Origin of the sequence: Parabacteroides sp. Y3-G-102 (genome assembly GCF_023656845.1) — a bacterium.
Classification (GTDB): Bacteria; Bacteroidota; Bacteroidia; order Bacteroidales; family Tannerellaceae; genus Parabacteroides; species Parabacteroides distasonis.
Map to the genome: position 1 here is coordinate 1 of NZ_JAMOKU010000020.1, position 57,671 is coordinate 57,671.

The 57,671-nt window shown below is 44.1% G+C and carries 44 protein-coding genes; 13 read left to right on the forward strand and 31 right to left on the reverse strand.

All coding sequences use genetic code 11. The annotated features are described in order from the left end of the window. Positions 1-694: 694 nt before the first annotated feature. The 3 genes from NBH16_RS11595 to NBH16_RS11605 all read right to left on the reverse strand — a co-directional run bounded on the left by NBH16_RS11595 (position 695) and on the right by NBH16_RS11605 (position 3,558). Entirely contained in the window at positions 695-1,291 is a 597-nt protein-coding gene (locus tag NBH16_RS11595; protein WP_250788579.1) for a hypothetical protein, read from the reverse strand. Between the two features lie 75 nt (positions 1,292-1,366). Further along, positions 1,367-1,717 carry a DUF3244 domain-containing protein gene (locus NBH16_RS11600; protein ID WP_005864139.1) on the reverse strand — a complete coding sequence of 117 codons (351 nt, stop codon included), beginning with the start codon at positions 1,715-1,717 and terminating at the stop codon, positions 1,367-1,369. A gap of 101 nt (positions 1,718-1,818) precedes the next feature. Then, positions 1,819-3,558: a tetratricopeptide repeat protein gene (locus tag NBH16_RS11605; protein WP_250788581.1), complete on the reverse strand. Its 1,740-nt coding sequence runs from the start codon at positions 3,556-3,558 to the stop codon at positions 1,819-1,821. Between the two features lie 211 nt (positions 3,559-3,769). On the opposite strand from NBH16_RS11605, the gene NBH16_RS11610 reads away from it, so the two are divergent. Then, the gene (locus NBH16_RS11610; RefSeq protein WP_008778786.1) at positions 3,770-3,928 is read left to right on the forward strand and encodes a hypothetical protein; all 159 of its coding nucleotides are present in this window, start codon (positions 3,770-3,772) and stop codon (positions 3,926-3,928) included. An 89-nt stretch (positions 3,929-4,017) separates the two neighbouring features. Here NBH16_RS11610 and NBH16_RS11615 read toward each other — a convergent pair whose 3' ends face one another. Next, the gene (locus tag NBH16_RS11615; RefSeq protein WP_005860810.1) at positions 4,018-5,646 is read right to left on the reverse strand and encodes a fumarate hydratase; all 1,629 of its coding nucleotides are present in this window, start codon (positions 5,644-5,646) and stop codon (positions 4,018-4,020) included. A 125-nt stretch (positions 5,647-5,771) separates the two neighbouring features. Here NBH16_RS11615 and NBH16_RS11620 point away from each other — a divergent pair, with 125 nt between their 5' ends. The 3 genes from NBH16_RS11620 (at position 5,772) to NBH16_RS11630 (ending at position 11,942) form a co-directional block, all read left to right on the forward strand. Further along, complete coding sequence (locus NBH16_RS11620) at positions 5,772-8,021, forward strand: trypsin-like peptidase domain-containing protein (protein WP_121961141.1); 2,250 nt, start codon at positions 5,772-5,774, stop codon at positions 8,019-8,021. 265 nt (positions 8,022-8,286) lie between these two features. Continuing rightward, entirely contained in the window at positions 8,287-9,978 is a 1,692-nt protein-coding gene (locus NBH16_RS11625; RefSeq protein ID WP_121961142.1) for a tetratricopeptide repeat protein, read from the forward strand. A gap of 209 nt (positions 9,979-10,187) precedes the next feature. Next, a complete protein-coding gene (locus NBH16_RS11630) occupies positions 10,188-11,942 on the forward strand; it encodes an LruC domain-containing protein (RefSeq protein ID WP_250788583.1) in 1,755 nt (584 codons plus the stop codon). 102 nt (positions 11,943-12,044) lie between these two features. Here the strand turns inward: NBH16_RS11630 and typA are convergent, their stop codons facing one another. Beyond that, positions 12,045-13,841, reverse strand: coding sequence for a translational GTPase TypA (typA, locus tag NBH16_RS11635; RefSeq protein ID WP_005864133.1), 1,797 nt, complete (start codon positions 13,839-13,841; stop codon positions 12,045-12,047). A gap of 170 nt (positions 13,842-14,011) precedes the next feature. On the opposite strand from typA, the gene rpsO reads away from it, so the two are divergent. From rpsO to NBH16_RS11670, 7 genes are all read left to right on the forward strand, one after another. After that, the gene (gene rpsO / locus NBH16_RS11640; RefSeq protein ID WP_250788585.1) at positions 14,012-14,281 is read left to right on the forward strand and encodes a 30S ribosomal protein S15; all 270 of its coding nucleotides are present in this window, start codon (positions 14,012-14,014) and stop codon (positions 14,279-14,281) included. A gap of 159 nt (positions 14,282-14,440) precedes the next feature. After that, entirely contained in the window at positions 14,441-15,022 is a 582-nt protein-coding gene (locus tag NBH16_RS11645) for a helix-turn-helix domain-containing protein (RefSeq protein ID WP_036613898.1), read from the forward strand. 12 nt (positions 15,023-15,034) lie between these two features. Continuing rightward, positions 15,035-16,684, forward strand: coding sequence for an AMP-binding protein (locus NBH16_RS11650; protein ID WP_005864131.1), 1,650 nt, complete (start codon positions 15,035-15,037; stop codon positions 16,682-16,684). A gap of 93 nt (positions 16,685-16,777) precedes the next feature. Next, on the forward strand, positions 16,778-17,596 hold the full coding sequence (locus NBH16_RS11655; protein ID WP_005860794.1) for a helix-turn-helix domain-containing protein: 819 nt from the start codon (positions 16,778-16,780) through the stop codon (positions 17,594-17,596). Positions 17,597-17,708: 112 nt separating this feature from the next. Further along, complete coding sequence (locus NBH16_RS11660; protein ID WP_250788587.1) at positions 17,709-18,464, forward strand: glucose 1-dehydrogenase; 756 nt, start codon at positions 17,709-17,711, stop codon at positions 18,462-18,464. A gap of 186 nt (positions 18,465-18,650) precedes the next feature. Next, the gene (gene ahcY, locus NBH16_RS11665) at positions 18,651-20,069 is read left to right on the forward strand and encodes an adenosylhomocysteinase (RefSeq protein ID WP_011966979.1); all 1,419 of its coding nucleotides are present in this window, start codon (positions 18,651-18,653) and stop codon (positions 20,067-20,069) included. A 102-nt stretch (positions 20,070-20,171) separates the two neighbouring features. Next, positions 20,172-21,299 carry a glycosyltransferase gene (locus NBH16_RS11670; protein WP_005860788.1) on the forward strand — a complete coding sequence of 376 codons (1,128 nt, stop codon included), beginning with the start codon at positions 20,172-20,174 and terminating at the stop codon, positions 21,297-21,299. 43 nt (positions 21,300-21,342) lie between these two features. On the opposite strand, the gene NBH16_RS11675 is transcribed toward NBH16_RS11670, so the two are convergent. The 12 genes from NBH16_RS11675 to NBH16_RS11730 all read right to left on the reverse strand — a co-directional run bounded on the left by NBH16_RS11675 (position 21,343) and on the right by NBH16_RS11730 (position 36,137). After that, positions 21,343-23,847, reverse strand: coding sequence for a YfhO family protein (locus NBH16_RS11675; protein WP_250788588.1), 2,505 nt, complete (start codon positions 23,845-23,847; stop codon positions 21,343-21,345). A gap of 23 nt (positions 23,848-23,870) precedes the next feature. Further along, positions 23,871-24,632 carry a glycosyltransferase family 2 protein gene (locus NBH16_RS11680; protein WP_122382925.1) on the reverse strand — a complete coding sequence of 254 codons (762 nt, stop codon included), beginning with the start codon at positions 24,630-24,632 and terminating at the stop codon, positions 23,871-23,873. 12 nt (positions 24,633-24,644) lie between these two features. Beyond that, complete coding sequence (locus NBH16_RS11685) at positions 24,645-26,507, reverse strand: DUF8451 domain-containing protein (RefSeq protein ID WP_008774360.1); 1,863 nt, start codon at positions 26,505-26,507, stop codon at positions 24,645-24,647. Between the two features lie 98 nt (positions 26,508-26,605). Beyond that, positions 26,606-27,868, reverse strand: coding sequence for a glycosyltransferase family 4 protein (locus NBH16_RS11690; RefSeq protein WP_250788589.1), 1,263 nt, complete (start codon positions 27,866-27,868; stop codon positions 26,606-26,608). Then, positions 27,865-29,208 (reverse strand): ATP-binding protein, encoded by a 1,344-nt coding sequence (locus NBH16_RS11695; protein ID WP_122144707.1) that lies wholly within the window; start codon positions 29,206-29,208, stop codon positions 27,865-27,867. Before NBH16_RS11695 ends, NBH16_RS11690 begins: the two co-directional genes overlap by 4 nt. A gap of 14 nt (positions 29,209-29,222) precedes the next feature. Further along, complete coding sequence (locus NBH16_RS11700; protein WP_250788591.1) at positions 29,223-30,185, reverse strand: glycosyltransferase family 2 protein; 963 nt, start codon at positions 30,183-30,185, stop codon at positions 29,223-29,225. Positions 30,186-30,187: 2 nt separating this feature from the next. Then, positions 30,188-31,054, reverse strand: coding sequence for a glycosyltransferase (locus NBH16_RS11705; protein WP_005864097.1), 867 nt, complete (start codon positions 31,052-31,054; stop codon positions 30,188-30,190). A gap of 6 nt (positions 31,055-31,060) precedes the next feature. Then, complete coding sequence (locus NBH16_RS11710) at positions 31,061-32,185, reverse strand: glycosyltransferase family 4 protein (RefSeq protein WP_005864096.1); 1,125 nt, start codon at positions 32,183-32,185, stop codon at positions 31,061-31,063. Beyond that, entirely contained in the window at positions 32,182-33,102 is a 921-nt protein-coding gene (locus tag NBH16_RS11715) for a glycosyltransferase family 2 protein (RefSeq protein ID WP_005864095.1), read from the reverse strand. Before NBH16_RS11715 ends, NBH16_RS11710 begins: the two co-directional genes overlap by 4 nt. Positions 33,103-33,120: 18 nt before the next feature. Next, positions 33,121-33,849 (reverse strand): glycosyltransferase family 2 protein, encoded by a 729-nt coding sequence (locus NBH16_RS11720; RefSeq protein WP_005864094.1) that lies wholly within the window; start codon positions 33,847-33,849, stop codon positions 33,121-33,123. A gap of 5 nt (positions 33,850-33,854) precedes the next feature. Continuing rightward, the gene (locus NBH16_RS11725) at positions 33,855-34,667 is read right to left on the reverse strand and encodes a DUF268 domain-containing protein (protein WP_005864093.1); all 813 of its coding nucleotides are present in this window, start codon (positions 34,665-34,667) and stop codon (positions 33,855-33,857) included. Between the two features lie 27 nt (positions 34,668-34,694). Further along, complete coding sequence (locus NBH16_RS11730) at positions 34,695-36,137, reverse strand: lipopolysaccharide biosynthesis protein (RefSeq protein WP_005864092.1); 1,443 nt, start codon at positions 36,135-36,137, stop codon at positions 34,695-34,697. Positions 36,138-36,592: 455 nt separating this feature from the next. Between NBH16_RS11730 and NBH16_RS11735 the strand changes: the two genes are divergently transcribed. Beyond that, positions 36,593-37,036 carry an HU family DNA-binding protein gene (locus NBH16_RS11735; RefSeq protein ID WP_005864090.1) on the forward strand — a complete coding sequence of 148 codons (444 nt, stop codon included), beginning with the start codon at positions 36,593-36,595 and terminating at the stop codon, positions 37,034-37,036. A 194-nt stretch (positions 37,037-37,230) separates the two neighbouring features. Here the strand turns inward: NBH16_RS11735 and NBH16_RS11740 are convergent, their stop codons facing one another. The 11 genes from NBH16_RS11740 to NBH16_RS11790 all read right to left on the reverse strand — a co-directional run bounded on the left by NBH16_RS11740 (position 37,231) and on the right by NBH16_RS11790 (position 51,935). Then, complete coding sequence (locus tag NBH16_RS11740) at positions 37,231-38,250, reverse strand: Gfo/Idh/MocA family protein (RefSeq protein WP_250788593.1); 1,020 nt, start codon at positions 38,248-38,250, stop codon at positions 37,231-37,233. Continuing rightward, entirely contained in the window at positions 38,247-39,377 is a 1,131-nt protein-coding gene (locus tag NBH16_RS11745) for a DegT/DnrJ/EryC1/StrS family aminotransferase (protein ID WP_008778791.1), read from the reverse strand. The genes NBH16_RS11740 and NBH16_RS11745 overlap by 4 nt, the downstream gene beginning before the upstream one ends. 72 nt (positions 39,378-39,449) lie before the next feature. Continuing rightward, entirely contained in the window at positions 39,450-41,489 is a 2,040-nt protein-coding gene (metG, locus tag NBH16_RS11750; RefSeq protein WP_005864084.1) for a methionine--tRNA ligase, read from the reverse strand. A 388-nt stretch (positions 41,490-41,877) separates the two neighbouring features. Next, positions 41,878-42,669 (reverse strand): DUF4493 domain-containing protein, encoded by a 792-nt coding sequence (locus NBH16_RS11755; RefSeq protein ID WP_250788595.1) that lies wholly within the window; start codon positions 42,667-42,669, stop codon positions 41,878-41,880. Then, on the reverse strand, positions 42,662-44,428 hold the full coding sequence (locus NBH16_RS11760) for a DUF4493 domain-containing protein (RefSeq protein ID WP_005864080.1): 1,767 nt from the start codon (positions 44,426-44,428) through the stop codon (positions 42,662-42,664). The genes NBH16_RS11755 and NBH16_RS11760 overlap by 8 nt, the downstream gene beginning before the upstream one ends. Before the next feature lie 18 nt (positions 44,429-44,446). After that, positions 44,447-46,111 carry a PCMD domain-containing protein gene (locus NBH16_RS11765; RefSeq protein WP_005864077.1) on the reverse strand — a complete coding sequence of 555 codons (1,665 nt, stop codon included), beginning with the start codon at positions 46,109-46,111 and terminating at the stop codon, positions 44,447-44,449. Positions 46,112-46,129: 18 nt separating this feature from the next. Next, positions 46,130-46,885, reverse strand: a complete 756-nt coding sequence (locus tag NBH16_RS11770; protein ID WP_121962192.1) for a hypothetical protein — start codon at positions 46,883-46,885, stop codon at positions 46,130-46,132. Between the two features lie 14 nt (positions 46,886-46,899). Continuing rightward, positions 46,900-47,739, reverse strand: coding sequence for a DUF6261 family protein (locus NBH16_RS11775; protein ID WP_121962193.1), 840 nt, complete (start codon positions 47,737-47,739; stop codon positions 46,900-46,902). 244 nt (positions 47,740-47,983) lie between these two features. After that, entirely contained in the window at positions 47,984-49,729 is a 1,746-nt protein-coding gene (locus NBH16_RS11780) for a DUF4493 domain-containing protein (protein WP_250788597.1), read from the reverse strand. Positions 49,730-49,745: 16 nt separating this feature from the next. Then, positions 49,746-51,050 carry a DUF4493 domain-containing protein gene (locus tag NBH16_RS11785; protein ID WP_250788598.1) on the reverse strand — a complete coding sequence of 435 codons (1,305 nt, stop codon included), beginning with the start codon at positions 51,048-51,050 and terminating at the stop codon, positions 49,746-49,748. A 60-nt stretch (positions 51,051-51,110) separates the two neighbouring features. Then, a complete protein-coding gene (locus NBH16_RS11790) occupies positions 51,111-51,935 on the reverse strand; it encodes a DUF4493 domain-containing protein (RefSeq protein ID WP_005864068.1) in 825 nt (274 codons plus the stop codon). 263 nt (positions 51,936-52,198) lie between these two features. Here NBH16_RS11790 and NBH16_RS11795 point away from each other — a divergent pair, with 263 nt between their 5' ends. Further along, positions 52,199-53,047, forward strand: coding sequence for a helix-turn-helix domain-containing protein (locus NBH16_RS11795; RefSeq protein ID WP_005864065.1), 849 nt, complete (start codon positions 52,199-52,201; stop codon positions 53,045-53,047). 7 nt (positions 53,048-53,054) lie between these two features. Here the strand turns inward: NBH16_RS11795 and NBH16_RS11800 are convergent, their stop codons facing one another. From NBH16_RS11800 to pckA, 3 genes are all read right to left on the reverse strand, one after another. After that, the gene (locus NBH16_RS11800) at positions 53,055-54,593 is read right to left on the reverse strand and encodes a YifB family Mg chelatase-like AAA ATPase (RefSeq protein ID WP_250788599.1); all 1,539 of its coding nucleotides are present in this window, start codon (positions 54,591-54,593) and stop codon (positions 53,055-53,057) included. Positions 54,594-54,653: 60 nt separating this feature from the next. Continuing rightward, a complete protein-coding gene (locus NBH16_RS11805; RefSeq protein ID WP_005864061.1) occupies positions 54,654-55,754 on the reverse strand; it encodes a TlpA disulfide reductase family protein in 1,101 nt (366 codons plus the stop codon). Between the two features lie 189 nt (positions 55,755-55,943). After that, positions 55,944-57,551 (reverse strand): phosphoenolpyruvate carboxykinase (ATP), encoded by a 1,608-nt coding sequence (gene pckA / locus NBH16_RS11810; protein ID WP_005860732.1) that lies wholly within the window; start codon positions 57,549-57,551, stop codon positions 55,944-55,946. Positions 57,552-57,671 lie beyond the last annotated feature (120 nt).

Consider the following 57,671-nt stretch of genomic DNA (forward strand, 5'->3'; position numbering starts at 1 on the left):
GTGTCTATGTTATCAGTATGAAGTTAAAAGAAGTGACTACTATATCAGTATTACTTTATAACTACTGTCTACTGATTACGTTTATAAACAAAAAAAGTGTCTAGATAAATCAGGAAAAGACATGATTAATTGATATTTATAGTTTTTCTTAGTATAAAACAAAAGTTTTCCGCTATGGAAACATTTGTTTCCTCATGAGGAAACCTTAGTTTTGTGCTTACGAAACTTTAGTTTTCCCTAGGAGAAACTGTTTGCTCTTGTATGTTAATCTATTATCATGTATCTCTAATCTGAACGCACAAGTATTTAAATTAGAAAACGGCTTAGCTTTTTCGAAATTACAAACAAAAGGAGTCAAAGGTGCAAATATAGATTTATACCCCCATAAGTTAACGACTTATCAAATATCATTAGATATCGAGTATTTACAAACAAAACATTTCTATTTATCAAGTTCCATTGGTTACCTTGAAAAAGGAGGCAAATATACAGACATTGTAAATCAATCCATGAGTGAGAGACATATCAATCAGTATATAACAATACAAAACAAAGAAATTCTCAACATCCTCATCACTAATTTTTATGTTATTACTAAAATTACCGGATAGCAAACCTAGTACAGACTAAACAAACGACCATAAACCTTATATCCAGGCCATGATCATCGTTTAGCCTGCACAAACAGTAACGTTTAATAAATATAAGCGTAATTCCAAACCAAAGCATTCAAACTGGGATCCCATCGATTCCACTGACGCCCCAGCATATCATATTTAACTTGATATGCAGCCGTTTTCATATAGAATCTATTACCTGTTTGACCATCTACCACACAACCTCGCAGTCCCCCACCAATTGAGTTCGGATCAAATCCACATTTTGGAGACTCTTTAGTTACTCCCAGGGTTCCGTCCGGAAGGGTCACCATTTTTCTAACAATATAGATATCACAAAAGTAATAACCAGTAGGAATATTTGTAGGTGATTTGTTGATAAGAACTTTTTTATTTTCTTCCACTAAGAATGTGTTATCATATCCTGTCACACTAAAAGTCTCACTCGTAGCCTTAGTCTCAATTAATGGGGATTGTTCTGATTCCATAAATTCACCCATAAGTTCAATAAACTGATTCCACGTAATTGCACCATTAGCTTCCGCACATTTCCTCAAATCTTCTTCACTCATGTTATCATAGTCAAGACCATCTCCTACGATAACCTCTTCTTGGTTAGAACAAGAAGACACAAAAAACAAAAACAAACATGATAAAATTAGAATCTTTTTCATACAAAAAACTATTTATAAATTAAACATTGAATAATCAAAGAAATTAAATATTACAAATCATCCTCACATTCAATTTTAGAAAAGAATAAAAAACTCTTCATAGATGTTGTCTCCTTCTACTCTTATTAAATAAGGTTTAAATAAAAGACCTTGCATGGAAATACAATAGCTCTGAGAAGTAGAAAGAGGTACAGACTCTTCATATACGAGCATCCCACTATCATCAACAATTTGTATAAACACATTGTCTAATGGCTTCATAAAATAGAACATGATTCCATCATTTACAATCTTCACTTCTACCGGATTAGGAGAAATAGAGCGCTCCTCTTCCTCATCACGCTCATTCTTATGCTCTCTTCCAGCCACCGTATGTGTCCATAAGCATACACAACTCAATAAAGTCAAAAATAAAAATCTTTTCATCCCATTCATTTTTTGACTGCAAAAGTATCCGATAAGGTTGGATTCGGGGCTAAAACACTGTTCGCTTTTTGTTCGCTTTTTGTTCGCAGAGTTGTATAAGGCTAAAGACCAGCGATTAATTCATCCAGTTCATTCGGGGTTCCATCCTCTCCCTTTATTTTTTTATAAAGCCGTTTACGGGATGAGGATACGGAGGGTTTGGAGCGACCCAAGATTTTTGCCATATCAGTTACCTTGACTGATATCTTTATCAAGTAACAAATCCGGAGTTCTATCAATGACATTCCCGAATATAACTGATATAGACGATTCGTAAAATTATTGTATGTCTTATCTAACTCCTTCCGTAAAGCATTCCAATCTTCTTCCCTGATTATCTGATCTGCCTCATTCGTGGAATGGAATTTCATATAGATATCCGAATGCCTTAAATCCGACTCTAACAAATCACGCTCGGTACGCCGCAACTGTATTTGTTCATTGGTCACTTGCAAAAGTTCTTTTCGCACATGAAGCAATGAATTTGTATCTTCATGGTCTTTAGATAGTAAGGTTCCCAATTCATTCAATTTCACGTTATTCGCTTCTACATATTGAAAACTTCTCTCATATTGTTCTTGCTTTTCCCGCTGAAGCGCCTCAAACTGCCTAGCCAACCGCTCTTTCTGCCGTTTCAGTCTATATATAAACAATAAGGTTATCGAAAGCCCCAATCCGAACAAGGATAATATCCGGTAAATACGAATCTGCATCCGGTCATTCTCGCCCTTTAGCCGTAAATTCTCAGTTTCCCGCTTTTGATAATTATATAAAGAGGTCATTTTACGGATTTCCTCCGAATCGGTTATCTTGCGGATGGAATCTTGCACTTGCTGGCCAAGACGGACATAGCGAATAGCCTCCCGATAATTCAACCGACGCTCATACAAAAACGACAAGTACTCATAAATAGCGTCTCTAACATATAAATCAGGACTATCCAAGCATCTCCTTAAATAGTAGTCGGCAGAGTCCAATCTTCCCACCTCTAAATAAATATGTCCCAATGTAGAATAAGTGGGGTACATATTCCGGCCTACGGAATCTTTTAATGATTCAAACAAACATTCCAATGCCTTATCATACATTCCCAATTCCCGGTAAAGATCACCCTGCTCAGTCAATATACCGGAATATCGATGTCTATTTCCTGTTTCATTCGCTATAATTGCCGCTTTTTGAAAATAGAGAAGCGCACTGTCATTCTTATCGACCATATCATATACCCGGGCAATATCTCTCAGCACAAGAGACAAACTAGTACTATCTCCTTTCAGTAATTTATACTCAGCCGCTTTCTCATACATACGGATCGCCTCTTCATATACATTCTGATAATCATAAAGCATCCCCATCTGCGAATAGACATTGGACAATAATCGGTACTTTCTCGTATCTTCCGCCACATCCAATGCCTTTTGGAAATACTTCAACGCTTCCGGAGCATCGTTCAGATCCCGGTAGACACGTCCCATATAGTAATAAGACTCCAGTAATTTATCCCGATCGCCATATACCTCATAAAAAGCGGTGATTCGCTTGATCAGGGAATCGGAAGTATGCCGGACATACATCTTATCATTGACCTTCAAGTCGAGCAAGTCATAATACATACGCTGTTCCTCATCAAAGGACGAAAGGCTATCCCGCAATCGATCCAACAAAGGGGGGGCTTCCTCCGGATTTGTATCCGCAAGGGATTCGATCTGCAACAGGGTAGCGGGATAAGGCTTCCCCCGATGATCGCAAGCATAAAAAGCCGAGATCAAGACCGACATCAAGAGGATGTATATACGAGGCATTGGAAATCTGTTTTATCACTTAAACGCAACAAAGGTAAAAAATTAAAGTGTAATAGTTTCATTGATATTTATACAAACTTTTGAAAACCAATACGCAAAGTACGCTACGACCGGATACTTACAGGTTTTGCTTTCTACTCTTAACAGATCTGGGTACTTTTTGCTATCTATCTTAAACAAATCGTATATTTCTCATTCAATCAATCAGCGTATGGATAGCCTATTTATTAAACAAGAACGATTACTGGCACAAACGAGCACCCGTATCATAAGAATAGCGGATCTCCCCGATTCCTTCATCTTGGCTGACAATATGGAGTTCGCCTCTGGCAAGAAACTACCGTTGTGGATCGTGGGATTAACCTATTAAAAAAACACGTACGACTTTTTTTTAAAAAAAAAGCGGTATCCAGCTTGCCGCCGGATACCGCTTTTCATTTATCTTTACCGATCAAAGAATCAGCAACGAGGCTTGATCTGCTTGAAGAAGTCATTACCCTTGTTATCTACCAAGATAAACGCGGGGAAGTTCTCTACCTCGATCTTCCAGATCGCTTCCATACCCAATTCCGGATATTCCACGCACTCGATGCTCTTGATATTGTTCTGAGCCAAGATAGCCGCAGGGCCACCGATAGATCCTAGGTAGAAACCGCCGTGATTCTTACAAGCGTCCGTAACTTGCTGGCTACGGTTACCCTTCGCCAACATGATCATGCTACCGCCATGGCTCTGGAACAAGTCAACGTATGAGTCCATACGACCCGCCGTCGTCGGGCCCATCGAGCCACAAGCCATACCTGCCGGAGTCTTAGCCGGGCCCGCGTAATAAATAGGATGATCCTTGATGTATTGGGGAAGATCCTCGCCACGATCCAGACGCTCCTTCAACTTAGCGTGAGCGATATCACGGCCCACGATGATCGTTCCGTTCAATGACAAACGAGTAGATACCGGATATTTATCCAATTCCTTCAAGATATCTGCCATCGGTTGGTTCAAGTTGATCTTGACAGCGTCGCCCTCACCCGCTTGACGAAGTTCCTCCGGAATCAATTCGCCGGGATGGCTATCCAACTTCTCGATCCAGATACCTTCCTTATTGATCTTACATTTAATATTACGGTCCGCGGAGCAGCTTACACCCAAACCTACCGGGCAAGAAGCGCCGTGGCGAGGCAAACGGATGATACGGACATCGTGAGCCAAATATTTACCGCCGAATTGAGCGCCCAAGCCAATATTCTGAGCGGCGGCCAATACCTCTTTCTCCAACTCCACGTCGCGGAAAGCACGGCCACCCTCGCTACCGGTCGTAGGCAAGCTATCGTAGAAACGAGTAGAAGCCAACTTCACCGTCAATAAATTCTTCTCAGCGGAAGTACCGCCAATCACGATCGCGATATGATACGGAGGACAAGCGGCCGTACCCAACGTCTTGATCTTCTCTACGAGGAAGGGAACCAATGTACCCGGATTCAAGATCGCTTTTGTCTCTTGGTATAAATAAGTCTTATTGGCGGAACCACCTCCCTTTGTCACGCAAAGGAACTCATACTCCATGCCTTCCGTAGCCTCGATATCGATCTGGGCCGGCAAGTTACATTTCGTATTTACCTCATCGTACATATTCAGCGGAGCGTTCTGGGAGTAACGAAGGTTCTCTTCCGTGTAGGTCTTGTAAACACCTAAAGAAAGCGCTTCCTCATCGCAGTAACCGGTCCAGACCTGCTGGCCCTTCTCGCCGTGGATAATAGCCGTACCGGTATCTTGGCAGAAAGGAAGTACGCCTTTAGCCGCTACCTCGGCGTTGCGAAGGAATGTCAAGGCCACGTACTTATCGTTGTCCGTAGCTTCCGGATCGCTTAGGATCTTAGCGACCTGCTCGTTGTGAGAACGGCGAAGCATGAATGATACGTCGCGGAAAGCGGCGTTAGCCATAGCGGTCAAACCTTCTTTAGCGACTTTCAAGATCGGTTTTCCTTCAAACTCAGAAACGGAAACATAATCTTTTGTAAGCAAATAATACTCTGTTGTGTCCGGTCCCTTTTGGAACATCGGCTCGTAGTGAAACGGAGGTGTTGCCATATCTTTAGAATTTAATTATATATTGGTTTTATTTAAGTTTGTCCGTACTTTTCGATTGGCAAACTTAGCGAAAAAACTTGATATATAGATCATGGGGTAAAGAAATATAGCTATATTTGCCCGATATGAAAAAGTTGACCTCTTTATACATTGTATTCCTGCTAACGATGCTCGGTTTTCAAGGAAATCTGAAAGCGCAGGTTAGCCACGGAGGCCGCCCGCTTCCGCTATCGCTCATGCGAAGTACAAACGGACAGATGTTTAAAGAAATGCCTCCGTTCGACGTCCAAGAGGAATTGCGTATCGACTCGCTGAATGAGAGCGACCTAAGAAGCGGTTTCCGTTTTGCCTATAAATTCATAACGGATTACAATCGGTACAACTCGGGCGTAACTTTCACCGGGCCGGATGGGACACGTGTATGGAGACTCGGGATCTACTCGCCCGGGGCCCTTTCCATCAACGTGCTCTTCTCGGAATATGAACTGCCCGAAGGCGCCCAGCTCTTCCTATATAATGAGGACCAGACACAGATATTAGGCTCGTTCAATCACCTAAACAACTCGGAGTTAAACCTATTGCCGGTCTCTCCTATCCAAGGGGATCGCCTGATCATAGAATATCAAGAACCGGCCAACGCCTCTTTTCAAGGAAGACTGACCGTCGGGGAAGTCAACCATGGCTACCGGAGCTTGCGGGGGTTAGAACCGGGAGACAACACCTCACTGATCGGTAAAATCCCACCGTTAGCTTGCTATCAAGATGGGACAAACGATTACGCCCAATGGGGGCAAAGCGTCGTTCTCCTGATCATAGACGGAAGTGTAGGGTGCACGGGCACCCTGATAAATAATACGGACAATGACGGAAAGCCTTATCTACTCACCGCCTCCCATTGTCTGAACAAGCAATTCACGATGAAAAACCCCGATTATGAGAAAATAGCCGGAAGCATCGTCTGCTTTTTCAACTTCAACAGTCCTTTCTGCGACCCGATCCTAAGAGGAACGGAAGAGATGTCTACCGCATCCACTTACTTCAAGGCGGTTAATGAAATGGCAGACATGGCCTTGTTGGAACTTACCGCCACACCTCCGGTTTATTACAGGCCTTATTACGCGGGCTGGAACGCACAAGAGGTAGGACCTGCCCCCTATACGTGCATCCAACATCCCCAATACTCGGTAAAGCGAATCAGTATATCCGATGAGGATCTGGCTCCCTTTACCTTGACAGATCCAAACATGATTTTTTACGAGAACGCTCATTTACATGTCAAGACTTGGGAAGTAGGTTATACGGCCAGCGGTTCCTCCGGATCTCCTTTATTCAATGCCGACGGAGAGATTATCGGAGCGTTATCCGGCGGGCAGTCCAGTGAGAATAGTCCGAAGAATGATTACTTCTTCTCTTTGAAGAAACCCTGGGACGCGATCGATACCCCCGAGAGACAGCTCAAATATTGGCTAAACCCGTCCGATGACGAGACCAAGGTTTGCGAGGGACTTGATCCGTATAAATCAACCCCTTGTTTCCGGTTGAGCAACATCTATGACTCCGGTAATCAAGAAAACGCCGAATGTACGCTCTATCCCGGGTCTGAAAAAGCGTATTTGTTCGGGAACAACCCCGCCAATATCACTGAATACGCGGAAGCTTACCAAGTAGCCGAAGCGGGTACCTTATACGGAACTTATTTCGTAACACCGCCTGCCGGAGCGAATTACAAACAAATGGAAGTGGAAGTTACCGTTTACAGCGGTGACTCTAAGCCCTCTACATTATTATATACGGAAACATTCCAACCCACCTACAGCAATAAATCGATATTGGACGATACGTTTATTGAGACCGCTAAATCCCTAAATCGGTCACAGGAAAGTTATATCCATTTCTCCAAGCCCGTGAACGTTAGCGGAAAGTTCTACATCGGCTATAAGCTCAAGAGCGTCCCGGAGAACACGTATTTCTCCGCTTACAATTTGCCCAAAGGCAAAACGACCCGGAATACGGCTTGGGTTCATGATAAAAACGGCTGGAGACAAGCTACCGAATATACGCAAGCAGGTTTTAGCACCTCCTTGTTTATCGATCCCGTCATTCAATACGGTAACCCCGTCAGCAACGAAAAGCTCGAGGCGAACGAGCAGGTACTCATTCATCTCGGTCCGGAGAAAGGCATGGTACACCTTGTTTTGCCGGATGGAATAGAGAAAGCGACTTATACATTGCACTCGGCACAAGGAAAAGTGTCGGAAAACGGAGAGATCACGGACAGGCAAGCTACACTCCATTTCCTAAAATTAACATCTGGAGTCTACTTTCTAACCGTGCACTATGGCGAGGAGCATTATACACAAAAGATTATATTTTAATCAAAAAATATACAATAAGAGTTCTGGGAAACCATCCATTGAAAAGAATGGCAAGAGGTACACAGCCATATTTTTTCAATAATTCTACCCATATTTTATGTATAAAACAAGCCTAGGATTCATTAATAAGTATTAATTAAAAAGATTTTATCGCTTCTTTGCTATCCATAACAAAAAAATACTTTAGTTTTGCACGATAATGGCTAAGGGATAATTTGGAAGTGAATATATTAACATAGTAACATTTTAAACTTACATCAAGATTATGAACAAAAAGTTTTTATTGCCATTCTTCGTATTGGCAGCCATTTTAACTCTTTCTTCTTGTTCAAACAAGTTGAAACCGTTGGCAGAACAGTACATTAAAGCAGAGCCGCAGCCGCTAGAGGCTATCGGAGGCAAAGTTCCTGTAACGATCAATGCGACTTTCCCCGCTAAATGGTTCAACAAGAAAGCTGTTGTAACTGTAACTCCGGTATTGCGTTACCAGGGTGGCGAAGCTTGGGGCACTTCTTACACTTACCAAGGTGAGAAAGTAAAAGGTAACAACCAAGTAATCCCTCAAAAAGAAGGCGCTAACGTAACTATGAAGTCTTCTTTCACTTACAAACCCGAGATGAAAAAATCAGAATTGTATTTGACTTTCGACGCGAAGATCAAAAACAAGACTGTTAAATTGCCGGACGTAAAGATCGGTGAAGGCGTTATCGCTACTTCCGAATTGGCAGACGCAGCTACTGCTACAGCAGCTATCGCAGCTGATAAATTCCAACGTATTATCAAAGAGGCTCATGACGCTAACATCATGTTCTTGATCCAACAAGCTAACCTTCGCGCTAAAGAATTGAATTCTGACGCTATCAAAGAATGGAAAGATCTTGTTAAGAACGCTGACGAGGCTCCGAACCAGAATGTAGCTATCGAGATCAGCGCTTACGCTTCTCCTGATGGTGGTTTCAAATTGAACAACACGTTGGCTGAGAATCGTGAAGGAAACACTACGAAATATTTGAACAAGGAATTGAAGAAGATGAAGGTTGACGCTCCGGTTGACGCTCGTTACACAGCTCAAGACTGGGAAGGCTTCAAGGAATTAGTTTCTGCTTCTAACTTGCAAGATAAAGACTTAGTATTGCGTGTGATCTCTATGTACCAAGATCCTGAGACAAGAGAGAAAGAAATCAAGAATATCTCCGCTGTTTACTCTGACTTGGCTGAGACTATCCTTCCGCAATTACGTCGTTCTCGTTTGACTGCTAACATCGAGATCATCGGTAAGTCTGACGACGAGATCAGCGCTTTGGCGAAGAGCAATCCTTCTGAGTTGAATATCGAGGAAATCCTTTACGCCGCTACATTGACTAACAACGACGGTGAGAAGATGGCTATCTATACAAAAGCTTCTGAATTGTATCCTAACTGCTACCGTACTTGGAACAACATCGGTATGATGGCATTCAAGGCTGGTGATTTGGCTAAGGCTGAGCAAATGTTCAACAAGTCTAACTCTGTTAAGAATAACGCTTCCGCTAACATGAACTTAGGTTTGATCGCATTAACGAAGGGTGACCAAGCTAAGGCTCAACAATTGTTCGGTAACGCTGCCGGCGTAAACGAATTGAGCGAGGCTCTTGGTGTTCTTTATTTAGAGCAAGGTGAATATGCTAAGGCTGTTAACTCTTTCGGTTCTGTTAAGACTAACAACGCTGCTTTGGCTCAGATCTTGGTTAAGGATTACAGCAAGGCTTCTCAGACTTTGAACGGTGTCGCTAATCCTGACGCTGTAACTTCTTATTTGAAGGCTGTTGTTGCCGCTCGTACGAACGACGCTAACGGTGTTATCAACAACTTGAAGGCTGCTATCGCCGCTGATAAGAACATGGCTAAGGAAGCTGCTATCGACTTAGAGTTCGCTAAATACGCGACTAACTCTGACTTCGCAGCTTTAGTAAAATAATTAGAAAATATTCTTTCTAAATAAGAAAAAGACCTCATCCTTTTGGATGGGGTCTTTTTTTATATCCCACCATCCAATCCTACATTTGATAAAAGCGTAACAGCTTGAAATAAATATTGATTATCAATGATTTTTCATGAAATAAATTCGTAGATTTGCAAAATCTAATAAAGTTGTTGTAAATATTAATCAAATAGGGTAAAGAAATTATGAGATCACAAATCTGGAAACAAATGGTGTGGGTATTTTGTCTGCTCTTTCTAATGGGATCATGCGTTAAACATGACATTTTTCAAGGAGAAGACCCCACGGTAGATCCGAAAGAACCTACCAAAGAAGAAGAAGATTACATAGACCAGTTCGAGAATTTCGAGAACATACAGGTTAACATATCTTCTCAGCATGAAGGGACCCTATATTCTATTTATTATGAATATCCTTATGAGGAAGGCTCTTTAGTCAAAGATCCTTATTTAATTGGTAAAACTCCGATCCATATGGCTCTGGAAGTACCTACACACGTAAAGAAACTCTATATCCTAAGAGGGGATGGGGAACTTATCGAGAGTGATGTAAAGGACATCACGATCGGCAGCGATACCAAAAGTAGTTTACGGGCTACAAATGCGATCAGTGATGAAGTCCTTCATCTGATCAATAACAAATACTTTCCCGAAAAGGCATACAATGTAAAAAGCGAGGATTTATATAGATGCTCTGATCTAAAAATCACGGAAACCGTTTTTACCAGCAACTTTAAGAAAGCGGATATTTGGTTGACTTATATAAGCAACGGAGGTATGTCCAAAGGCAACAGTAATATGCATGGTAAAATTTGGTTCTATACATATCCCTCCGAGAAGATGGAGAATCTCACTTTAGACGACTGCACCTTCTATGGAAAGACTAATGGCACCATCCAAGTCATTGACTTCAAGATGATCAACCAAGGCGAGAATTATATCTTTTACTCCAAAGAGGAACAGCCAAAGGCTAAGACAGGAGAATATACCCGAATCCCCCTAGGAAGATTCGACAAGGGGCTCAACGTCGGCTTCGTATATCGAGGCACAGACCGTCCACAGTTCTCCACTCCGGCATTAAATGGGCCGGATAACAATAAAGTACCAGATAATGGGACATTCTCCCATAATTATGTAGGCCATACCTTAAAATATGGTAATTCCTCTTTCAAAATAGAGAAAAACGTAGCAAACGGCTTCATTCACCACATTCAAGAAGGTGATTTTGAAGGAAATGTACTGGGAATGGAAAATCGCTGCCCAAACTATAGGGCCTATGATGGAGACTACAACGATATGCTTTGTCTAATCGAAAGTAATCCCGTTGCCATCGAGCCGGCAGAGCCGGTAACCCCTCCCGTCATAGAATCGCAAACGAACAAGAAAGGGTTCCTCTTGTTCGAAGATAATTATCCAAACCAAGGCGATTTCGATTTCAATGACGCTGTCATATATTATAGCATCACAGCATATACCGATAAGAGTACCGCAGATGTTTATGCTCAGTTACTGGCTAAAGGCTGTACATTCCACAACCAATTTGGATTTAAGGACGCCAATGGACTAACTCCCTTTTTCTCCGATGTCAATGGATATGTCAATGTGAGAAAATTCGACAAGGAACCGGAAAGTGGGATTACAAAGACATTAACATATAGCTCAACTCAACTGATCATGCCTTACATTGATAACGGGAAGGGACCGGTAAGTAAAAACGTAAAGAATACGGATCTATACCCATATGTGTTGGATATCCCTTATTCGGAAAATAAACCTTTCCATTGGTGTATAGAGAATAAGAGTATTGACAATGCCTATAATTTTGATCAGGATTACCGCAAAGCGCACGGAGATTGGTATGAGACTCCTAAAGATGAATCGCTTGTAATAAAATTCACGACTTCGGATGAAGAGAAGAAAGATCCGGAAAATAAAGAATGAAGTTACGCGAACCCATTGAAGGATCTCTAAAATCCTATAACACATAAAAACGGCGGCCTTTTTAAAAGGTCGCCGTTTTTTATATTTATTCAATAGAAGAATTTATCTACCTTGGCGCTTGCGCTCTGTCTCATCCAAGATGATCTTACGCATACGCATATTATTCGGGGTGATCTCTACGTACTCATCGCCCTTGATGTACTCAAGCGCATCCTCTAGGCTGAATACGATAGGAGGAGCCAAGGAAACCTTGTCGTCCGAACCAGAGGCACGCATATTCGTCAACTTCTTGGATTTGGTGACATTTACCACCAAGTCATTGTCTTTGGTATGCTCTCCGACCACCTGTCCAGCGTAAACCTCCTCGCCCGGGGCGATGAAGAAACGTCCGCGGGATTGCAAGTTATTCAGGGCATAAGCGAAAGCCTGACCTGTCTCCATAGCGATAATCGAACCATTCATACGTCGTTCAATATCACCCTTCCACGGTTGATATTCCAAGAAACGGTGTGCCATGATAGCCTCACCGGCAGAGGCGGTCAATACAGCGTTGTTCAAACCGATAATACCACGGGAAGGAATCGTGAACTCCAAGTGCATACGACCATTCTTGCTTTCCATCATGGTCATCTCGCCCTTACGTTTCGTTACCATATCGATAATACGGCTAGAGCATTCCTCCGGAAGATTCACCGTCAATTGCTCTACCGGCTCGCACTTCTCACCATCGATCTCCTTGATGATAACCTGAGGCTGACCTACCTGCAACTCGTATCCCTCACGACGCATCGTCTCGATCAATACAGACAAGTGAAGCACACCACGACCATATACCAACCAAGAATCAGCGGAATCAGTAGGAACTACGCGTAAAGCCAAGTTCTTATCCAATTCTTTCTGCAAACGGTCAAAAATATGACGGGAAGTAACAAACTTACCATCCTTACCAAAGAACGGAGAATTGTTGATCGTGAAAAGCATAGACATCGTAGGCTCGTCGATAGCGATCGTTGGCAATGGCTCCGGCTCGTTCACGTCGGCGATTGTCTCACCGATCTCGAAACCATCGATACCGATAATAGCGCAAATATCCCCGGACTGCACGGAATCAACTTTCGTACGTCCCAAGCCCTCAAATACATCCACTTCCTTGATCCTCGATTTCACCATACTACCATCACGCTTACAAAGCATGACATCTTGGCCCTCTTTCAACTCGCCACGGTGTACACGTCCTACGGCGATACGACCTACATACTTAGAATAATCCAAAGAAGTAATCAACATCTGCGGAGTACCCTCCAACATCTTTGGTTCGGGGATATACTTGATGATCGCATCAAGCACAGCCGTGATATCCTCTTTCGGCTCCTTCCAATCCTCGGACATCCAGCCCTGCTTGGCGGAACCATAAATAGTAGGGAAGTCAAGCTGCTCCTCGGTAGCATCCAGACTAAACATCAAGTCGAATACCATTTCCTGCACTTCCGACGGGCGGCAATTCGGCTTATCCACCTTATTAATTACCACGATCGGCTTCAAACCCAGTTGAATCGCTTTTTGTAAAACAAAACGAGTCTGCGGCATAGGCCCCTCAAAGGCGTCTACCAATAGCAAACAACCATCCGCCATATTCAAGACACGTTCCACCTCGCCACCAAAGTCGGCGTGGCCCGGAGTGTCAATAATATTGATCTTATATCCCTTATAATTGATAGACACGTTCTTGGCAAGAATCGTGATACCTCGTTCCCGTTCCAGATCATTGTTATCCATGAACTGATCCGGTTCTGCCTGTCCTTCACGGAAAAGCTTACCGGCTAATAACATCTTATCCACGAGCGTCGTTTTGCCGTGGTCTACGTGCGCGATAATCGCAATGTTTCTGATCTTTTGCATTGAAGACTAATTTATTGGCTGCAAAAATACGATATTTTTACGATATATATATGACATTCATGCTTCAAAACACAAAAAAGATAGTAGAATCTATTGCAAATCAAAAAGGAATGTCTACCTTTGCGACCGCTTAGATAACATAGTATTAATTTATTAAAGTAAAAAGAATCATGTATTTAGATTCAGCGAAGAAAAAAGAATTATTTGAAAAGTATGGCAAATCAGCAACTAACACAGGTTCTGCTGAGAGCCAAATCGCATTGTTCACATTCCGTATCTCTCACTTGACAGAGCACTTGAAAGTGAATCACAATGATTACGCTACGGAAAGATCATTGAAGATGTTGGTAGGTAAACGTCGTCGTTTATTGGACTATCTGATCAAGACTGACATCGAGAGATACCGCGCTATCATCAAAGAACTCGGTATCAGAAAGTAAGAAAAAGCTTACTCGAAAATATTAAAAAGGGCAATCCCAATCGGGAATTGCCCTTTTTATTTGCCTTAATCCTAGATATAATAAAATATTAATGTAAATTTGCGCCGTTTAGTATCAAATTATCAAACATTACAGGACTATAAATAACAAATCATACACATGGGAAACAACAAAATTATAGGCGCGAAAATCAAAAATATCCGGGAATCGAAACAACTCTCTATCGAGGAGGTAGCCGAACGCTCCGGGTTAGGTATCGAACAGATAGAACGTATCGAGGGTAACTTGGATTTTCCATCTTTGGCCCCTCTTATCAAAATAGCACGGGTATTAGGGGTACGTTTGGGTACATTCTTGGATGACCAAGCGGAGCTAGGCCCGGTCGTATGCCGCAAAAAGGATAGCGAGGCCGATGGTATCGGGTTCACGAACAATGCGACACAAGGGCACAAGCATATGGATTACCACTCGCTCTCGCAAGATAAGTCCGGCCGCCATATGGAGCCCTTCTTGATCGAGATCGCTCCCTCCGAGGAAGGCGAGGATTTCATTCTGTCCACGCATGAGGGAGAAGAGTTTATCTACGTATTGAGTGGCGTCGTAGAGATTAATTACGGAAAAAACACCTATATCCTAGAGGAAGGCGATAGCATCTATTATGATTCTATCGTGGCGCATCATGTACATGCGGCAGCCGACAACAGGGCTCGAATCTTAGGAGTTGTCTATACACCTTATTAAATCCGGCGTTTTATGGAATTACATAACAGAACCCTTGGCCAATGGCTGGAACATTGGGCCGAGAATACACCGGATAAGGAGTATATCGTTTATTCAGACCGTGACTTACGTTTCACTTGGAGCGAATTCAACAAGCGTGTGGACGACATGGCGAAAGGTATGTTGGCGATCGGTATCACCCATGGCACACATGTCGGCGTATGGGCGACGAACGTACCGGATTGGTTGACATTCCTATATGCAGGCGCGAAGATCGGTGCCGTATTGGTCACGATCAATACGAACTATAAACAAAGCGAGCTGGAATACCTAGTAGAGAACGCCGATATCCATACGATGTGTATCACTGACGGCGTGTTTGATGGAAGTTACGTGGACATGGTCTATACCATGTTGCCGGAATTGAAGACCTCTCAACGGGGGTATTTGAAAAGCGAGCGTTTCCCACGCTTGAGAAATGTAGTCTATATCGGACAGGAGAAATACAGGGGTATGTACAATACGCCCGAGATGTTGCTCCTCGGACAAAATATAAAGGATGAGACCTTAGAGGCAGCCAAAGCGAGAGTAAATTGCCACGACGTTGTCAATATGCAATATACTTCCGGTACGACCGGCTTCCCGAAAGGGGTCATGTTGACTCACTACAACATCGCCAACAACGGTTTCTTGACGGGTGAGCATATGAAATTCACCGCCGACGATAAGCTTTGTTGCTGCGTACCTCTCTTTCATTGCTTTGGCGTGGTATTAGCTTCCATGAACGTATTGACGCATGGATGTACGCAAGTGATGGTCGAGAAATTCGATCCGCTATTGGTATTAGCTTCTATACATAAAGAGCGTTGCACGGCCGTGTACGGCGTGCCTACCATGTTCATTGCCGAGCTGAACCACCCGATGTTCGAGATGTTCGACCTCACGTCGTTACGTACCGGTATTATGGCAGGTTCTCTTTGCCCGGTTGAATTGATGAAAACCGTGGACGAGAAGATGCATATGCGTGTAACCAGCGTGTATGGATTGACAGAGACCTCACCGGGTATGACCCACTCCCGTATCGAAGATCCGGCCGAGGTGCGTTATAATACCGTAGGCCATGAGTTCGAATTTACCGAGGTACGGGTTATCGATCCGGAGACCGGCGAGGAATGTCCCGTTGGCGTACAAGGCGAGATGTGTAACCGCGGTTATAATAACATGAAAGGTTACTATAAAAACGAAGCCGCTACCAATGAAGCGATCGACAAGGATGGCTTCCTGCATTCCGGCGACTTGGGCGTTCGTGATGAGAATGGAAACTTCCGTATCACCGGCCGTATCAAGGATATGATTATCCGTGGAGGCGAGAATATCTATCCACGTGAGCTGGAGGAGTTCCTCTATCATTTCCCCGGCGTGAAAGACGTGCAAGTAGCCGCTGTTCCTTCCAAGAAATATGGAGAGGAAGTGGGTGCCTTTATCATCCTTCACGATGGTGTGACGGCTACGGAGGAAGAGGTGAAAGACTTCTGCCGCGGAAAGATCGCCCGGCATAAGATCCCGAAATACATCTTCTTCGTCGATACCTTCCCGATGACCGGAAGCGGAAAGATACAGAAGTTCAAGTTGAAAGACCTCGGGCTGAAACTATTGCAAGAGCAAGGTATCACGCCGGCCTGACGATTTAGTGGACAGCTAACAGTTGACAGTTACTTTAAAATCTTCATAATGGGCGGCACGATCTTCCCGTGTCGCCCATTTTCCTAAAGAACGATGGACGGAATCAACACACTGCGTTACTCGGATTTATTTTTAGCGATGTATTTCGATGGCGGAAAGAGCTGCCTGCACCGGAATCATTCGCATGTGTTGGTGTATGTATATTCCGGAGAGATGGTAATCGACGAGAAAGGCCAAATCACCCGGTTACATAAAGGAGAATGCGCTTTCATCCGCAAGGACTTCAGCGTGCAGATGACGAAACAAGCATGGAATGGCGAGCAGTTCAAGGCGATCTTCTTGATGTTCACCATGAAGTTCCTACGCGACTTTTACAGCAAATTAGATCGAAATACTCTCCCTAAAGATGCCAAGCGAGATCAGGTAAGCCTTTACAAGCTACCGTCCAACCGTCCCGATATCGTAAGCTTGTTTGAGTCGATGACCCCTTATTTCAATTCCAAGATCCAACCGACAGACGAATTGCTGCAACTAAAAATGGTCGAGGGCGTTTATGTGTTGCTCAATACCGACAAGAATCTATATGCCTCTATCTTCGATTTTACCGATCCATGGAAGATAGACATACTGGAATTCATGGAGCGGAATTATATGAACGATATTTCCATGGAAGAAATCGCCAACTATACGGGACGCAGTCTCTCCACATTTAAACGTGATTTCAAGAAATGTAGCGCTCTCTCGCCCCGGGAATGGCTCATCCGACGCCGCCTTGAAGCCGCACATGGGCTGATACGTAAAGGGGGGCGTAAGGTCTCGGAGATTTGTTTCGAGGTAGGCTTCAAGAACCTTTCCCATTTCTCGAAAATCTATAAGATAGCGTATGGCGTACCGCCAACCGAGGATATATAATATTTATAATGGGCCACACAACAAAGCTATTTGAACCACATAACAAAGCCTCCATACCACTCCCTCCTTATCTTCGCGACATAAATAATAACAAAATGTAAATCAAATGATCATGACAAAGACAATGGAAGAGAAAGTAGCTTTAGTAACCGGTTCAGCGATGGGTATCGGACTCGCTTGCGCTGAAGCCTTCGCCAAGGCTGGATACATAACCGTATTGGCAGACATCCGTGAGCCGAGAGAACAGGTAGAGAAATTAGTAGCCGAGGGACATAAGGCCGTAGCGTATCGGTGCGACGTATCAAACACGCAAGCCGTAAAAGAGATGATCGACTGGATCGTAGCTACCTACGGAAGACTGGACGCGGCTCTTAACAACGCAGGCATACAAACACCGCAACGCCCAATGGCGGAAATCACCGACGATGAATTCGACCGTACCGTGGCTGTGGATTTGAAAGGTGTCTGGAACTGCATGCGTTATGAGATCCTGCAAATGCTGAAACAAGGCGGCGGCGCCATCGTCAACACCTCATCGCAAGGCGGAGTCACGGGATTTCCGGGGCAAGCGGCCTACATAGCCTGTAAGCATGCCGTTATCGGACTGACACGTACCGCCGCTATCGACTATGCGGCAAAGAACATCCGCATCAATGCCGTATGTCCGGACGTTATCCGTACGCCGATGGCGGAAGACTTAATGCGGCGTGACCCTTCCTTGGAGAAGGAGCTGGTGCGCGACATTCCCGCAGGGCGGCTCGGTAAGCCGGAAGAGATCGCCAACGCCGTACTTTGGCTATGCAGTCCGCAAGCGAGCTTCGTCGATGGCCATGCGCTATTGGTAGATGGAGCCTTCAGTATTCATTAAAGCGCAAAACTACAGAGAACCCAATACTGCAACGGCGTTGCAGTGTTACTGCAATGCGGGTTGCAGTAACGAACCCACCGTACCCCTCAGCAAGCCTCTGCCCTAGATGGAAATTCATAGATAAAGAACACCTACTATCAACGCTTTTTCGTACCTTCGCGTCTCAACCATTTATAGTATTAATTTATGTCACAATTATTTCCAACTAATCTGCCTTATAAAGTGGCAGATATGAGTTTGGCTGAATTCGGTCGCAAAGAGATCGAGATCGCCGAACACGAAATGCCGGGATTAATGGCGCTACGCCAGAAATACGCCGATCAGAAACCCTTGAAAGGCGCACGTATCACCGGCTCACTGCATATGACTATTCAGACGGCAGTGTTAATCGAAACATTAGTTGCGTTGGGAGCGGACGTTCGCTGGGCTAGCTGTAACATCTTCTCCACACAGGACCATGCGGCAGCCGCTATCGCGGCGGACGGCGTACCGGTATTCGCTTGGAAAGGCGAGACGCTGGAGGAGTATTGGTGGTGTACGGACATGGCGCTTCGTTTCCCGGAAGGTAAAGGCCCTCACATGATTGTTGACGATGGAGGTGACGCTTCCTTGCTGATTCACATGGGCTATCGTGCGGAGAACGATGCGGAGACCATCAACCGCAAAGGCGGGAATCATGAGGAACAGGTAATTCTAGATACATTAAATCGTATCCTTCAAGAAGATAACAGCCGTTGGCACCGTACGGTAGCCGAGATGAAAGGTGTGTCGGAAGAGACGACCACCGGCGTTCACCGTCTGTATCAGATGATGGAGAAAGGTGAGTTGCTGGTTCCGGCTATCAATGTTAATGACTCCGTGACGAAATCCAAGTTCGATAACTTATACGGATGCCGTGAGTCTTTGGCGGACGGCATCAAGCGGGCTACGGACGTGATGATCGCCGGCAAGGTGGTAGTCGTAGCCGGATACGGTGACGTAGGTAAAGGCTGCTCTCACTCCATGCGCTCTTACGGGGCTCGTGTACTCGTGACTGAGATCGATCCGATCTGCGCCTTGCAAGCCGCTATGGAAGGTTTCGAGGTCACGACCATGGAAGAGGCCGTGAAAGAGGGTAACATCTTCGTTACAACCACCGGAAACTGCGATATCATCACGATCGAGCATATGACACAGATGAAAGATCAATCGATCGTATGTAATATCGGTCATTTCGACAACGAGATCCAAGTGGACAAGCTTGTCAACTATCCGAATATCAAGCACACGAATATCAAACCTCAAGTGGACAAATATACGTTCCCGAACGGAAACTCCATCTTCTTATTGGCAGAGGGACGCTTGGTAAACTTAGGTTGCGCTACGGGACACCCGTCATTCGTAATGAGTAACTCGTTCACGAACCAAGTGCTTGCCCAAATGGACTTATGGCAAATGGCTTATGAGGTAGGTGTATACCGCTTACCGAAACGCTTGGATGAGGAAGTTGCCCGCCTACACTTGGAACGTATCGGCGTGAAATTATCTACATTATCACAAAAACAAGCTGATTATATCGGCGTACCGGTAGAAGGACCGTACAAGGCCGATCATTACAGATACTAATTAATTGAAAATTGAAAGTTGAGAATTGAAAATGAAGGGAGGAGAGCTCCTGTAGTTCTCGATTCTTAATTTTCAATTTTCAATTCTTAATTTTCAATTACCATGCGTTTCGCTATTCTCTCCCCCATTTATCCCTATCGTGGCGGTATCGCCCAATTCAGCGGGATGCTCTATACGGAATTAGTAAAAGAAGGTCATGAAGTAAAGGCTTTCAACTTCAAACGTCTTTATCCGGATATCTTATTTCCCGGCAAGACTCAATACGTAGAAGCGGGAGACCGTGCGATCGAAATCGAGAGCGTGCGAGTATTAGATAGCGTCAACCCGGTTAGTTATTTCAGTACCGTAAACGCCATTCGTTCCTATGCGCCGGACGTACTGATTATCTCTTACTGGATGTCCTTTTTCGTTCCCGGATACGCCCACGTAGCGAATCGGATGAAAAAGCATTGTAAGGTAATCACCCTTATCCACAATGCGATTCCCCATGAGCCGCGTTTCTTCGACAAGCCTTTAGCTTCGTTACTTTTCAAGCAATGCCATGGCTTTATCGTGATGAGCGATAACGTGCGGTATGATTTGCGGAAACTTTACCCGGGCGCTAAATATATCCAGAACCCACACCCGCTTTACAATCATTTCGGGAGTAAGATCAACAAGAACGAGGCGTGCCGGAAATTAGGAATCCATCCGTCCAAAAAGAATCTTCTATTCTTTGGACTGATACGGGATTATAAAGGATTAGACCTGCTGATAGAAGCGATGGGACAGCTTAACGAGGATTACCATCTCATTATAGCCGGCGAATGTTACGGTAGTTTCGAGAAGTATCAGACCTTGATCGATGCATCTCCGGCAAAAAAACGTATATTCGTCCACTGTGAATATATCAGCGACGAGGAAATCCCCATTTATTTCTCAGCGGCGGATGCCTTGGTACTCCCCTATCGCTCCGCCACTCAAAGCGGTGTCGTATCCGTAGCCTACAATTACGATTTACCTATGTTAAGTACTCCCGTAGGCGATTTCAAGAACAGCATCGAAAAGCCGGGTACAGGCATCGTAGTGCCTGAGATATCCGCAACGGCCCTCGCCCAAGGTATCGAGGAACTTTTCACCCCCTCACAGCAAGCCACCATCCCTGCGAACATATCCAAAGAAAAAGCAGCCCTCTCGTGGGAAACCCTAACGAGAAAACTGCTCGATTTTATCAATAGCGGTTTCATCTAGTTGTAGAGACGGGGCACACCCCGTCTCTACAACCAACCGGAATTTATATCTCTTTTTGCTTTCTAGCTTTCCAAACCGAATATCCTACCGCACCAATCAATAACAACAAGATAATCAACGAACTAAAAGAAGTAATATAAGCCGCCGTAATATAACCTTGCGGTCTAAACTCAAATACGATCTGATGCTCTCCCGCAGGAACTAACATAGCCCTTAATATCCAATCCGCCCGGAAATGCGGAGCGGGCTTCCCATCAATCGTAGCCTCCCATCCCGGTTGATAATAGATCTCAGAGAATACCGCTAATTGCTCAGAATTAGCCTTCGTCGTATAAACTAATTTATTGGGACGATAACTATCCAATGTTATCGTAGCGGTAGAGTCCAATTGAGGCGTGAAACCTTTCACCTCATTGGCGAAACGTTTATCGACAACCGCCGTCGTTAACGGATTAATCGTATTCAACGCCGCTATTTCCGCATCCGCATTCTCCACGACCTCCACTTTATCCACAAACCAAGCGTTGCCGAAAGCGAACGGATTTCTCAAAGGCGGTTGCTCCGGATTATAGATAATATAACGTGTATTTAGCATATTCAAGGACGGGCAAGCAGCGAACGCCCCCATCAAATCCTCCGCAGTCTGCGCTTTCTGGAAAGCCCCGATAACCGAGTTAAGCTCTCCTTGCAGACGGTGGTCGATCAGTTCTTGGTACCGTCTCAGCTTCGCGGCGTAATAACCACCGACGGAATGGTGATAGTACGAGGTCGTTGTCTCCAAGAAAGGATTATTCAAATTCAAGACACGATAAGAAAGGTCCTTATCCTTCATGATTTCTTGATCGGCTACCGTCTCTTTATATACCTCTGTAGGTTTCTGGCGGATAAAGTTACTATCGTTCAAATACCGTTTATCCACCGTCCATAAGTCAACCAACATCAAGACCGCAACACCGATCCCTACGAATGTCGCCACCTTTTTCCGATCTTTCGAGGTATAGAACCAGAACAACAAAGCCGCCCCTAATAAGATAAAGACCAAAGAGCGCAACGCATCCGCCGAAGCCAAGGAAGCACGATCCATTAACAAGGCGTTGTAATACCAATCCGGCAACTGATATTGAGCGTCGAAAGAAGAACGGAAATCCAACAGCATACTCGGCATCAACCAAAGGATTAAAGAAAGCCCCCCCGTGATAGCCAAAGCAGCGATCAATCCTCTCTTCAACAAGGCATCGCTCACAGTCTCGGATAACACTTCTTTTAATCCCCATATAGCGATAATAGGAAATACCATACCCGGAATAACCAATGCCATCTCTACGGTACGGAACTTATTATACATCGGCAAGTAATGGAACATAAAGTCATTGAAGCTATCAAAATTACGTCCCAATGCCAGCAATATCAAAAAGACAGAACCTCCGAATAACCACCATTTCATCGGATTCCGGATCACGAACATTCCCAGAACAAACAAGAAGCAGACCAATGCCCCGAAATAAACCGGCCCGGAAGTAAATGTCTTCTCTCCCCAATAGGTAGGAGCCTGTACCTCTTTTCCGACTTGAGCGCCTTTCGCCCTTAATTCCTTATATAACTCAGAATCCGGGCCTAGCATTCCACCCGAACTTCCACCATAGGCATTCGGAACCAACAAGGTCAACAACTCCCCTTTTCCATAGCTCCAAGCGAACGCATAATCCTTGTCCAAGCCGGAAGAGATCTTCTCGCCCGAAGGGGTCGTTGTCGTTAATTCCGTAGCCCCACGGATAGAGTTCTGTCCCAAATCCCATTGAGCATACATATTCTGGGCATTCGGCAACACCGCCAATATCACGCATCCAGCCATAATAGCGGTTACCGTACCCAGTTCTTTATAAGCTTTTTCCTTCAGTTTATTGAACAAATATCCCAAATAAACGAAGAAGCAAAGTAATAATAAATAATAAGTGATTTGCAGGTGCGTATTCGCGATAGAGAAAGCGACACCCAACAAGAACACGACCGCCCCCCATAAATACTTACGCTTGAACAACAGGGCCATACCCGCCAACGTTAATGGCATATAAGCGATTACATACGCTTTCGTGACATGGCCGGCCTCTATAATGATCAGATTATAAGACGCTAAAGCGAAAGCGATGGCACCAGCGATCGCCAACCACCAATTTAGGCCCATGACACACATCAAGATATAAAAACAGACGAATCCGGTAAACACCATCCCCGCATCCATATATCCCAACGCTTTTAAAGGCTTCTCCACTAAAAGATATCCGGGAAACCGTGGAGCCGGATTGCCATATCCCGACACATAAGGCATTCCGCCAAACATGGCATCGGACCATGCGCTGAATTCTCCCGGTTGGGCCGTCTTCTCATATTCATCCATCTGGCTATTCCCCATACCGATAGCCTTTTCCGTATCCCCTTGCCGGACTACCTTACCTTCAAATACGGCCGGAGAAAAATAAATCACCGTCAATACCAAGAATACGGCTATCGCAGCGATATGTTTTCCCCATTTACTCATTATACTCCGCATAAAACTTATCTATAATTTATTGTTTATACTCTACCTTTAAACCATTTGGCAAAATAGAATCTCACGGCGAACCAACCATGCAACAGAATCGTCGACACCTTGCCATAATACTTACACATGACCTCATATCGCTCCTTTAAGGAAGCTTTCCGGTTCACACTACTTAACCCTTCCTCCAAAAAATTAGACAGGATCAAACGTGTATTATGTATTCTTTTCGATCGTCTCAGACATTGGATACACCAATCATAATCCGCCGTCAAACGGTATTCCATATTATATAACGGAGCGATCTCCCGTTTTGATATAAACGACTGGTGACAAACCAACATTCCCATCCGGAAACTCTTCCAAGTCAGTTTCTCCGGAGCTTTCAACCTGCGCATCCCTAACGATCTACCCTCCGCATCAACGATCCGGGTCTCTCCGTAAATCACGTCAGGCAAAGATACTTTCTTTTTCAAAGACGCCACAATTCTTTGCACGGTATCTGCGGTATAAAGTGTATCACCCGCATTCAAGAACCACACATAGTCCCCCGTAGCCAGCTTCAATCCCTTATTCATAGCATCATACAAGCCTTTATCAGGCTCGCTTATCCAAGAAGCGATACCGGACTCATATTGCTTGATGATCTCTACGGTCTTATCCTTCGACGCTCCGTCAATCAATATATACTCAATATTCGGATACGACTGGCTAAGTACGCTCAATATCGTACGCTCCAGCCATCGCTCCGCATTATAGGTGATCGTTATGATCGAAAATGTAGGTTGCTGATTCATTTCCATTATCTCTTATAAATTTCCGACTTGTCTCACACGATATTTTTGTAAAGGATGCTTAGGAGAAGACGGATATAATCTCTCTAGTAGCCCATCCTCTAACATTCTTGGTATAACCCGATTAATTAAATAAGAAGCCTCTCTATGAACAGCTTCCGCTATTATTTCCAGAGCTACATAATCCTCACAAACAGATAGTATTAACCTCGACAAATCCTCATAACGCATATATTTCTTACTTTCATCCTTCTCCAGTTTGCTTTCATCTTTTTGAGGCTTGCTTTCATCCTTCTTCAGTTTGCTTTCATCCTTTTGAGGCTTGCTTTCATCCTTCTCCAAAAACAGCAAACGGTACCTAGTTCCCCGGCCATTTCCTATAGACTCCAAAAAACCAGCATTGCACATACTTTTCAGTAGCTTTGTAATATTTGAGCTATGTTGGTTCAAAATATATTGAAGTCTTTCATTAGATACTTGTTTTTCAGAGTAACAAAGAGCCAAAACCGTGAATTGATCATATGGAATTCTTTCAATTTCCCGTCCAAACAGACGCTTAAGTTCTTCTAAGACTTCCTCTGGATACAAACTTTCCATCGGTAAATTCAACACCACCCGATCCGGGTGACTTTGCTCCTCTACAAATGGAGGTCTCCAATTCGCATTTTTCCAACCCATAAAAATCTTATTCACCCCACTTCCTGCTTTCTCAGAGAAGCCAATCAGCATAAACATCTTTTGCAAGCTCTTATTACGGCATATACTTTCACCTCCGGCATAATACTGGGCCTTACTCACTAGCAGTGTTCCGGGATTTTTAAATACATAACGATCTTTCCATTGTTCTATCGTTATATTTCCTTCCTCCATATAATCACAATGCACCAATGTATTTACAAATGCCTCACGTAAAGCGACATGTGTGGTAGTATCTTCCAATCTCACACCATTCTCCAAACGGAATGGCTTAGGCAGTACAGATGATAATTTAGGATACACACGCCGATAAAATTGAAAAAGATTCGCTTCCCAAGTTCCATCCATACAAATGCGATCTGTCCATCTAACATTCTCATCTACCGACATTTTTTCCTGATAATCCGGAAAATAAGATGGAGCACATTCATTATCCGTTATACTTTCTGTCCTTCCAAACATTAATATACCCGCTAAAGTAAACCCTTCTTGACCTGTTTGCCTATCTTGTCGATATCCTCCCAATTTTCTCAAAAAAGCCATATCATCAAGTGTCAACCAAGGGTGATCTGGCTGACGACTAGAAAGTAGCAGTCGATATTGTTTAAGTGAGTCCAAATCAATATCTTCCATTGAATAATTACATAAAATACGAGAATCTCTCGGATGTTCCTCATCCGCATCGGCAATCATTCTGCGAACTTCCGTATCCGTACATTTATAATCTCCCTCATTATTTCGTTTATAAGTATGTCCATTCAAGGGATTTCTTGTTAAATATACAGGACGTTGTGAACGAGATGCTCTCGGAACATAAATCAGCAAAAGAGATTTTCCTCTATAGTCTACCTCTTGAATATTCTTGTCAGTAAGTAAATTAACATTAACGCAATCCGGATTATTCAATTGGTTACAAATGATTTGCCGATAAGACACAATTTGCTCTGGAAGAAGTCCCTCCACAAATAGTGCCCCATTTTTCTCCTTTATTCCCAGAACGATAGTTCCTCCATCTGTATTCGCAAATGAAGAATACGTTTCCCACACACTATTTGGGAATCCGGCACGAGCGGTCTTAAACTCTAAATCGACAGCCTCTTGACTACGTAACAAGCTATCCACATATTCTACAAAATCCCACTCGTCCACCTTAATCCATTCAGGCTTATGCTGATCGTCCATTTATTCCATTTTTCCACAAATGTAGCAATTTTCATTTGCTTTCAATCACCTACCAACAAGCATTCATTCTTACTTCGATATGCTGATCTTCTTTCACGCTATTTTCTCTTATTACACAGGCTCTGATACAAAGCTATATATTTTTCGGCAATAACCGATTCCCTATAACAATCATGCACCTTGCGGACGCAAGCCTCACTAAATCGAAAAGTCTCTTGGTTGTCAATTATCCACTTAATCCCTACAGCCAAATCATTTGTATCCTTATATTTAGCTACATACCCATTCTTCAAATGATCTATCATCTCCGGAATCCCTCCTGTCTCAAATCCCACACAAGGCGTACCGCATGCCATCGACTCCATAATCGTATTGGGTAAGTTATCCTCCAACGAAGGAATAACGAACATATCGGCACAGGCATAAACGGAAATCATAGAGTCTTGATCCGATATATATCCCAGCGTATTCACCTTAAAAGGAAACTGGCTAATCAATTCTTCCGAGCTATTTCCCATCAACACGATTTCTATGCGATCTTGGTATTTCTCTTTTAGTTTTTCGCAAGCCTCGATCAAAAAAATCGCTCCTTTCCGGGTATCTGAAAGCTTAGCGGCGGCAAAAAGAAGAAGGAACTTATCTTCCGGCAGGCCGAATCGTTTACGGGCCACCTGCTTTTCCATACGCTTAAAGGCTGTCACGTCAATCGGGTTAGGAATCGAGGTAAAACAGGCTGTTCTCAACCAATTGCCTTTTTTGGCCTCTTCCATTATCCATCGGCTACAACCGACAAATGTAATCTTAGATAACCCAATTTTCCCTTTCTCCTTAAAAACAGAAGCCGCTAGATCAAAAAACGGATTTCGTTTCAGCATCGGGCACTGATAACAATTCGATATATACTTCTCACATCCTCCCGGATAATGACAAATAGCCGTAGCTGGCCACAAATCATGCATAGTCCACACAATAGGTTTTCCGGTATTTACTAATTTCTTAATATCAGAAAGAGACAAAAATCCTTGATTCACCCAATGCAGATGAATCACATCTGCCTGTTGCACTAATGGGTGCTTCGATAAATCCGTGCCTGTATTGGCTATGGAAACTTGAAAAAGGTTCTTCTTGCTAAAGAAGTTACAGATAAAGATTATCAGTCGTTCCCAAATGAAGCGAAAAGAATTAAGCCTATGTGAAGTCCATGAATTATTTACAGAGAAAACTTTTACATGGTCTGTTTTCCGATCACGTACTAACATAGAAACCTCTACACCAGATTTACCCAATGCTTTCGCTAGTCGGTTCGCAGCGACTGCCGCTCCACCGGTTAATTCAGAGGTATTTAATATCAATATCTTCATGACTTCTCTATTATTTTCCAATAACCATTTTTCCTAGCTCCAATGCGTTCAATCCAACCATGCTCTTTCAACTTTTTTATAAGCTTCCGGATATACTGCTCTGTCAAATCCAAACGATTTGCTAAATCTATTTGACGGATAGTAGGCTCCTCTCGCAAGATCTGATATACCTCCCGTTCCATATCCGACAATTCATTTATCCGCTCATTTATCCGCTCATTTATCCGCTCATTTATCCGCTCATTTATCCGCTCATGAAAAAAAGTCAAGTATAAAAAACCCATCTTATGCTCATATACAGGAGCGGATAATCCTTCTGCCAAGCAGTTGTCAATAATACGTTGTGTTCCCCGTCCCCAACTCTCGATAAAGCCAGCTTTGTAAAAAACATCCGCTATCAACTTATTATGAGGTCTAGAGGGGTGAGGACGAGACAAGTCCTCAACCGTAATATCGTGCAAACGAGCTTCATTCCCTATCACCAGCTTGTCCTCGTAAACACGTACCTGAATTTCGGAAGAAACAAAATATTCTCGATGGATAATCGAATTCAATAAGGCTTCCCGCAGAGCCTCGTAGGGATAAACCAGTTTCTCACGCCTATGAATCCCCTCATACGATATATAACTTAATAAATATTTCGTTCGCAATATATCCAAAGCCCGATCAACCTGCTGAATCAGGTTCCCCTCGACAATATCGGTTGTCAGTACCTCCGTATCGGTAAGGAACTTTCCTATTTTAATACGAGCTTGTAACACATATCTCTGCACATTCTTTCCAAACAAGACTACAGCGGCTCTCTTGAAACGGCCTCCTACGACCAAATTCAACCGCTCCATCAAAGCCAGCAGATCCGTTTCCTGCTCGATGGAAGGAACCCGGTCTTTAGCCAATAGCTTAAAACGTTCTACCGTATCGGTATCTATGTCCTCCAATGAGAAATCCTCCTCGATCACACTTTCCCATGTCAAACCCATTTTCGCAGCCAAAAACATATTTAGCTGATTCCCTTGTAGCTCGGAAGTAACGCTTCCACTCCGGGTATAATACCGTCCATGCACGGAAATCGGCATGGCAGAAGGTTGGACTTCTATTTCCAAATATTCTTTACCGGCCTTCTCCCTCAAATGGATAAGAGGCATAATACCCGTTTTCTGAGCGATAAAGTTCGGCAGTTTCTCAATCAACTTCTTTGGCTGCTCTATCCCTACAACTTCTCCTTTATCATCGATACCGATATATAATACACCACCCTCCGTATTACAGAAAGCTGATATATAACGGGTATATTCGTCATGCCATGACTCTTTGAATTCGGTATGTTGGTTTTCTTCCATAATCTAAAATTATATCAAACTTTTTTTCTAAATATCCTCCGAACACAAGTATTTAATTTAACTAACAAGGAATATGGTAAACAATTTAAAAACAAATGATAGTTACAATCCAAATTCAATAATCCCCAAGACAATAAACGTATATACTCCAAAAATGCACTTTTCTTATCATTATCAAAAACAAAGATTACAAATCTTATCTTGTACCAAAGATAAACATAATTATCTAAGTCTTTTATCTGATAAGAGCAGTTTAGCCTCCAAAGCTCTATACCAACATAGTCTTCTTTTATTGCTGGCTGCATATTTTTCTTAACACTCAAATAGCAACTGCTATCTCTTCTATACAATGCTAGGTTTGATTTCGAATAAGCTATTTTATACAAGCAAGCTAATTTAGCCCAAACGATTACATCTTCACCTAAAGAAATGCCCTCAGGGAAACAACCAATAGATAAAATAGCCTTTTTTCGAACAGCCACAGCTGAAGTCCAAATAGGTCCTCTCGCTTTTGAGGCCATCGTAAAATAATTATCTAAAATACCCTCATTCTCTTTAAAAGAATAATAATCAATTGATGCGGGAGTTATCATATTATTCATCTTAAATGAATAAGCTGTACCAAAAATATCACATTCCGGATATTTTTCAACCAAGAAAGCGATAGTTTTTAAATAATCAGGTAACCACTCGTCATCAGCATCAAGAAAGGCAATAATCTCACCTCTAGCTTCTTTAATACCTTGGTTCCTCGCTGCAGAAACACCTTTGTTCTCCTGTTCAATCAATCGAACTGAATTTTTAAACACAGCTTCATTTTCTGAAAGAAAATCCATCAAAACAGATAAACTGTCATCTGTCGAACCATCATTGACTATTAGAATTTCAAAATCAGAAAAGATCTGCTGTTTAACAGACTCCATGGTTCGACAAATCACTGCAGCTTTGTTATAAAGAGGAATCACTATGCTTATCATATTTACATAACGCCTTTATTAGCATAATTAATAGCTTGAGATATTTCCATTATCTTCATATGGTACATCTCATACAATTTACCCCGGTTCTTGATTTCCTGAAATCCCATCAACCCCTTATTCCAAATACGCATTCCTCCAGCTATCATTGACTTAAAACCAGCATTATACCATCCAACTTTCAAGCCACACAACCATGCACGTAAACACAACTCACAATCATCACATTGGAAGGGGGCTAAAGAGAAATCAATATGTCCTAAATGCTCAATGAATAATTTCTTGTTTAACAACATGGGGGCCCGATTTACAGCATGCACAAAATAAAAATCTTTATCTCGTAGTCTATCATCCTTATATAAATCCACATATCCCCACTTTTCCTTATCATCGGTAACGAACTCCAATCCATTCAGACCACCTAGAATAGCCATATCCGGATATTTCTTAAAATAAGATATACCTTTGTCCACCCAGTCCAAATCGGTTATCTCATCATCATCCTGCATTAAGACTATATATTCACCATTTGCGAAACGAATAGTCTTGTCATACATCACGTTCTCATACAAGTCGTTGGCACGCACCAAAAACTCATTACCACGAGTAAGAAACCTCATAAGAGACTTAGTATGTTTGTATTCAGAGCCATCATCTATTACTACGATTTCCGCGTTCGGGTACTCACGTAATTTACTAACAATACGTTTGACTCCCACGCTTTTATTATGAGATTCTATAATAAAGCTAACAAGCGGTTGATTAGTATATCCTTTCGCCAACCAATCCTCATAAGTTTTCTGCTTTCTTTTAAAGGCACGTTTCGCCAATGCCCAATAAACTTTCTCCCAATATAAACGAATATCCATTCTTCCTTAATTTATTATAGAATTTAACTGATTGAATAAAGATGTTATATACTGATCATAACTATGATACATATTATTCTCTTTAAGCAAGACATCCTTAACTCCCTCACAATGCCTTATGCTAAACAAGAGTTTTTCCCCTAACTCAGTATTTGAGTCAGGATCAAACAAGTCACCATTCCTATGGGGCTTTATCAAACAAGCCGATCCTGCCGCAGAAGAACATAACGTATAGCAACCTGCCAACAAAGCCTCATTAATAACAGTCCCAAAAGGCTCATAGATACTAGGTAACACGAATATCTGAGCTATATTGTAATAAGCGAACAGATCCAGCCCTTCTTGTTTCCCGACAAATTGAACAGAATGCATATATATATATCCCCGTATCTGCCGTTTTAATTCGGCTTGCAACTCACCATCCCCAACTATAAACAACCGAGCTTCCGGACTTTTTCCTATTACATCATGAAATGCTTTTAATAAGAGAGATACATTTTTCACTTCTACCAAACGTCCAACATACAATATAACCTTTTTCCCTATCAGATCATACTTCTTTGTTAAAGATACAGATAAAGGAAGAGCTTGCTTCAAACGCTCACGAAAAATGGCATCAGATTGAATTATAGGGAAATAACAGTATTTCGCCTTGTATTTCAAAGAAGTACCATACCATTCCATGGATTTCGGATCCGCCAAAATTACCGCTGATAGAATATGCAACATCACATAACGCATAATTCGTTTCACCCAACTAGCATTTTGAGCCATTTTCACATTATCATCACAGACCGTAACAATCTTCAGGCGCCAATTAACCAATATCTTAAACAAACATACCAACAACCCAAGCAAGTTATACTCAGAAATGAAAACAACATCAGCCTTATTTTTCCACAATATAGATAAAACATCAAATCGCAAGTTCTTAATACCCAGAAAGCCTGGGCTCAGGTACTTTGGAATAAAAGATAAATATTCTTGAAGTCGCTTTTGATCGAACGTTTGTTCCAACGCGTTGTCAAACTCAAAATAGAACTTTGCATCAAATATCTCATCTATCGAGTTAAAAAAATCAACTCGGTAAGGAGCGATCGCCGGATGGAAAACGATAAGTTTCTTTTTCATATCAAAAAATGTTTTATCTTCGTTGAATGCCAGACCTCCCTATTTGTTTCCAACTTCATCCTCCAATAAGAACGTCTTTCCTTATTGCTTAACAAAAGGAATTGAAAAAGACGAATATAACTTTTCAGCTGGGTAATAGCAAAGATCAATCGGCAGCCAAAAATACCATAAACCTTTCGAAAATAGATGTATTGCCCCTCATATAAAAAATAAAGACGAGATTGCTTTATATAAGAAGCACGTCCCTCCAAGTGCGTAATTTGAGCAGAGGGAACAGAATAAATAGAAAAACCAGCCCGGGTAATACGGTTGCATAATTCCGTCTCTTCATAATTCATGAAAAATTCAGGAGAGAAACCACCGACCTTCAACAATACCGATTTTCGAACCATCAAATCAGCTCCTATAATAGACGCAACAGGAATGGGCTTACCTTCCTTATTGAAATACACTGACCGAGGAAAGGACAAACAAATCGGAGAGATATATAAAATAGATAGAAACTCCCATATAAAAGAGGGGAAACTCCTGCTAAAAGAAGTCGTAGGAAGCCCTCGCTCATCATATAGATTTCCACCACAAGCCCCAACATCAGGGTGCTCTATCAAATACGCATACAATTTATCGATCGCATCATTTCTCAATATGGTATCCGGGTTCAAAAACAAGATACAATCACCTGACGCATATGTCATGCCCAAATTATTCGCACGTCCAAATCCCATGTTTTCATCAGCTTGTACACATATCACTTCCGGATATTGTTTTTGTATTAACTCCAATGAACCATCACCAGAGGCGTTATCTACAACGATAATCTCATAATCAACATCTTCCGTTTTTTCTTTCACCGACTTAATACTATCCAATATTAATCGCGCAGTCTTATAATTCACATAGACGATAGAAATATTCATTTTAACATAGAATTACCATTACAACTTTCGCAAATATTTTCGTATGCGCAAGTGCTTCTTACACAAATAGTACATATAATAAAAAAATCCCAAGCCATTTAGAATCAATCGACCTCTATCTCTTAACATCACTATATCATGTTCTTTAGAGCTAAGGCCATCCATTCTGAAAACAGATACAATATCTTTCAAATATACAAATTTGAATCGTTTAGCAAACAAATTAATATTATATGCATAGTCTGAGAAGAGCCTATATTTCAAGTCATAAGAATAATTTTTATAAGCGGCCTTAGGATAAAAAATAGATTGATGGCAGATATTAGTACTACAAATCGTATAAGCAGAATATGGACCACCATAAATATACGATCGCCTTTGCGTCGGATCAACAAATAAAGCATCGCCATAATAAACAGCCTTCGGATCTCGTACACTCCTCATAGCATTCTCCACCGTAAACTCAGCCACAAATTTATCTCCCGCATTCATGAATATCAAAAAATCTCCCGTAGCCATGGACAATGCTTTATTCATCGCATCATAAACGCCATGGTCTTTCTCTACTAATAGCTTGGATATACGTTCTTTATAAGTTTTGACAATATCAATTGTCCCATCAGTGCTATCACCATCAATCAATATATACTCTATCAAAGGATAAGTTTGTGACAATACACTCTCAATCGTACCTTGAATCTCTTTCTTTGCGTTTAAAGAAACAGTGACAATACTTACTTTGAACATTCTATTTATTTTTTTATCAAATCAAAAATAGCACAGCCGAAATGACAACCACAGTTTGCCTCTATTAACTCTTGCGTCAACTTCACTTCTTTATGGAAAGAATTACTATCATCCACATATGAGAAAGTACGAATGTCGAAAAATGGGGTAATCATTTCCAATAAAAACTTCAATGAAAACACACGATGCGCATGAAACTCTATGCGCTGTTCTCCCATAGGTACCGAAAAATAGAACCGTCCCCCCGTATCTAGCAAGTTTGTGATATTCTTAAAACCGATAAAATAACCATCATAACAAATTGGATCTCCATAGCGTCCTAAACCAAAATGTTCCAACGCATGTAAGCAAGATACAGAATCAACGGGTCCAAGCTGCAGACCACCTGCCCGCATTAAATCTGCTTGGTGGAAAACTACATTTGGAATATTATCCTGCATTGGCCTTATATCAAGGACCTCTATTTCCCGAAATGATGCAACATGAGCAACAAAACCATCTATACGACTTCCAATATCCACATGACGATTAGGGTTATTATTCTTTACACAATTCGCCACATACAAGTCTTGAAAAAAATAATGGAAACTTAGAGAGCCGGCATTTTCTTCTTGATCGCTATAGCAAGGATACAAACATGTAACCGGGAACAATTCAGAAATATCCGAATATTGAGATTTTAATACCTTTAAATCTGCTTTTAATCTTTTGTATTTATTAAAAGACATTCGCCCTGACATCAAGGTAACCCCTAAATACAAATAAGAATAAAAATTAATCTTATTCTTACAAACACTTAATATCTTTCTCACGTTCATACTTTTCATATTCTAAAAACAAAATTTCTAAGACTCTTTATTCCTCAAAAAGGACAAGCTTTCTTTCAATATAGCGCAATTAGCCAACCACAATAGCGTTATATATATACTCCCCATCAACAAGACCCTCCCGATAAACAATAAATAAACAGAATGGATAGCAGCAGTCAACAACCAAGCACTCCCCAAGGACAAAGCCGTGATTACCGCATATGGAAACACATCAAACACAATGTCTTTCAGGCTAATTCCAATAAGCTTATAGGCTTGATAATGCCAATAGAACAGGCTTACAACATAAGTCGAAATATAAGCCTTTATCATGGTCTCAATTCCTAAGGGGGATGTAAAATAAAGAAGTAACAATTGAATAACTCCTTGGCTAACATTCCCTAGCAGATAAATATTTGATTTACCATATGAGATCAACAATTGTGTATATAATAGCCAAATGGGCAAAATCGTTCCTAGTAAACAAAACAATTGTAAGAAAGAGACACTTGGCATCCATTTTTCCCCAATTGTGATTAAAATAAACTCTTTAGCGACAAACGCCAAACCGATCATACAAGGAAAAGACAAAAAAACCGCAAACCGAACCATTTTCCGGAAAATATAGCATTGTCTCTGTCTCTCCTCTCGTACCTGCACCAATACTGGCTGAGCTACTGAATTGACCATACCACAAAGAATAGTATTTCCCATCAACATCCATTTATAGCCTTGAGAATAATATCCAACCCAAGTTGCGTTAAACAGCCTTCCTAATAAAACAGAGAAAAAATTATTATTGATTTGTTGGAAAATATTCGTAAGAAATATTTTTACACTAAAAGAGAACATATCTCTTAATGGACGAAAATCGAACTCTAAGGAAGGACGCCAAGGCGCTATCACACATTTTAACACAGAGCTGACACTAACATACACGACGCTTTGAAAGACCAAAGCCCAATAAGCCCACCCTTTTAAGGCAAAAACAATACCAATCAAACCAGATAGAACGAGTGCCGTAATATCAATCTTAGCTTGTTCCTTGACCATCAACTTTTTAAACATCACAGTAAAAGCGACAGTCCCGATCCCAGAGAAAAAGAAACCAACGAACAATACCCTTGACAAAGAAATCAGTTCCGAACGATTGTAAAAACGAGCAATTAAAGGAGCACTGAAGAATAAAACCACATACAAGAGGAGGCCAACAAAACAAGAAAACCAAAATACAGCATTATAATCTTTATGTGTGACATCCTGTTTATTAGTTAAAGCCACCGTAAACCCACTATTTATAATCGTATTAGCAATTCCTGTAAATATCGCCAACATCCCTACCAACCCATAATCCTCCGCATTAAGAATCCGAGCCAGATAAATACCAAACAACATCCCCAGCAACTGCTGCACCCCATTGCTGACCCCTCCCCAGAAGAGCCCTTTCGCTGTCTTATCTTTTAGTGATTGTTCTGCCATTTGATATTTACGGTAAAAGTGCCACAAAGATAAACATTTACTCTTGGGTAACGGGCAAAACCCGGAAGCTTTTCATACTTTATGTATAAAATAACAAATAGTACGTATGGAAATATGAATTAGTATCAATAGAAAACACCAATTAGTATCAATAGAAATCCGGATTTCTATTGATACTAATTAAAAAGTCTCGCACCTACTAGATATAATAAACTAATAATCAGAAATATACAAAACAGGCCCATTCTAATATAGCTTATTGTACATTTTTACATTTTACTAGTCTTGCGAACTAAAGGATGCGAAACAGGCACTCGTAGACTAATAGGCACATACACGGACATTGACAGACATAAACCGACACTGGCCGATTTGCCTCATACGGCTTACGATACCTTTGTCATGTTTTAGAAAACAAGGTAATTCATTTAATCATCTTTTAAAATTTAGAAATTATGGCAGTAAAGTACAGATTGATCGAGAGAAAGAACTTGGGTAACGACAAGACAGAAACACCCAAGAAACAGTATGCGCAAGTGGTCTATGGGGATCTCGTAGAGTTCGAGACTTTCCTTGAGGAAGTGGCAGATGGAAGTGGAGTAGGCTCCGCCCAAGTCAAGGCGGTACTCGACCGTATCAATATCGTGTTGAAACGAAATCTCTCGCAAGGGCGCAGGGTGAATGTAGGCGAATTGGGTAATTTCCGTTTTGGGGTAGGCTCTACGGGAGCCCCTACCACCGAGGAATTTACCACCAGTTTGATCAAAGAACCTAAAGTTGTCTTTAGCCCCGGAAAGGCCTTGAGAATAGCTAAGAAACTCACTAATTTCGAGAAAAAGGAACTCTCCGAACCGCAAAGCGGGGGTAGCCAAGACAGCGAAAGCCCTGACGAGATCTAAAATCTCAATCTCTATTCGCGGTGGATTTATGCTTTCAATACGTAAATCCACCGTATTGTTTCCAATATAAAACAAAAAGCAAGCGGATGCGTTCCTACATCTTAAACGTATGATGATTATCACCCGAGACGAGAAACGAACCATCCAAGTCCAAGAGAGAACGATCGAGGTAGTCCCTATCTGGGAATGGATTCTCAAGCCTTCCCCGCATAAATCCTCCGTATAATATCCACCACCTTCATACCTTCCAAGACGTTAGTCGTTATGATCTCGCCGGGGGCGCCGGAAAGGACATTGACTACGTTACGGATCACGAAGTTGTGGTTTTGGGCGGAGCCTTTGTAAGGGCCATAATCATTGCCGGGGTTGGTAGGGGCCAATTCCGGCATTTCATGCCCCTTGATATGGCAATATTCTACCTCATTCATATATTGACCGCCGATTTTCACGCTGCCATTCTCAGCCACGATCAGCATGCTGCTTTCCAGATTCTTGTCCCATACCGCCGTAGAGTAGCTCAAACTACCCATTCCACCGTTCACGAAATTAAAATTCACGAAACCGGAATCCTCAAAGGCGGTCAGTTTCTCGTGGTTGAAGTCGGCGAAACGGGTCTGGATATTACAGATATCCCCGAATAACCAGTACATAATGTCGATGAAATGGGAGAATTGGGTGAATAAGGTACCACCATCCAAGGCAGCGTCGCCATGCCATCCTCCGGGTTTATAGTAGCGTTCGTCACGGTTCCAGTAGCAATTCAGCTGCACCATATAAATCTGGCCTAATTTTCCGGACTCAACCATCTCCTTGATCCAGACCGAAGGCGGGGAATATCGGTTTTGCATCACGCAAAATACCTGCTTACGGAATCTCAGCGAGGTATAAACCACTTTCTCGGCATCCGCCAAGGTCAAGGCCATAGGCTTTTCTATGACCACATGATGTCCGCTTTCTATCGCTTGGATCGCCATCTCGGCATGTAAACCGTTGGGTGTACAAATATTCACCACATCTATATCCAATCCCAAACGGAATAGTTCATCTATATTCCGGGCGAAAGGGACCGCATAAGCCTCGATCCCCAGCTCCTCTTTCGGACGGATATCACACAAAGCGACCAACTCCGCCCTTTCATCCCGGGTAATCATCTCGGCATGACGCTTACCTATATGACCACAGCCGATCACGGCGAAACGTATCTTCTTATTCATAAAACACTCTTTATAGATTCTATAATATAAGCCTGCTCCTCTTCTGTCATCTCCGTATGAATCGGCAAGGATAATACGGATCGGCTCAAGCGAGAAGCGACATTCAAATCCCCGGAAATCCGGCATCGACCCCTCATCACCTCCTGCTCCTGCAAAGGCAATGGATAATAAATCATAGAAGGAATACCTCGTTCTTTTAACGCTGCTTGTACTTGATCCCTCTTTTCTACAGCTAGCTGTACCGTATATTGATGATAGACATGCGATGAAAAGACTGATTTTAGCGGTTTGCGTACAGTTTTCAATCCGGAAAAGGCAGCATCGTATCTAGCAGCCACTTTACAACGAGCGGCGGCAAATTCATCCAAATACCGAAGCTTAACATCTAAGACAGCGGCCTGCAAGGTATCCAAACGGGAGTTGCAGCCCACCAAAGAATGATGATATTTCATCTTTTGCCCATGATTGGCGATCATTCGCAGGCGTTCGGCCAATCGCACGTCGGAAGTAAACATCGCCCCACCATCTCCATAACAAGCCAACGGTTTCGAGGGGAAGAAAGAGGTCGTACCTATAGAGGCGATCGTACCGGCTTTCTTTACCGTTCCATCCGAGAAGGTATAATTAGCACCGATGGATTGGGCATTATCCTCGATCACATATAAATTATGGCGGCCAGCGATACTCAAGATCGATTCCATATCACAACACTGGCCAAAAAGATGAACCGCGATAATAGCTCTCGTCTTTTCAGACAGGGCATCTTCTATCTTTTCCGGGTCTATATTGAATGTACCGGGATCTACATCCACTAATACCGGCACTAGGCCAAGAGCCAAAGCAACCTCAGCCGCAGCGATATATGTAAAAGCAGGAACGATCACCTCATCGCCCGAATGTAAGTCTAATGCCATCAAGGAGATTTGCAAGGCATCCGTACCGTTGCCGCACGGGATCACATAAGGAACACCTAAATAATCTGATAAATGGTTACAAAATCCCTTCACCTGAGGGCCATTGATAAAGGCACAAGCATTTATCACCGTTTGCATGGCAGGATCGATCTCACTACGCAAACGTTCATACTGCTTCCGCAGATCTACCATCTGTATCTGTTTCTCAAGCATCTTATCCATTCAAAAAATAGGGCTATCCCGTCGTTAAAACGGAATAGCCCCCTCATTATTGCGTTTATCTTATTATTTCACCTCGCTACCCGGTTTCACCTCTTTCTCCGGGGTGATAACGGCCAGCTTTCCATCGAAATTCTCGGCGGAGAGAATCATGCCCTCGGAAACAATACCTTTCAGCTTACGGGGAGCTAAGTTAGCGATAAAGCAAACTTGCTTGCCTACCAATTCCTCGGGTTTATAATGCTGGGCGATGCCCGATACGATCGTGCGTTTCTCCAGGCCATCGTCTATACGGAACTGAAGCAGCTTATCCGCTTTCGGAACCTTCACGCATTCCAGCACCGTACCCACACGGATATCCAGTTTCATGAAATCATCGAACTCAATATTCTCACGGATCGGTTTCGCCTTATAATTCGCTTCCTCATTCGCTTTCTTCGTATCCAATAATTTCTGCACTTGGGCCTCGATCACGCTATCCTCTATCTTCTCGAACAACAACTCTGCCTTGCCCAATTGATGACCGGCCTCCAATAGATCCGTAGCACCTAGGCGATTCCATCCCAACGGCTCTACATTCAGCATCTTATTCAGTTTCTCCATGCTAAACGGCAAGAACGGCTCAAAAGCGATCGCCAGATTAGCCGTAATCTGCAAAGCGATGTTCATGATCGTAGCGACACGAGGCATATCCGTCTTTGCCAACTTCCAAGGCTCCATATCAGCGAGATACTTATTTCCGATACGGGCTAGGTTCATCGCCTCTTTCTGAGCGTCACGGAAGTGGTAGGTATCCAACAGACGTTCCACGTTCTCTTTCACATCCGCGAAATCCTTCAAGGTCTGACGATCGTAATCCGTCAACTCGCCAGCCGCCGGCACCTTACCCTCGAAATACTTATCCGTAAGGACTAACGCACGATTCACGAAGTTCCCTAAGATAGCGACCAACTCGTTATTATTACGAGCCTGAAAATCTTTCCATGTGAAATCATTATCCTTTGTCTCTGGCGCATTGGCCGTCAAGACATAGCGCAACACGTCTTGCTTGCCCGGCATATCCACCAGATACTCGTTCAACCAAACCGCCCAGTTGCGGGAAGTAGAGATCTTGTCGCCCTCCAAGTTCAAGAACTCGTTAGCGGGGACATTCTCCGGCAAGTTATAAGAACCTTCCGCTTTCAGCATGGAAGGGAACACGATACAATGGAACACGATATTATCTTTACCGATGAAATGGACCATTTTAGTCTCCGGATCCTTCCACCAAGTCTCCCAGCTATCCGGCAGCAACTCCTTCGTATTAGAGATATAACCGATCGGAGCGTCGAACCATACATACAGCACCTTTCCTTCCGCCCCTTCTACGGGAACAGGGATACCCCAATCCAAATCGCGACTCACCGCACGGGGTTGCAGACCCATATCCAGCCAACTCTTACACTGCCCGTAGACGTTCGGCTTCCATTCCTTATGATCCTCCAAGATCCATTTACGCAAGAATGGCTCCCACTTATCCAAAGGCAGATACCAATGCTTCGTCTCACGCATCACCGGCTTGCTGCCACTGATAGCGGATTTCGGATCTTTCAAATCCGTCGGGCTAAGGGAAGTACCGCAAGCCTCGCACTGGTCGCCATATGCCTTCTCGTTTCCACAATGCGGACAAGTACCCGTGATATAACGGTCGGCCAAGAATTGCTTCGCCTCCTCATCGTAGTATTGCTCGCTTGTTTTCTCGATGAATTCGCCTTTATCATACAATGTACGGAAAAAATCCGAGGCCATCTGATGATGCGTAGCGGAAGTAGTACGTGAATAGATATCAAACGTGATGCCGAACTCCTCGAACGATTTCTTGATAATACCGTGGTAACGATCCACCACATCCTGCGGTGTGATCCCCTCTTTCTTCGCTCTCAACGTAATGGGTACCCCATGCTCGTCCGAACCACCAATCATCAACACTTCCTCTCCCTTCAAACGAAGGTAACGGGCATAAATATCAGCAGGCACATACACCCCGGCCAAGTGTCCGATATGCACCGGTCCGTTCGCATACGGCAACGCCGTAGTAATCAGCGTTCTCTTAAAATGTTTTTCCATACCTTGTGTTCTCTTTTTGAGGGGCAAAGGTACGGAATAATTTGGTTAGACGAAAAAGAATAATTTCCTTTGTGAGTGAGTTTCCTCTTAATGAGGCTAGGAACTTTACCTCTAATAATAAATATATGGGAAGAAGACATAAAAACAAGGTATAAAAAAAGAGCTTACCGCTATTGGACATAAGGCGGAAGCTCTTGACATCATCGAAAAAGGTAATTTCTTCGACAAAAAGAAGATTATTATAATAAAGATCGAAGATAAGATTTACACGGCGGCTATTACGACTTCCGAGAAAGGGACTTTAATCTCATTTATTTAAATTTAAATTGAGAATATACATTTAAGCATTGAAAGATTGCACCCATCCTTCAATGCCCAAACATTCCGATTAGTCATAAGGATTGATAATCTCCGTGGAAGTCTTTTCATCGACTAGCGTACCATCCACCATAATTCCGATCGAGATTTTTGACTTGGATTCATCATCCAGTTTCACCGTAAGATGATAGCTATGCGAAGGCTCCAAAGTCAAAACGTTCGAATAGGTATGAGGTTCCTTCTCGCCGGACAAGGTGAGATTGATGGTATATTGCAAGGCCCTCCCCACCGCACCTACGTTGAAATAGGCGGTCTTGTAGCTATAGTTGTTCTTGTTGAAGGTAAAGCTACGGCTAGACACATCGACGGCGTACAGGGTGATAGCGTAATCCGAGAGGTTTTTCTTGATAAAATCGCTGAACTCGACATTTACCGAGGAGTTTGCCAAGACACATTTCAGCGTTACTTCCGTTGGCTCCACGGGTTTGACAGTAAACGAGGTATCTTTTGCCAGACGAGCCTGCCCCCAACCGCTATTGGTACGCTCTGCCTCACTCTCCGTGCAACTCTCTGCCGTAAGGAGATAGCCGGATCCCGCACTGCAAGTGATCGGCGAGCCGGCGATATCACCATATTTACGAGAAGAGAAGACCATCGTCTCGCCACGGGAAAGGCTCACGTTGAAATCCTTCACATCAAAGCCGGACAAAGCACGGGTAACAACTTCAACTTTCGAAGTATCGACTACAGATAGCCAGATCTCACCCAGCTCTTCTGTGAGTACCGGTTCCTCCTCGCTCGTGCAAGCGGAGAACGAGAAAAAGCATAGGACAGATAATAGGTATAGGATTCGCTTATTCATAATCATAATTCAATGTTACATTATCTATTTTGAGAACGCTGCCGACTACACGATCTTGATTGTAAGGACTAGTGGAGTATCCTCCTTCAACTTGCCGCATATTACCAATATCTGTATTTGTGCCAGATTGGAAAAAGATTCCAATATAAGCAGCCTTTGTAGTTGACTGTGTATAGGTAAAATTTAACGTTTCTTTCTTATAAACATCTTGAGTCATAGAATTAAATTCCTGAGTAGTCGCTATTTCCACATTATTGCTATCATATATTTTCGCATAAGCGATACACTGATCAGTAGAAGGTAGAGGAGCATATTTGTAATCAAAAGAAATACTCTTTGGACGTGCGGTATGCGCAATTCCTAACGAATAGGAATCACTATTTTTATCAAATGTCCCCGTAAATAAATACCCAACATACGCCGTTCCATTATCACGAGTATAAGAATAAACACTTGCTCGCTTCCAGCTACCACTTACATTACTATTATAAAAAGCCAATGTTGAAATCTCTGCCGCTTTTTCGCCATCTTTTTTATCTGTTGTAGACCAAGTTCCCGAACACCAGCGCCATCTTACACCATAACCTGATCCTTTATTCGAACCGAAAACACCTCCTGAGTTAGCATTCTCAGCCCCATTCGTTGTCTTTTCATTACGGGTATTCCAGTTTGTACAATAATCGCAATACATATCCGCATCCCAAGTTCCATTACCACTATGCAATTTCGTGCTACTCCACGCTTCCATATCCCCATTCGCTATCACTTGTGCGCTCTCCGTCGTCACCGTTTGAGTATTGCTGCTTAATACGCCTCCGAAGCGGGAGCGGATCGTATAGTTTTTGGATGGCTCCAAACCTTTGATTACATAGCGGCCATCAGAGGTCTTGTCCGAGGGGATCCAAGTCTCTCCATTATCGGCAGAAGCCTCGTACACAACATTGGCGATCACCTTATCGGCCATGTCAGCCTTATGAGCAGTCATGTTATCGGCTGTCATAGGCGTGATGTAGATGAACTTGCTCCATACATCGCCATCGCTTTGCGCGGGAAGGGTGAAGGCTGGAAGATCCGGATCGCATTGAACGATATAGCGTGTACGTCTCACTAAATCACTATAACTCCATGTATGCGTAACCGTCTCGCCTAATTTATTCTGGCCGGCAAGGATCAAGTTATAGGTCTTACCCTTACCCCCTGAGACGAAGAAGTCCTCACCGTTTGTCAATGTCTGTGAAGGCGTAACTCCCGAGCCGCCAGTCTCAGAGACAGTCAAGGTATAGAAATTATATTGTTCCACCAATTGATCCGCCATCTGAGGACGAATAACAGCACTCGCCAAAAAAGCCGTAAGGGAAACCGATTTCACCTCGCCCTCCACGATCGTTACCTTATCACTCTCGCCATAGAAATAAGGGACAGCGGACATGCCCGCCTCCCCGCCATAAGCCGCTTTTACCCGGTACTCGCCCACAGGCAGGAAACAGCCCGCCTCCACGCCCGGCGGCAGGGTCTTCACGGTCTCACCCGTAGCGGCACAGACGATCGTTATCGTAAAATCTGAGACGGTGGGAATCACGCCTTCCGCCAGCGAAGCCTTCGTCTGTACGTCGCTGACAGCAGATTCCACCTCGATCCCCGTGAGGAGCAAACGTCCCTCCCCCTTGCCACCATTACGGTCGATAACCTCATCGGCGCAACCCGCCACCATCCAGCAAAGGGTGGCCAAGGTCATTATCTGTCGTATCATCTTTCTCATATCCTATATCAATGCTTTTTATTCATAAACCAATTCCATCTCGTCTATCCAAAGGGTACTGCCTTCCCCCCCGATGAAGTAATCACCGTACTTGCTAGCCGCCGCCACGATGACGATATATTTGGGCGTACGATTCGTCGCACGATATTCCAAGGGTATCTCAACCTGCTTATAGCTCGTGGTAGACTGTCCGCTGATGAACTCGCCATAGGCGATGATATTACGGTCGTTCTTGTCGAAGACCTGCCGGACAGAGGGCTTGGTACGGATCTCGTAAGGTTCCGGCTTATCCGAGAGGGCGATATATATCTGGCAAGAGTCCGGACGGCCCCGAAGGTTTTCCAGACTGCCCACATCCTGCCCGATACGATTGATCGTGGTAGAGGTATATTTATATTGGAACTTGAGGGAGGTAGGGAATGAGGTGAACGGACGGCCCAATTGCAGCACGCCATTCGTGCCGTCCAACGCGAAATCGCCCGTGAAGATATTCCCGGCCCCCAGCTTGATCACGGCGTCCTTGGATTCCAGCAAGGCAGCTTTCCCTGACACGCTCTCGGTCGTAGGCGTCGTCAGATTACCGATGAAAGCCGCCGCACCCGGGTTGCCGGTTCCCCAGAAGGAGGTTCCACCCGAAGGCCACGGATTCCATTGCTTGCCGTCTTGCGACCAATCCTCGAAACCGCCATTTGTCAAAGCGATCTCACCGGCAGTGGTAAACGAGCCGCTGCCCGTTTGCGCATTGTCTACGCTGATGCGATAATCATAGGCTGTACCGCCCCGCAGCCCGCCGATCGTAGCGCTGAAAGAGGCACCCGAGGTCTTCACGTCTGCCGCCGTGCTCCACGCAGAAGCCGTCTGTTCCTTATATTCCACCACCGGGGTCTTGCCGCTTTGCACAGAGCCGGTAAGCGTGGCTTTCGTCACCATGGGGAAGACGCTCGACGAGGTAGAGGCACCGCCCTCGCTTTGCTCTATCACCACTTTCCATTCCTGCCATACCTCCTCGCCGGCACGAGCCGCATAAAAAGTCTGCGGATAGGTAAAGTCGCGCACGGTAGTAGGATCGGGCGTGACACGTCCATAGGCCCCACCAAGGTTAAGCGTACGAATTTTGATGTTGGAAAGATCCTGATCCGCACTCACGTAGATCACGGCGACACGGCTGACAGGATCTACCAAATGATCCACCATGCCGTCTACGTCTACCGTACGATCCACGATCTGGCGTACGGTAAGTGTCCATGGATTATCTTGGTAGGTACGGACGTTCAGCTCAAGCGGCGTGGAGAGGTCGAGCCGCGTATTGGCCGACAACGAGAGGCTATCAAGCGAGGCAAAATCATGAAAAGGGAATTTCTCCTTATCGTCGCATCGTGCGGAGTCCAGCTCGATCGTCGCGTCGCGCGGATCGAGGATGAGGCGCGTCAGTCTCAGCCGTGACACATCCACGGAGTCGTTCACATAGAGTGTCACGGTGCGAGCCGAGCGATCTATATCCACGCCGGAGGCTACCGTCCCGTCTTCCGAGGCACGCAGGCCCTCAGTCACGATCTCACTGATCGTTCCCTCCACCAGTGGGTAAGGAATATCGTTATCAATAGCGCACGAGGCCAGTCCCAACAAAGTTACCAGACCGGCCGCACGTAAATTCTCTTTAAACATCAATCGTTGAATCTTCATTAAATTATATTTTCTCCATTAAAGATAGAAGGTCATGCCTATGTTGATCGAGAAGAGGTTGATCTTGAAATTGCCGGAGGAGACACGCTGATGCCCCTCCTCTATCTGGTTCGTCTTTTGGTCGATCCACTTGAAATCGAAACCCATCACGCCAACCGATACCTCTACGGCCGACCAGTCGGTGATAAAAGCCGTCATCCCGGGAGCGATACCGATCTGCAGGTTCTGCGCCGTTTGGTAGGAGCCGTCGTAGGTGGCACCCGTACCGGTGGAATTCTTGCCCGTACCGTATCCATAGGTGAGGCGCGCCTCGTTGAACAGGCCGAATATCTTGCTGCGTCCGATAGGCATATAGGTGCGCAAGAAACCGGATACCTCGTACTTATGCTCCAGATAATAGAGGTTGTCGAGGCTGATGTTGAAATCCTCGCCGAGATTCAACTCGAAGTTCTTCAAGTCGAGGTAGTCGCGGTGATAGGCGAAACGCATGCCCGCGGAGATGTTGTTGCGGAAGAAGTAACCCACGTAGGGACTGACACCGAAGTTGTAGCCTTTTCCCTCCACGTTCTTCAAGACGAGGAAGTTCAGATTCCCCTCATCGTGCTCGGAGTAGGAAACAGTTCCTCCCGCCATCCACGTACCTTTCGGGATGAAGACGGTCTCTTGCACTTCTCGGTCGATGCGATTGATGGCTCTCTTGCCACGTTGGGCCCAAGTCTCCCCTACGCAAAGGGCGCAGAGGAGGGCCAGACAGATTAGTTTATTTATTCTCATTTTTCCTATTCTAGTCATATTTCATCGGGAGATTCGGAATCCCCTCCCCCACCGGGCTCCAGCGTGCCGGGTTCGGCGGGTCCAGAGGGCGTGCCCTTGGAACGTTGCTTGTAGGCGGTTCGTACCTGGGCGAAAAGATGAGTCGCGTCGCGAACAAATACGCGCGCCTCTTCCGAGGGTTGCAACAGGCTGGAGGCATTGGCCAGTGCGCACATATCGTCCAGCAGGTCTTGCGCCTCGGAGGACAGCTCCTTGGAGGTCACATTCTCTGTGCGTACCGATCTCGATTTGTCGCGTAGGGCGGCCAGCTCGGCATAGCGATCGTTGAGCCGTCGTAGCTCGGCGATGTAAGGTGCCAGTTGCAGAGTGACTACCGAGTCGGCGAACTCGGGCTTCGCTAGGTCGATAAGCAGGCCATTGATCACCTCCGTCTCCTGCGCTGTGGGCAGGTTGGCGAAGTCGCGGTAACCGCGCAAGGCGGGTTCCATCCGTTGGGCGGCGGTACGCTCGGCGGCAAGGGGCAGCTTGGCGTAATCGAGCACGCGGCGGACTATGTAGTTACCCGCCGTATCCCGATCGGCCTCCACTTGCTGCATTTCCGGGGTCTCCTCCGAGGAGGAGGCTTGCATCGTCAGTTCGGTCAGCTCATCGATAATGCCATTCATACGTGTCACCTGTCCGGCGGAAATGTTTAGCGCGGGCACTCCGCTATCGGCTAGCAACGAGATCTCGTCCGGCGATTCGGAATCGGAGCCGCTCGGCATCAGTTTCATGTAGCGTTTCAACAGACTTAGCTTCTCGGCCTTGTTCAAGTTACCTAACGACATCGGAGGAATCAATGTGAATGTACCCATAATTCGATTTTTTTTGAAGGTTATTATTCGTTTGTACCCGTTCGAAGGGTCGAAAAGCCCATTCCGGTTTCCAAAAATGGATTTTGAGGAGTCGAGAGCCGTTTTCCCGCTTCAGGAGGTGGATCTCGAGACCTCGAAATGTATTTTCTTGTCCCGGGAAAGCATCTCGAGCCCCCGAAAGGCATTTACCGGTCTTAGGAAATGGATTTCGAGGGGTCGAAACGGGTTTCGCGAATATAGGGAATTATTCCCAGATAGTAGGCGTTCCGTCATAAATGAGGGAAAGATCGTCTACATATAGGGTGCTTCCCGCACCTCCGGTCATGTAATCGCCGTATTTACTGGATGAGCAAACCACGATGATATGGGTGGGCTGATCCGTCAGGTTCTTATATTTCAACGGGATGTTGAACTCTACGTAGCCATCGCCCTCCGTAGCCGCCCCGGAAGGGAGCTCGCCGTAGGCGATGATGTTTTCATCATTCTTAAAATCGATGAAAGTACTTTGATTGCCATTATCAATCGTATAGGTCTTTTTCGCCAAAGCGATATAAATAGCGCACTGGTCGAGTGTCTGATCTTTTACAATAGTTACGCCTGCTGGAACATTCTTTACTAGATTTATCACATTAGACGTATATTTATAAAAACCTTTCAGCGCAATAGGCCGAGCGGTAAAGGATTGACCAAAATTGACGGTCGCAGTCTGAGTCCATATATTTGTTGAACCAAATGATCCCGTGTACAAACTGGCTGCGGCAAATATTCCCCCCATCAAATCCACCTTACCAGACTCCAGTTTAGCAGCCTTACCTCCTTGCGTATGAACAAAATCCGTGACGGCTTGTGTCGGGGTCAAACCACCCATCTTCGCGCCCTCGTTACTTGTATCCCAAAATTTGGAATCCGTGGCAGCATTAGGTGAGCTACCATCCCAGCCATCCAGGGATCCATTTTGTAAAGCAATCTCCGCCGCTGTAGTAAATTCTCCCGTAGCGACACTAATCTCTCCGTCTGTCAACCGATATTCGTAAGCCGTGGTGGAAGTCAATCCCGTCAAGGTAGCCGAGGCGGAAGAGGCCGCCGTATTAACCGTGGTCGCCACATCCATCCAAGTATCCGTATTCTTTGGACGATACTGGAACTTCAAGGATGAAAGCTCACCGGAATCAAGCGTTATGTCAGTAGCCGTCAGATAAGCGAGCTGGCTCCACGGGTTCGCGGACAAGGTAGCGCCGCTCTTTGCGTTCGGATCGATCGTGAAGTCGTATGTGTACTGGTTCATCGTAGGATCTATCGTTACGGTTATATTTCCTGTGCCGGTAGCCTGATTCTTAAAGTTCAAGATATAATGATCTTTCGCACTGACCTCCGAGATTTTTTGCTCCTTGGAGTTCGTTTTTCCGGCAGCGGTAGTGACCGTATAGGCCACCGTTAAGTCGGAAACCGGGAAATAGGCCACACTCGTACCTTTCGGGGCGAAATCCACCGGAGTGATCGAAGCGGTAGCGCTCTTCACCTGCACCTTGATAGAACCGTTGCCCAGTTTGTCCAAGAAAGCCTGCTCGAAAGCCACCGTCACCTTCACGTTCGCCAAGGAGCAAACCAAATTGGCTGTCGCTGTCTTGCCTTTCTCGATCGTCACCGTCGTCTTGCCCGTGTAATAGGCACGATCCGCTCCGGCATTGCCGTCCCATCCGTTGGAAACGGCCTCGATGGTATATTCTCCCTGTTTCAAGGAAATCTCTTTGCCGGACAACTCCGTATGGTCGTTCGTCTCATACTTGGTCACACCGGCGGCGTTCTTTATCACCACACGCATCTGCTTGGAATTGTACGTAGCGTCAGCCTTCGTGTTCACCTCCGCGCTTTGCTCCAAGGTCACACGCAAGTAGCCTTCGCTTCCCTGTGTGCTCAATTCATCACCTTGACAAGAATAGAAGAAAATACCGGTTAAAAGCAATAATATAAATTGATATGTTTGTCTCATACTTCTATTCCTCCTTTTACTTTACTATGATAGATAAAACGGTCTCGTCATTGACATTTCCATCATTATCTTCTAGACGGATCTTAAAGACATGGCCATTAGCAGAAGTTGTCGTTTGATAAATACTTACCGCTTGAAAGAATTCGCCTAAGGGGAATTGGTAAGAAGTAGCGCCAGCAGCAGGAGCTTTCAGATTAGGAGCGATCATCTTTATTAATGTCATTACCGGACTGCTATCAGTCGCACCGACAAACTCTACTCCCTTGCTAAAATCACAACCTTTCTCTATTAATTGTGGATCACTGATTACCGAGTCAAAGCCTGAATTACCTGCTTCTATAACCACTTTCATACTTTTCAGTCCGCTCTCACTCGTAATAGTGGCTATTGCCTCCGCTTTTTTATCCGTATCATCCGGTAGCGTATAAGTAGTTAGAGGTATTGAAACTTTTATAGCGGAAGGATCACTCGGATCCACCGGACCCTCCGGCTCATCATCGTCATCATCCACCACCGGCACGCCTACGGAATCCTCTATTCCATTCCACGTCACCTCAGCAGAGATCTCGATACCCTGCAAACCATTCGGATTTTCCGGATCATAAGTGCCCGGCTTCATCGTGATGGCCAACGCGTCGCCACCCAGCCAGTCGGAGCTCTCGGCCGAGGCGGGCTTCGTGATCACACGGCTCTCGCGTATATCCTTATTATCCTTATTCTTTCCCACGAAAGAGACTGTTATCTCCTTTACGCCCTCATCTAGCATCCAATAGAAAGCGGAGGGTTGCGCGAAAGCCTCCGTTCCAGAGTAGGTAAGCACCTTGCTCCGCGTACCGGCCTTCACCGTGATCGACCAGCTAGTAAAGGAAGTCTGCATTTCCGTGGAATAAACAAGCTGTATCTTCGTATTTTCCATCTTACAAGTAACGGTGACATCGGTAGCCTCACCTTTCTTCACGGCGAAAGAGGTGCTTCCACCATAGTAAGGATCTGTCTCTGTCGGACCGCCCGGCTTATGGGCATACATCGTGTAGCTGTCTACCGGAAGTTCCACGGAGGCATTCGTAGGATCGTAAGTAAGGGTTTTGTAAACGCCCGTGCTGTTACTGATCTCCACGATATATCCCGTGGCGCTCACCGATGGGATAGACTCTGGAGTTCCGGGGTTAGCATCGGCCTTGGTCTGCACGTCGTTGTTCTTCGCGTCTACAGCTACCCCAAGATTCAGCAAGCCCATCTCGGAGGAGCCATCCTCTTTCCCGAGGATCTCGTTCTTCATCTCGCAGGAAGCCAGCCCCATTACTAGAAGGCAACCTGCCATTATCGTATATTTTATATTCATCATTAAATTCGTTCTACTGGTTTTACATCCTAATAACTATTAGAGCCAATCGGAAGGGATCTCGATATCGATAGGCTTATCGTTCGTGGAATCATCGAAAGTAATCGTGATGCCTACCTTGCCGGTGGTATCCTCTACTTTCGGATTGACAGTGATTGTCCACATGCTGCCCCACTTCATCTCGCGGGTCAAGGTATTGACCTCGGCCTTCGTTCCATCTGCCTTCTTGGTAAACTGGAAAGTCGCCGTCACGTTCTCCCCGGCCTCGGCCAGCTTCACGTAAAGAGGATCCGTATCTCCCTTCGGCCAGATGATCGGACCGTTCTCACCTGCCGCTTGGGTAGAGAAATGAACGGCGTAATCAGAGAAATAAGTAGCCATCGTATCGCCAAATTTCACGACCAGCTTTCCGCAGGCCGGCTTACAAGCCACATTTACAGCCGCTACCTTATCGCTATTCACGTCGAATCGGCTAGAGCCATACATATAGATACCGTTACGGGTGGAGGCATTCACGTTAAACTCTTCCCCATCAGAAGCTACTACCGTGTAAGAGCCGTTGCTCAACTCGATCAAACCTGTGGGCCTTTCCGAGTATTTCCACTCACAGCCCGATACCACATGGCCTTGCGCATCCAAGATTTTCACCTTGTAATCCGCAAGGGGACGATCCGTCAGGTATGTACTCTCATCGACAGCTTTTGTCTTCGTATCAAAGACCGTCTCGGCGGCAAGGTCTAGTATTACCGCACCTTTTCCGCCCATAGCCTGCGAGCCTCCCTCCTCGGAGGAGCAAGCGCTCAACATTAGGCCTCCCGCCAAGGCACAGACCATTTTTACTAATAAAGTCCTCAATTTTCTCATGCAAAAATTTATTGATTTCTGTTTTTTTAATTTACCTAATAAAAAGTGTACAAAAGAACGACTTCGTTAGGAATCTCACAAGGTCAATTTTTATTATTACCTATTCTTTTTTTTAGATTCCATTTTATACAACAACAAGAACAGAGCGTCTTACGATTATCTTCTGTCCTGTTTTTATTCTTCATTATTCTATTTATTAGATTGAGTCCAAATAAAAATATCCTCAAAAAAACGTATATTTGCCATCAAAATTACGTAAGAATATGGAAAATGACATCCCTAAAATAGACCTGCCACAAGATTGGGTAATAGGAAAACTCTCGGAGAAAGACATTGGATTGCTGAATTTATACGCTAATTATCCTTGTCGACTAAAAGCGGGAATATTCGTGTTATGCCTAAGGGGAGAAGTGGAAGCATCTATAAATCTGACGCAATTTAAAGTAGAGGCCGGGAGTTTTATTACGATTCTGCCGGGTACGATTTTCCAGATTCATAGAATGGATAGAGATCTGCAAATTTATTTCATGGGATTCTCGTCTGATTTCATCAATCAAGCGAATATCAATAAATCGGTCATGGATATGCACTATGCCATAAAAGATAGTCCTGTTTTCAAACTAAAAGAAGAAGCCCAATCATTATTGAGAGATTATTTCGAATTGTTGATCAAGACATATCAGTTTTGTGTCTCGCAATTAAACAGGAGTCTCATCAACCACCTGTTTTCCGGAATATTAATGGGAGTCAGCATCATGTATAAAGATAAGACAACAGACACGTCCAATCTCTCTAAAGCCGAAATTATCAGCAAGAACTTCACTCAATTAGTCATGCAAAACTATACCATGCAACGATCCGTTGCATGGTATGCCAAGCGGCTTGGCATCACACAAGCGCATCTAAGCAGCATTATCAAACAAACTACCGGAAAAACTTGCATAGAGATCATAACCTCCATGGTAATCATGGACGCTAAAGCTCAACTGAAATCAACGAACCTTTCCATCCACGACATAGCCTATACGCTAAATTTCACGAATATGTCTTTTTTTGGAAAGTATTTCAAGCGGTATGTGGGCATGAGCCCACAGGAGTATAGAAATAGTTAGTCGATACTCACATTCCCCAATTCTCCCTATCCAAACTCCTATACTGTATCGCCTCCGCCAAATGCCGGACTTCGATATGTTCCGAATTATCCAAGTCGGCTATCGTGCGGGAGACTTTCAGGATACGGTCATAGGCACGGGCGGAGAGGCAGAGACGTTGCATGGCGGTTTTGAGGATGGAGAGGCCGGAAGCGTCGGGAACGGCGTACTGATGGAGTAGCTTGGAGTTCATCTGGGCATTACAATAAATACCCTCATAAGCGGCAAAACGCCTTTCCTGGATCGCACGGGCTTTTATGACCCGCTCACGGATAGCGATACTAGGCTCTGAGGGCTGTTGCTCGGATATCTTCTCGAAAGGGACAGGGACAATCTCTATCTGGATATCGATACGGTCCAATAAAGGGCCGGAAATGCGGTTCATATATTTCTGGACGGCTCCGGGAGAACAGAGGCAAGGACGGTCCGGATGGTTGTAGTAGCCGCAGGGACAAGGATTCATGGAGGCCACAAGCATAAAGCCGGCCGGATATTCCACCGTGAAACGGGCACGGGAGATATTGATCACTCGATCTTCCAATGGCTGCCGCATGACTTCCAAGACACTCCTGTTAAATTCCGGCAACTCATCCAAAAAAAGGACACCATTATGAGCCAAGCTGATCTCTCCCGGCTGCGGGAAAGTGCCCCCTCCTACCATGGCGACATTAGAGATCGTATGATGGGGAGAGCGAAAAGGACGTTGTACCATCAAGGAGGCGCCACCTCCTATCTTACCGGCTACGGAATGGATTTTAGTTGTTTCCAAGGACTCATGCAAGGTAAAGGGAGGCAAGATCGTAGGGAGACGTTTCGCCAACATGGACTTGCCACTTCCGGGAGGACCTACCATGATCAGATTATGTCCGCCGGCTGCGGCCACCTCCATCGCACGCTTCACGTTCTCTTGTCCCCGGACATCGGAGAAATCGCAATCAAACAATTGCTGGCGGTCGTAAAACTCCTTACGGGTATCAATAACCGTAGGCCGCAATGTAGGTTTACCCTCCATAAACTTCAGCACCTCTTTGATATTCGAAGCTCCATACACTTCCAGATCGTTCACCACCGCAGCCTCACAAGCGTTTTGCTTGGGTAAGATAAAGCCCTTAAAGCCTTCTTCCCTAGCCTTGATAGCAATAGGCAATGCCCCTTTTATCGGTTGGAGGCTCCCGTCCATAGAAAGCTCGCCCATCAATACGAATTTGGATAAGTTGGATGAATCTATCTGCTCTGCCGCCGCCAGAATACCGATCGCCAAAGGCAGATCATAAGAGGACCCTTCCTTACGGATATCTGCGGGGGCCATATTAATAACGATACGATTGCGGGGGAATTTATAACCACATACTTGAAGAGCCGAGATAATGCGTTCATGGCTCTCACGAACAGCCACGTCCGGAAGACCGACTAAAAAGAATTGGATACCTTTGGAACAGTTCACTTCTACGGTAACGACCGTAGCGGAAATCCCCTGCACGGCAGCGGCATAAGATTTTACTAACATAGTTAAGAATTTTGAGTTACTAATTACAAATTAAAACCGGAATCTCCTGTTTTCAATCGCTCAGTCTTCGAACAAGTTCTCCAGTGTTTGCTTGATCTCGATTCCATTCTCTGTTTTCATCAAGATCTTATGATCCTCATCTATCAAGAAACAGCGTGGCAATACGCTTACGTTATACAGATCTATCAACATAGCCGCTTGTCCGGCCGAATCTGTTACCAGGTTCCACGCTATACTATCCTTCTTCAGTACATCCCGGACATTATCCGGATTATCGTCCAAGCTAACCAAAAGAATATCCAACTGATCTTTCGGATATTTCATCGCTACCTTATCCAGATATAGATCCTCTGTCTGGCACATATCACACCAAGGAGCGGTAAACGTCAGTAATAAATACTTCTGCGGGAAAGAATCCAAACTTACCGTATTCCCATAAATATTCCTTACGGAGAAATCTGGGGCTTCCGCACCCAAAGCCGTACGTTTCGCACGGGCGCTATATTGCTCCAGCTCCTTTACCAGATAAAAGTCTTTCAACCTTGGATTCAATAACGCCAACAACTCATCAATTTTACGAGTATCATCGGGATCTGAGAAAAAAGATTGAATCAAGACAACGGATGCCTCTTCATTCGGGTTCTCTTTCACGTACCGGATCGCTTCCTCGCTCAATTGCATATTAACATTCGCCAAACGAGCGGCGATATCCGTCTCCTCGATCGTATCGTTCAAATCCTTGCTATTTAAAGAATTTGATAAATTTGTCAATTCCGTCAATAAAGGAGCGATTTTCTTCTTAAAAGCGGCCAACTTATCATTTGTCCGTCCCCCCTTTACCTGCAATAGCAATGGAGAGTTAGCGTCGCCCGTGATTTTTACGGTTTCTCCCGGTTCCAGATAAGCCGTAACCCAATGCTCTTTATCCGCGAAGAAGATAGTCACACAATGGAAACCCGCTTCATTTTGATCGATCTGGAACTGCCCGGGTTTCGTACAAGCCACTGTATCAACTACTTTATAATTATCCTTCTCAAATACAGCATATACGGTTTGATCTTCCAGATTAGAAAGTTCCCCTTCAATCCGATAGACATAATCCTTGCCACAAGATGACAAACAAATTATAAAGCCAATAATAAGTGTCAGTTTTTTTATCATTACTCCTTTTTAAGCTCTTCTTATAACAGATAATCCGGTCTAAAGGTAGGAATATTTTTTAAAACTACTTCACATTTATAATAAAATTAACGCAGTTATCATAAAAAAAGCGCAGAATTAGTAATTCCACGCTTTTTTATAAAGATATTTTTAAACCTTGACTTTTTTTAATCAAGGTTTTTTAAGCAATTATAACTGAGGACCAGCAGCAACCAATGCCTTACCAGCTTCGTTGCCCGTGAACTTAGCGAAGTTCTTCTGGAAGCGAGCAGCCAAATCCTTCGCTTTCTCATCCCATTGAGCAGGATCAGCATAGGTATCGCGAGGATCTAAGATCTTCGGATCTACGCCCGGTAATGCAGTCGGAACCTCGAAGTCGAAATACGGGATCTTCTTTGTCGGAGCCTCATTGATAGAACCATCAAGGATAGCGTCGATGATACCTCTTGTATCTTTGATAGAGATACGTTTGCCGCTACCGTTCCAACCTGTGTTCACCAAGTAAGCCTTTGCGCCAGTCATTTCCATCTTCTTAACCAACTCTTCGCCGTATTTTGTCGGGTGCAATGACAAGAAAGCAGCACCGAAACAAGCGGAGAATGTAGGAGTCGGTTCCGTGATACCACGCTCTGTACCTGCTAATTTAGCGGTAAATCCAGACAAGAAGTAGTATTGAGTTTGCTCCGGAGTCAAGATAGATACTGGAGGCAATACACCGAATGCGTCAGCAGACAAGAAGATAACTTGTTTTGCGTGCGGGCCTTTAGAAACCGGCTTAACGATGTTCTCGATGTGATAGATCGGATAAGAAACACGAGTGTTCTCTGTAACTGACTTATCAGCGAAATCGATCTTACCATCAGCGGCAACTGTTACGTTCTCAAGAAGAGCGTCACGTTTGATAGCGTTGTAGATATCCGGCTCGCTCTCTTTATCCAAGTTGATAACCTTAGCGTAGCAACCACCCTCGTAGTTGAATACACCTTCGTTATCCCATCCGTGCTCATCGTCACCGATCAACAAACGTTTCGGGTCCGTAGACAAAGTAGTCTTACCAGTACCAGACAAACCGAAGAAGATAGCTGAGCTCTTGCCCTCTTTATCCGTGTTAGCGGAGCAGTGCATAGAAGCGATACCACGCAACGGGTTCAAGTAGTTCATGATAGAGAAGATACCCTTCTTCATCTCACCACCGTACCAAGTATTCAAGATAACTTGCTCTTTAGTCTTCAAGTTGAAAACAGTAGCAGTCTCAGAGTTCAAGCCTAATTCTTTGTAGTTGTCAACTTTAGCCTTAGCTGCGTTGAAAGAAACGAAATCAGGTTCGCCGTAGTTAGCCAATTCCTCAGCTGTCGGACGGATGAACATATTAGTTACGAAGTGAGCTTGCCAAGCAACCTCCATGATGAAACGTACTTTCAAACGAGTAGCCTCGTTAGCGCCACAGAATGTATCGACAACGAACAAACGTTTGCCAGACAATTCTTTTACGGCTTTAGCCTTCAAGTCTGCCCAAGCAGCCTCAGAACAAGGCTTGTTATCATTCTTATATTCATCAGAAGTCCACCATACAGAATCTTCGCTGGCTTCATTCTTTACGAAAAATTTATCTTTAGGTGAACGACCTGTATAAATACCAGTCATCACATTTACAGCACCTAGCTCAGTTACTTGGCCTTTCTCGAAGCCTTCCAAACTCGGTTTAGTTTCTTCTGCGAACAGAACATCATAAGACGGATTGTGAACGATTTCTTTCACATCAACAATTCCGTACTTGCTTAAATCTAAATTAGCCATCTTGAATTTAATTTAAATGATTGACTTTATATAACTTTTCTCTCTACTCTAGTTCGATACGGTGAGGCTTTCCGACCTTTTGGAGCTTGCTGCGACTCCACCTTGTTAACCGCGGTACAA

Bases quoted from the DNA above. Each gene is read 5' to 3' on its own strand.
- NBH16_RS11615 (WP_005860810.1), bottom strand. From the start codon at position 5,646: ATGGCAACACCTCCGTTTCACTACGAGCCGATGTTCCAAAAGGGACCG.
- NBH16_RS11695 (WP_122144707.1), bottom strand. From the start codon at position 29,208: ATGGAAGAAAACCAACATACCGAATTCAAAGAGTCATGGCATGACGAA.
- NBH16_RS11735 (WP_005864090.1), top strand. From the start codon at position 36,593: ATGGCAGTAAAGTACAGATTGATCGAGAGAAAGAACTTGGGTAACGAC.
- NBH16_RS11630 (WP_250788583.1), top strand. From the start codon at position 10,188: ATGAGATCACAAATCTGGAAACAAATGGTGTGGGTATTTTGTCTGCTC.
- NBH16_RS11625 (WP_121961142.1), top strand. From the start codon at position 8,287: ATGAACAAAAAGTTTTTATTGCCATTCTTCGTATTGGCAGCCATTTTA.
- NBH16_RS11655 (WP_005860794.1), top strand. From the start codon at position 16,778: ATGGACGGAATCAACACACTGCGTTACTCGGATTTATTTTTAGCGATG.
- NBH16_RS11700 (WP_250788591.1), bottom strand. From the start codon at position 30,185: ATGATAAGCATAGTGATTCCTCTTTATAACAAAGCTGCAGTGATTTGT.
- NBH16_RS11805 (WP_005864061.1), bottom strand. From the start codon at position 55,754: ATGATAAAAAAACTGACACTTATTATTGGCTTTATAATTTGTTTGTCA.
- typA (WP_005864133.1), bottom strand. From the start codon at position 13,841: ATGCAAAAGATCAGAAACATTGCGATTATCGCGCACGTAGACCACGGC.
- NBH16_RS11790 (WP_005864068.1), bottom strand. From the start codon at position 51,935: ATGAGAAAATTGAGGACTTTATTAGTAAAAATGGTCTGTGCCTTGGCG.
- NBH16_RS11800 (WP_250788599.1), bottom strand. From the start codon at position 54,593: ATGTTAGTAAAATCTTATGCCGCTGCCGTGCAGGGGATTTCCGCTACG.
- NBH16_RS11720 (WP_005864094.1), bottom strand. From the start codon at position 33,849: ATGTTCAAAGTAAGTATTGTCACTGTTTCTTTAAACGCAAAGAAAGAG.
- NBH16_RS11775 (WP_121962193.1), bottom strand. From the start codon at position 47,739: ATGGGTACATTCACATTGATTCCTCCGATGTCGTTAGGTAACTTGAAC.
- pckA (WP_005860732.1), bottom strand. From the start codon at position 57,551: ATGGCTAATTTAGATTTAAGCAAGTACGGAATTGTTGATGTGAAAGAA.
- rpsO (WP_250788585.1), top strand. From the start codon at position 14,012: ATGTATTTAGATTCAGCGAAGAAAAAAGAATTATTTGAAAAGTATGGC.
- NBH16_RS11645 (WP_036613898.1), top strand. From the start codon at position 14,441: ATGGGAAACAACAAAATTATAGGCGCGAAAATCAAAAATATCCGGGAA.
- NBH16_RS11650 (WP_005864131.1), top strand. From the start codon at position 15,035: ATGGAATTACATAACAGAACCCTTGGCCAATGGCTGGAACATTGGGCC.
- ahcY (WP_011966979.1), top strand. From the start codon at position 18,651: ATGTCACAATTATTTCCAACTAATCTGCCTTATAAAGTGGCAGATATG.
- NBH16_RS11725 (WP_005864093.1), bottom strand. From the start codon at position 34,667: ATGAACGTGAGAAAGATATTAAGTGTTTGTAAGAATAAGATTAATTTT.
- NBH16_RS11605 (WP_250788581.1), bottom strand. From the start codon at position 3,558: ATGCCTCGTATATACATCCTCTTGATGTCGGTCTTGATCTCGGCTTTT.
- NBH16_RS11770 (WP_121962192.1), bottom strand. From the start codon at position 46,885: ATGAGAATAAATAAACTAATCTGTCTGGCCCTCCTCTGCGCCCTTTGC.
- NBH16_RS11690 (WP_250788589.1), bottom strand. From the start codon at position 27,868: ATGAAGATATTGATATTAAATACCTCTGAATTAACCGGTGGAGCGGCA.
- NBH16_RS11660 (WP_250788587.1), top strand. From the start codon at position 17,709: ATGACAAAGACAATGGAAGAGAAAGTAGCTTTAGTAACCGGTTCAGCG.
- NBH16_RS11705 (WP_005864097.1), bottom strand. From the start codon at position 31,054: ATGGATATTCGTTTATATTGGGAGAAAGTTTATTGGGCATTGGCGAAA.
- NBH16_RS11595 (WP_250788579.1), bottom strand. From the start codon at position 1,291: ATGAAAAAGATTCTAATTTTATCATGTTTGTTTTTGTTTTTTGTGTCT.
- NBH16_RS11795 (WP_005864065.1), top strand. From the start codon at position 52,199: ATGGAAAATGACATCCCTAAAATAGACCTGCCACAAGATTGGGTAATA.
- NBH16_RS11730 (WP_005864092.1), bottom strand. From the start codon at position 36,137: ATGGCAGAACAATCACTAAAAGATAAGACAGCGAAAGGGCTCTTCTGG.
- NBH16_RS11785 (WP_250788598.1), bottom strand. From the start codon at position 51,050: ATGGCAGGTTGCCTTCTAGTAATGGGGCTGGCTTCCTGCGAGATGAAG.
- NBH16_RS11760 (WP_005864080.1), bottom strand. From the start codon at position 44,428: ATGAGAAAGATGATACGACAGATAATGACCTTGGCCACCCTTTGCTGG.
- NBH16_RS11675 (WP_250788588.1), bottom strand. From the start codon at position 23,847: ATGCGGAGTATAATGAGTAAATGGGGAAAACATATCGCTGCGATAGCC.
- NBH16_RS11685 (WP_008774360.1), bottom strand. From the start codon at position 26,507: ATGGACGATCAGCATAAGCCTGAATGGATTAAGGTGGACGAGTGGGAT.
- NBH16_RS11765 (WP_005864077.1), bottom strand. From the start codon at position 46,111: ATGAAGATTCAACGATTGATGTTTAAAGAGAATTTACGTGCGGCCGGT.
- NBH16_RS11780 (WP_250788597.1), bottom strand. From the start codon at position 49,729: ATGAGACAAACATATCAATTTATATTATTGCTTTTAACCGGTATTTTC.
- NBH16_RS11715 (WP_005864095.1), bottom strand. From the start codon at position 33,102: ATGAATATTTCTATCGTCTATGTGAATTATAAGACTGCGCGATTAATA.
- NBH16_RS11670 (WP_005860788.1), top strand. From the start codon at position 20,172: ATGCGTTTCGCTATTCTCTCCCCCATTTATCCCTATCGTGGCGGTATC.
- NBH16_RS11610 (WP_008778786.1), top strand. From the start codon at position 3,770: ATGGATAGCCTATTTATTAAACAAGAACGATTACTGGCACAAACGAGC.
- NBH16_RS11710 (WP_005864096.1), bottom strand. From the start codon at position 32,185: ATGAAAAAGAAACTTATCGTTTTCCATCCGGCGATCGCTCCTTACCGA.
- NBH16_RS11620 (WP_121961141.1), top strand. From the start codon at position 5,772: ATGAAAAAGTTGACCTCTTTATACATTGTATTCCTGCTAACGATGCTC.
- NBH16_RS11600 (WP_005864139.1), bottom strand. From the start codon at position 1,717: ATGAAAAGATTTTTATTTTTGACTTTATTGAGTTGTGTATGCTTATGG.
- metG (WP_005864084.1), bottom strand. From the start codon at position 41,489: ATGGAAAAACATTTTAAGAGAACGCTGATTACTACGGCGTTGCCGTAT.
- NBH16_RS11755 (WP_250788595.1), bottom strand. From the start codon at position 42,669: ATGAATAAGCGAATCCTATACCTATTATCTGTCCTATGCTTTTTCTCG.
- NBH16_RS11740 (WP_250788593.1), bottom strand. From the start codon at position 38,250: ATGAATAAGAAGATACGTTTCGCCGTGATCGGCTGTGGTCATATAGGT.
- NBH16_RS11680 (WP_122382925.1), bottom strand. From the start codon at position 24,632: ATGAATCAGCAACCTACATTTTCGATCATAACGATCACCTATAATGCG.
- NBH16_RS11745 (WP_008778791.1), bottom strand. From the start codon at position 39,377: ATGCTTGAGAAACAGATACAGATGGTAGATCTGCGGAAGCAGTATGAA.